This is a genomic window from Paenibacillus baimaensis (assembly GCF_025567575.1).
Genome location: NZ_JAOQIO010000001.1, coordinates 115,344 through 173,014 on the forward strand (window position 1 = coordinate 115,344; position 57,671 = coordinate 173,014).

The 57,671-nt window shown below is 46.3% G+C and carries 41 protein-coding genes (1 of these 41 only partly in view); 4 read left to right on the plus strand and 37 right to left on the minus strand.

Translation table 11 applies throughout. The features are described from left to right. The 28 genes from yunB to OB236_RS00680 all read right to left on the minus strand — a co-directional run. Window positions 1-438: the 5' portion of a sporulation protein YunB gene (gene yunB / locus OB236_RS00545; protein ID WP_262682089.1), read on the minus strand. 351 nt of this gene lie to the left of the window's left edge; only the first 438 of its 789 coding nucleotides appear in the window; it begins with the start codon at window positions 436-438; its stop codon lies beyond the left edge, outside the window. Between the two features lie 239 nt (window positions 439-677). Then, window positions 678-1,490 carry a sugar phosphate isomerase/epimerase family protein gene (locus tag OB236_RS00550; protein ID WP_262682090.1) on the minus strand — a complete coding sequence of 271 codons (813 nt, stop codon included), beginning with the start codon at window positions 1,488-1,490 and terminating at the stop codon, window positions 678-680. A 136-nt stretch (window positions 1,491-1,626) separates the two neighbouring features. Then, window positions 1,627-3,183, minus strand: coding sequence for an extracellular solute-binding protein (locus OB236_RS00555; protein ID WP_262682091.1), 1,557 nt, complete (start codon window positions 3,181-3,183; stop codon window positions 1,627-1,629). A 23-nt stretch (window positions 3,184-3,206) separates the two neighbouring features. Continuing rightward, the gene (locus OB236_RS00560; RefSeq protein ID WP_262682092.1) at window positions 3,207-4,079 is read right to left on the minus strand and encodes a carbohydrate ABC transporter permease; all 873 of its coding nucleotides are present in this window, start codon (window positions 4,077-4,079) and stop codon (window positions 3,207-3,209) included. Between the two features lie 136 nt (window positions 4,080-4,215). Next, the gene (locus OB236_RS00565; protein ID WP_076235574.1) at window positions 4,216-5,175 is read right to left on the minus strand and encodes an ABC transporter permease; all 960 of its coding nucleotides are present in this window, start codon (window positions 5,173-5,175) and stop codon (window positions 4,216-4,218) included. Between the two features lie 234 nt (window positions 5,176-5,409). Continuing rightward, window positions 5,410-6,924 carry an extracellular solute-binding protein gene (locus OB236_RS00570; protein ID WP_262682093.1) on the minus strand — a complete coding sequence of 505 codons (1,515 nt, stop codon included), beginning with the start codon at window positions 6,922-6,924 and terminating at the stop codon, window positions 5,410-5,412. A 46-nt stretch (window positions 6,925-6,970) separates the two neighbouring features. After that, window positions 6,971-8,140: a mandelate racemase/muconate lactonizing enzyme family protein gene (locus OB236_RS00575; protein WP_262682094.1), complete on the minus strand. Its 1,170-nt coding sequence runs from the start codon at window positions 8,138-8,140 to the stop codon at window positions 6,971-6,973. 25 nt (window positions 8,141-8,165) lie between these two features. Beyond that, on the minus strand, window positions 8,166-9,068 hold the full coding sequence (locus tag OB236_RS00580; protein WP_076235577.1) for a dihydrodipicolinate synthase family protein: 903 nt from the start codon (window positions 9,066-9,068) through the stop codon (window positions 8,166-8,168). Between the two features lie 42 nt (window positions 9,069-9,110). Next, window positions 9,111-9,791 carry a GntR family transcriptional regulator gene (locus tag OB236_RS00585; protein WP_076235578.1) on the minus strand — a complete coding sequence of 227 codons (681 nt, stop codon included), beginning with the start codon at window positions 9,789-9,791 and terminating at the stop codon, window positions 9,111-9,113. A gap of 37 nt (window positions 9,792-9,828) precedes the next feature. Next, window positions 9,829-11,286, minus strand: a complete 1,458-nt coding sequence (gucD, locus tag OB236_RS00590) for an alpha-ketoglutaric semialdehyde dehydrogenase GucD (RefSeq protein ID WP_262682095.1) — start codon at window positions 11,284-11,286, stop codon at window positions 9,829-9,831. Between the two features lie 190 nt (window positions 11,287-11,476). Beyond that, entirely contained in the window at window positions 11,477-13,072 is a 1,596-nt protein-coding gene (locus OB236_RS00595) for a type 2 periplasmic-binding domain-containing protein (protein WP_262682096.1), read from the minus strand. Window positions 13,073-13,102: 30 nt separating this feature from the next. After that, window positions 13,103-13,981, minus strand: a complete 879-nt coding sequence (locus OB236_RS00600) for a carbohydrate ABC transporter permease (protein ID WP_262682097.1) — start codon at window positions 13,979-13,981, stop codon at window positions 13,103-13,105. Window positions 13,982-14,114: 133 nt separating this feature from the next. Further along, window positions 14,115-14,975: an ABC transporter permease gene (locus OB236_RS00605; RefSeq protein WP_408638393.1), complete on the minus strand. Its 861-nt coding sequence runs from the start codon at window positions 14,973-14,975 to the stop codon at window positions 14,115-14,117. 327 nt (window positions 14,976-15,302) lie between these two features. Further along, window positions 15,303-17,666, minus strand: coding sequence for a helix-turn-helix domain-containing protein (locus tag OB236_RS00610; RefSeq protein ID WP_262682099.1), 2,364 nt, complete (start codon window positions 17,664-17,666; stop codon window positions 15,303-15,305). Window positions 17,667-17,706: 40 nt separating this feature from the next. After that, the gene (locus OB236_RS00615) at window positions 17,707-19,362 is read right to left on the minus strand and encodes a glycoside hydrolase family 43 protein (protein WP_262682100.1); all 1,656 of its coding nucleotides are present in this window, start codon (window positions 19,360-19,362) and stop codon (window positions 17,707-17,709) included. 188 nt (window positions 19,363-19,550) lie between these two features. Continuing rightward, complete coding sequence (locus OB236_RS00620) at window positions 19,551-21,866, minus strand: helix-turn-helix domain-containing protein (protein WP_262682102.1); 2,316 nt, start codon at window positions 21,864-21,866, stop codon at window positions 19,551-19,553. Between the two features lie 173 nt (window positions 21,867-22,039). Continuing rightward, on the minus strand, window positions 22,040-23,581 hold the full coding sequence (locus tag OB236_RS00625; protein ID WP_262682103.1) for an extracellular solute-binding protein: 1,542 nt from the start codon (window positions 23,579-23,581) through the stop codon (window positions 22,040-22,042). Window positions 23,582-23,917: 336 nt separating this feature from the next. Continuing rightward, on the minus strand, window positions 23,918-24,994 hold the full coding sequence (locus OB236_RS00630) for a lactonase family protein (RefSeq protein ID WP_262682104.1): 1,077 nt from the start codon (window positions 24,992-24,994) through the stop codon (window positions 23,918-23,920). 76 nt (window positions 24,995-25,070) lie between these two features. Further along, the gene (locus OB236_RS00635) at window positions 25,071-26,522 is read right to left on the minus strand and encodes a DUF5060 domain-containing protein (RefSeq protein WP_262682106.1); all 1,452 of its coding nucleotides are present in this window, start codon (window positions 26,520-26,522) and stop codon (window positions 25,071-25,073) included. A 26-nt stretch (window positions 26,523-26,548) separates the two neighbouring features. Continuing rightward, window positions 26,549-28,021, minus strand: coding sequence for a DUF5605 domain-containing protein (locus tag OB236_RS00640; RefSeq protein ID WP_262682108.1), 1,473 nt, complete (start codon window positions 28,019-28,021; stop codon window positions 26,549-26,551). A 42-nt stretch (window positions 28,022-28,063) separates the two neighbouring features. Then, a complete protein-coding gene (gene glpK, locus OB236_RS00645; RefSeq protein ID WP_262682110.1) occupies window positions 28,064-29,599 on the minus strand; it encodes a glycerol kinase GlpK in 1,536 nt (511 codons plus the stop codon). A gap of 12 nt (window positions 29,600-29,611) precedes the next feature. After that, a complete protein-coding gene (locus tag OB236_RS00650) occupies window positions 29,612-30,550 on the minus strand; it encodes a transketolase family protein (RefSeq protein ID WP_262682112.1) in 939 nt (312 codons plus the stop codon). Further along, on the minus strand, window positions 30,543-31,433 hold the full coding sequence (locus OB236_RS00655) for a transketolase (protein WP_262682141.1): 891 nt from the start codon (window positions 31,431-31,433) through the stop codon (window positions 30,543-30,545). Before OB236_RS00655 ends, OB236_RS00650 begins: the two co-directional genes overlap by 8 nt. A 141-nt stretch (window positions 31,434-31,574) precedes the next feature. Next, complete coding sequence (locus OB236_RS00660) at window positions 31,575-33,011, minus strand: L-fucose/L-arabinose isomerase family protein (RefSeq protein ID WP_262682113.1); 1,437 nt, start codon at window positions 33,009-33,011, stop codon at window positions 31,575-31,577. Between the two features lie 3 nt (window positions 33,012-33,014). After that, on the minus strand, window positions 33,015-34,511 hold the full coding sequence (locus OB236_RS00665) for a DUF5605 domain-containing protein (RefSeq protein WP_262682114.1): 1,497 nt from the start codon (window positions 34,509-34,511) through the stop codon (window positions 33,015-33,017). A gap of 54 nt (window positions 34,512-34,565) precedes the next feature. Further along, the gene (locus OB236_RS00670; RefSeq protein ID WP_262682116.1) at window positions 34,566-35,408 is read right to left on the minus strand and encodes a carbohydrate ABC transporter permease; all 843 of its coding nucleotides are present in this window, start codon (window positions 35,406-35,408) and stop codon (window positions 34,566-34,568) included. A 1-nt stretch (window position 35,409) separates the two neighbouring features. Next, window positions 35,410-36,315 (minus strand): carbohydrate ABC transporter permease, encoded by a 906-nt coding sequence (locus tag OB236_RS00675; RefSeq protein WP_076235615.1) that lies wholly within the window; start codon window positions 36,313-36,315, stop codon window positions 35,410-35,412. A 125-nt stretch (window positions 36,316-36,440) separates the two neighbouring features. Continuing rightward, entirely contained in the window at window positions 36,441-37,772 is a 1,332-nt protein-coding gene (locus OB236_RS00680) for an ABC transporter substrate-binding protein (protein ID WP_262682118.1), read from the minus strand. Between the two features lie 420 nt (window positions 37,773-38,192). Here OB236_RS00680 and OB236_RS00685 point away from each other — a divergent pair, with 420 nt between their 5' ends. Continuing rightward, the gene (locus OB236_RS00685; protein WP_262682120.1) at window positions 38,193-39,251 is read left to right on the plus strand and encodes a LacI family DNA-binding transcriptional regulator; all 1,059 of its coding nucleotides are present in this window, start codon (window positions 38,193-38,195) and stop codon (window positions 39,249-39,251) included. Window positions 39,252-39,370: 119 nt separating this feature from the next. Here the strand turns inward: OB236_RS00685 and OB236_RS00690 are convergent, their stop codons facing one another. The 7 genes from OB236_RS00690 to OB236_RS00720 form a co-directional block, all read right to left on the minus strand. Then, window positions 39,371-40,534, minus strand: a complete 1,164-nt coding sequence (locus OB236_RS00690; RefSeq protein ID WP_262682121.1) for an SAM-dependent methyltransferase — start codon at window positions 40,532-40,534, stop codon at window positions 39,371-39,373. Between the two features lie 844 nt (window positions 40,535-41,378). Then, entirely contained in the window at window positions 41,379-42,881 is a 1,503-nt protein-coding gene (locus tag OB236_RS00695) for a sulfatase (RefSeq protein ID WP_262682122.1), read from the minus strand. A 54-nt stretch (window positions 42,882-42,935) separates the two neighbouring features. Continuing rightward, window positions 42,936-45,302 (minus strand): AraC family transcriptional regulator, encoded by a 2,367-nt coding sequence (locus OB236_RS00700; RefSeq protein ID WP_262682123.1) that lies wholly within the window; start codon window positions 45,300-45,302, stop codon window positions 42,936-42,938. A 142-nt stretch (window positions 45,303-45,444) separates the two neighbouring features. Next, entirely contained in the window at window positions 45,445-46,962 is a 1,518-nt protein-coding gene (locus OB236_RS00705) for a type 2 periplasmic-binding domain-containing protein (protein WP_262682125.1), read from the minus strand. Between the two features lie 38 nt (window positions 46,963-47,000). Beyond that, entirely contained in the window at window positions 47,001-47,873 is an 873-nt protein-coding gene (locus OB236_RS00710) for a carbohydrate ABC transporter permease (protein ID WP_240415859.1), read from the minus strand. Window position 47,874: 1 nt separating this feature from the next. After that, window positions 47,875-48,801 carry an ABC transporter permease gene (locus OB236_RS00715; RefSeq protein ID WP_240416130.1) on the minus strand — a complete coding sequence of 309 codons (927 nt, stop codon included), beginning with the start codon at window positions 48,799-48,801 and terminating at the stop codon, window positions 47,875-47,877. Window positions 48,802-49,016: 215 nt separating this feature from the next. Next, window positions 49,017-51,329, minus strand: a complete 2,313-nt coding sequence (locus OB236_RS00720; protein ID WP_262682127.1) for a helix-turn-helix domain-containing protein — start codon at window positions 51,327-51,329, stop codon at window positions 49,017-49,019. A 223-nt stretch (window positions 51,330-51,552) separates the two neighbouring features. On the opposite strand from OB236_RS00720, the gene OB236_RS00725 reads away from it, so the two are divergent. Genes OB236_RS00725 through OB236_RS00735 form a run of 3 tightly spaced genes read left to right on the plus strand, consistent with a single transcriptional unit; the run spans window position 51,553 to window position 54,699 of the window. Beyond that, window positions 51,553-52,866, plus strand: coding sequence for an ABC transporter substrate-binding protein (locus tag OB236_RS00725; protein WP_262682128.1), 1,314 nt, complete (start codon window positions 51,553-51,555; stop codon window positions 52,864-52,866). Window positions 52,867-52,895: 29 nt separating this feature from the next. After that, window positions 52,896-53,852 carry a carbohydrate ABC transporter permease gene (locus OB236_RS00730; protein ID WP_262682129.1) on the plus strand — a complete coding sequence of 319 codons (957 nt, stop codon included), beginning with the start codon at window positions 52,896-52,898 and terminating at the stop codon, window positions 53,850-53,852. Window position 53,853: 1 nt separating this feature from the next. Next, window positions 53,854-54,699, plus strand: a complete 846-nt coding sequence (locus tag OB236_RS00735; RefSeq protein ID WP_218639049.1) for a carbohydrate ABC transporter permease — start codon at window positions 53,854-53,856, stop codon at window positions 54,697-54,699. An 86-nt stretch (window positions 54,700-54,785) separates the two neighbouring features. Here OB236_RS00735 and OB236_RS00740 read toward each other — a convergent pair whose 3' ends face one another. Both OB236_RS00740 and araA read right to left on the minus strand, forming a co-directional pair. Next, entirely contained in the window at window positions 54,786-55,760 is a 975-nt protein-coding gene (locus OB236_RS00740; protein WP_262682131.1) for a diaminopimelate dehydrogenase, read from the minus strand. Window positions 55,761-55,952: 192 nt separating this feature from the next. Further along, on the minus strand, window positions 55,953-57,443 hold the full coding sequence (gene araA, locus OB236_RS00745) for an L-arabinose isomerase (protein ID WP_262682132.1): 1,491 nt from the start codon (window positions 57,441-57,443) through the stop codon (window positions 55,953-55,955). Window positions 57,444-57,671: the final 228 nt, after the last annotated feature.

The window sequence follows — 57,671 nt, forward strand, 5'->3', positions numbered from 1 at the left end:
AGGAATATTGGGGCCGAACGAAGCAAGAATCGGACTGTTTAGTGCTTGCCCTAAAGGGATATGCTCTGGAAAAGCCTGCAGATTGGTAAGCTGACTCTGGACGGTTTTGATCGTATCGGCAGTTATTTTCATATGCTCGGAATAGTTCAGCATAAACCCAGTAATTTTACCGTTATTGTCTGTCCGCCAATCAATCAGCTTTTCAAAATTGGTGCTCTGTGCAATCCTGTCGGAAATGGCTGAATTGATGGATTGCGTAGCGATCTGTTTCACCCGAATTTTGGCCAGACTGGCCAGCGGAGGCTTTAAGTTCTTTTCAATATAAATAAACATTTGCAAGGTAAATAGCAGCACAATGAGAGCAATGATGATCAGGTTGCGTTTTAATTTTTTGGTGCCAACGGGTTTGCTTCTCCATCTTCGCTTCAGCACCAGCATGGCAGGGACCTCCTAAAAGTTTTGTACAGCAAAACTGGCTTTATAAGGCTCGCTCTAATTAGCATGTACTTCCCTAAAGCCTATGCCGCTGCCAACTGAAAAAGAAGAAAAGGATTTGTTCCCGATGACATCGCTAACACTGTGAGTATGCTGGATGTTGTTGACTTCATTCAATCCAGGCCAAAAAGAGCCGCTATGGTTACACGGCTCTTGTTCTACTCTTATTTACAATTTACAGCCTAACCCCGCTGCTTAAGCACAAAATCACGGGCATCGCTCGTGTAGGGCTCCTGGGCATTTTCCAAAGTTACATAGGATAGCGGCTTATATTGGTTCAGCAGCTCGATGAACATCGGATAGTTTAATATACCTTGTCCCGAGGAAACGGTTTGCAGCTTGCCGTCGGCATCCAGCTTGATATCCTTCGAATGTGCGCTGACCACACGATGACCCAACAGGCGGAACGCTTCCTGCATAATTTCATGCTGACGCTCATAGTTATCCTGGGTCATTAGATTACACGGATCCATCACCACGCCGATATTGGAAGAAGGTACCTCATCAATCAACTGTGCCAGATCTCCCGCTGTACCTACGATATGACTTGAAGCGACCTCCATTCCGACCATGATACCGAATTTTTCCGCTTCCTCAGCCATTTCCTCAACCGCTGAACGCAAACGCCGCCAATTCCGATCCTGATCTTGAACTACAGGTACACCCGTTTCAGTAGCAACAATCGAGGCACCAAACTGGCGTGCATAACGCAGATGCTCCTTGAAGCGGTCTACGTTATGCCGCCACTTCGTATCGTCAAGTTCAATCAAGTCCATATAACAACCCAATACAGGTATGCCTACACCCTGTTTATCAAAGGCTTCTCCTATTGCATTGGCCAAACCGGGGCTAAGCTTGCCCAAGCTGCAGTCGACATCTGTGATGGCCTTGGACAGCGCCAGCTGCACATAGTTAAAGCGATAAGATGCGACCTTGGCTGCGAGCTGCGCGAAGGGTTGAGGACCTACATTATGAGCCAATATTCCAACTGACATTTCTATACACTCCATTTCCATACATTCTGGTTCACATGATACCAGTTTTTCGGACAGCTATAAAGCGCAAACAATCCCTTGATGGCACAAGAGATTGTTTACATACGCCCTTTCAGTGTGCAGCCTTTCAAAATCGTTATTTTTTCTTGTTCGTTTTCTCGTAATCGGCTTTGTACTCCTCAATAATTTTGGAGCCACCGGCCTTCTTCCACTTTTCAATCTCGGCCTGCCAGCCTGCATCGTCAAGCTTGCCCATAATGTATTTGGTTTGTGCATCCCAAATCATCTGCTCCAGCTCTTTCCCGCGCTCCGTATAAGTCTCTGAATTCAGCGTAAGCGCCGGATTGGCGATCGAATACTTCGTATTGTCCTTCGCAACCGCAATCCCCTTCTCACCGATCGGGATGTCCTTCAGCGGTAAGCTGTTATAACCCTCGATGTAGGGAAGATTATCTCGAAAAGGCTTGACTTCCCTCTGGTAAGCAGTCAGATCGGTAAACTCCGCCTGGTTATCGGCTGTTTTCACATAATGCTTGCCTTCGATACCGCGCTGCAGAACCGTAGTGGCTTCAGGGTTCATGACGTTATCCAGAAACGTTAACAGCTTCCTGACTTCGGCTTCGGTTTTTACTGTTGATTTGGGAATGACGTAGATGCCCGAATTACCCGTTTGTCCTGCAACACGAATTCCCTTTGGACCATTCAAAGGCTCTACATCAACGATTCCTTTGGGATCTACCTTAGATAAACGATCCTGCTGGCTTTTGGCAGTTTGAGCAACCGCTATTTTGATACCAGCCCGACCGGAGTCAAACAGCTTTTCGGCTTCAGTTGCATCAAAAACGGCAAAGTCCTGATTGATCAGCTTTTCCTCGTATAGTCGTTTGAACAGCTTTAACACATCATTATATTCCTTGGAGGTGAACTCCGGCTCAAAGCTGCCATTCACTAACGACCATTTATTAGATCCGCCCAATCCTACGGCAAATCGAGTCAACAGCGAGGCCTGGCCTTCATTATATTTTTTGAACAGCACCATCCCATACGTGTCGTTCTTCCCATTTTTATCGGGGTCATTCAATGTCATCGCTTTGATCACCTGGTACCAGTCATCCGTGGTTTTGGGTAGCTTGAGCCCGAGACCATCCAGCCAATCCTTCCGGTACACTATCGCCGCACGTGCGATTTCCGAGAAAATAGGAACCCCGTACATTTTTCCATCGACCCTAATGTTATCGAAAAACTGCTCGCTCTGCGCTGACAAATTTTTATAATCCTTCAGATACGGACCTACTTCCCAAAACAGTCCCGACTGCATGAAACTGATGGTGCTGGGTGTATACTGTATTTTGAGGAGCTGCGGCATTTCGTTGGATGCAATCATCACGTTTACCTTATCATCGTATGCGGCGTTCGGAATCCACTGAATATTCAACTTGGTATTCGTGTATTTCTCGATCAATTGCTCCACTTCGCTGTCTTTGTTCGGAATATCACCAACCTGGGCAAGTGCAATATTGATCGTCATTGGTGTTTGACTTTCTTTCCCGCCTCCAGGTTGTTTACTAACTGAAGCACCACCACCGCCACAAGCCGTTAGCGAGGTCGTTACTACGAGCGCGCCTGCCAGCAGCTTCAATCCGGAATTTATTTTCGACTTTGGCTGTTTGTCTCGCTTTTCGCTTGGCTTCATCATCTTCTCCTTTACGATTAACTTTATCCTTTAACCGATCCGAGCATGACTCCCTTGGCAAAATGCTTTTGCAAAAACGGATAAACGGCCAGTATAGGCAAAGTGGCAAATACGATGACTGCCATCCGAATCGTTAACGGTTGAATTTCAGTTTCATCGAAGCCTGTATCCCCAATCCGGCTTTGTGCCAAAATAACGATCTCGCGCAGCAGCACCTGCACCGGCCATTTGTTGTTATCATTAATGTACATGATCGCACTGAAAAATTGATTCCAATGCGTAACCGCATAGAACATACCGAACGTAGCCATCGCAGGCATCGATAAAGGCAGCACAATCCTGAACAAAACGCCAACATCGCTGCACCCGTCGATTCGGGCAGAATCCTCAAGCCCATCGGGGATTTGCTGGAAAAAGTTTTTCAGCACGATCAGATTAAATGCGCTAATCGCATTAGGAATCATCAATGACCATAAGGAATTCGTTAAACCCATCGCCTTAACTACAAAATACGTAGGAATCAAACCGCCGCTGAACAGCATCGTAAACAAAACTGCCATCAAAATAATTTGACGACCACGAAGCGTCTGCCGTGCCAATGGATAAGCCATTAAGGAGGTCAGCAGGAGGTTGATGAAGGTTCCTACGACTGTAATGTAAACGGATACAAGTAAACTCCGAACTAAAGTATCTGTAGAGAAAATATACTTGTAGGCAGACAGCGAAAATTCCTTGGGAAACAGGATAAAGCCGCCTTTGGCTACCTCATGAGGACTTGTAAACGACACAGCTAAAATGTAAATAAAAGGAAGTATGGTTGCGAGGCTGATCAGTGCGAGAAGCACGTAATTCACGCCGTCGAAAATTTTATTACCTACTGTACGATCATGATTCATCGGGTTGTTCCTCCTTCAAGTTTTCGTAGAAAACTTTCTTCGTAAGCATCTGCCTTGTTTGCAGAGCAAACTTTCTTCGTAAGCATCATCTGTATTTTCGTAGAAAACTTTCTTCGTAAGCATCTGCCTTGTTCAGTTAGTATACGCCTTCTTCACCGAATTTCTTGGCCATCCAGTTAGCTCCCATGACCAACACCAGACCAATCGCCGATTTGAATAATCCGACTGCGGCACTGTAGCTGAACTGTGATTGTGTTAAGCCCTTCACATATACGTAGGTGTCAAATACTTCCCCTACCTCGCGATTCGTTGATGTCAGCATAAGGAAAATGTGCTCAAATCCGGAATCCATAAAAGAACCGAGGCGTAATATAAGCAGGATAACAATCGTTCCCCGGATGGCAGGCAGTGTAATGTGCCACACTTGTCTCCAGCGATTCGCTCCATCCATCCGTGCAGCTTCATACAATTGAAGATCGACTCCAGACAGCGCAGCTAAGAAAATAATCGTTCCCCAGCCTACCTCTTTCCATATCGATTGCGTTACAATCATCGTCCTAAACCATTCGGGCTCGAGCAAAAATGCGATTTTAACACCGGTTACAAGAAACAGCAATTCATTAATGATACCGCCCTCTGTTGTAAGCAGCATATAAAATACACCAACTACAACGACCCATGAGACAAAATGCGGCACATAGATCAAAGTCTGCACCCATCTTTTGAAGCGTTCTCTTCTGACTTCATTCATCATTAACGATAACACAATCGGCAGCGGGAAAAAGAAGGCCAGGTTATACACTGCCAGCAGTGCCGTATTCCGAAACAACTCCCAAAACTGTGGTTCACTGAAAAAGCGTTCAAAATGCTTCATGCCGACCCAACTGCTATTTAACATACCGAGATGAGGCTTATAATCCTGAAAAGCAATAATGACTCCATACATCGGTACATACCTAAAAATAATAAAATAAATCACTCCTGGCAGCAGCATAAAGTACATCCATTTGTCCCTGATTAAATCCTTCAAGAGAGGACTACGCCTGATCGATCTAGTCCTGCTTCTAATTGCATCTGCTTCAATCTGTGAATTCATAAGTTGTCCTCCTGACCATTATTGTTCAGCTTGCTTGTTGATCTCATTATGTTTCGATTTGCCGTAACATGCTATAGTTTGAATTTAACTTATTGTCTGAAACCAATGTTTAGCCCTCTAAATGTACGATTCTGCATACCAATATCCCAATTTTAGATTTATTCAACTAGATATTACCTGTAATTATCTAAATTAAAAGCAGCTGGCTGTTATACAAGCTGCTTTTTGCTTTTCTTACTTTTTACTCGATTTAGCAAACGATTCTTCATATTCCTTGATCACTTTATCCCCGCCGCTTTTTTTCCATTTTTCAATTTCTGCTTGGAAGCCTGCGTCATCAATTTTGCCCACAATATATTTGGTTTCTGCATCTCTGATCAACAGATCAAGTTCATTACCACGCTCTGAGTACGTAGCTGAAGATAAAGTTAATGCAGGATTTGGAACCGCATATTTGATATCTTCACGTGCCAGCTTGGTACCTTTTTCTGCAATGGGAATATCCTTCAGATCGGCGACATTGTAGCCTTCAATATTCAGTAAAGCATCGCGATAAGGCTTAACTTCCCTTTGAAATGAACTAAAATCCTTATATTCCGTTTTATTTCCATCAATTTTGGTATAGTGCTTTCCTTCTATCCCTCGCATTTGAAGCGTGGACATCGACTCGTCCATCAATTTATCCATGAAGGTCAAAACCTTTTTGAGTTCAGCCTCTGTTTTTACGGATGATTTGGGAATCGCGAGAAAACCAAAATTTCCTGGCTCTCCTGCAATTCGAATACCGCTTGGACCTTTGAAGGGCTCGACATCCCATACAGCGGAAGGATTGGTTTTGGACATGGCAACCTGATACCCCTGTCCGTTCTGGGCAGAAACATTCAGTCGGATGCCGACACGTCCGTCGTACATCATTTTATCCGCTTCAGTTACATCAAAGGCAGGGAAATCCTGGTTAATGAGCTTTTCATCGTATAGTTTTCTGAATAATTTTAAAGTATCCAAATAAGGCTGTGTCATAAATTCAGGTGTAAATTTCCCTTTATCTTCACCCCATCTATTGACACCGCCGACACTGACTGCAAGTCTGGTGATAACCGGCTGTGTCCCGGAATTATAGCTCTTGAATAAGACCGTACCATAGGTATCATTTTTTCCGTTTTTATCTGGATCACCCAATGTGAACGTTTTCATAACGTTGTACCAATCATCCAGTGTGACCGGAAGCTTCAAACCTGTTGTGTCAAACCAATCCTTACGAAAAACGATAGCAGCACGTCCAATGTCACGATAATTGGGAATTCCATAAATTTTGTTCTCGACCTTGATATTGTCGTAATATTGCTGATTCTGGGCGGCTAAATTTTTGTAATCCTTAATATAAGGACCAAGCTCCCAAAAAACCCCATCTTTTGCTGCGTTAATAATGCTTGGAACGTAATTTACCTTGATGATCTTGGGCAATTCATTGGAGGCGATCATGATGTTCACCTTATCATCAAAAGCAGCCTGCGGAATCCACTGTATGGATAATTTGGTATTTGTATATTTCTCGATAGCTGTCTCGACTTCATTTCCTTTGGTCGGGATATCCCCGACCTGACGAAGCCCTATCGTCAACTCATAGGGCTTGCTATCCTTATCTTCAACTGCAAGTGTGTTTGCTTTCTCCGTATTACTGCATCCTGCTGCTACACTTGCAGCTAATAAGACCGTACACGTACCGGCCACCCAACGTTTGCTTATCATTTGTATTCATCCTCTGCTGTCGAATTATCGTCAAAAAATCCGTCTATTACGATTTGGTTTGTGCGGTACGGTCCTGCAGTTGATGGACGGATATGGTGCCCCAGCTCAGATCGGGAACCCGGTACTTCTCAATTAAGTCCCAGTCCAGCTCCATCCCGAGTCCCGGCACATCACGACCGGGAACCAACAAGTAACCGTTCTCATACTTCACCGGTTTTTTGACAATATCACCGATGTATAATTCAGGCCCGGTAGGATCCGAGGTATAATTCAGATTGATTAAAGAGCTGCCCAGATGCGCCATCGCTGCGGTTCCAATCGATAGTTCCTGAGTCGTACCCATCAGGCAGCCTTTGCCTGCAACCTCTGCTGCGGCCGCTGCTTTTCTGGCGCTCGTCAATCCACCAATAAAAATAGGTGAAATGTTGAAAATATCTACGGAATCGTGACGAATCATTTCGTATTGCTGGCGGAAGCTCCACACATGCTCACTGACCAAATGCTCGCATTTCATCCGGAAATGATGCAGTCCGTCGAAATCATTTTGAACGGCAGGACTTTCGACCATTTGAAAATCATATTGGGATAGGCGCTTAACCGCCCGCAATGCCATCTTCCAATCCAGCAAATGGCTGAAGTCGAGCGACTTTATCGTCACCTTGGAGCCGAATTCACTTTTCACACCATCGAGGAAAGCTTCATCTGCATCGAGATTTTTACCGACATACAGGCGGTACGTATCAAACCCCTGGGCAAAGCGCTTCCTGACGACCTCAAGATTTTCCTCAACCTCTTCCATGAAGCGATGTCTAAAGATCGGAAAGCAAACCTTGATTTTATCCTGAATGCGGCCTCCGATGAAATCAGCAACGGAAATATTTAAAGCCTTCGCGCACAGATCATGCAGAGCCGCGTCAACGCCGTTACGGATAAAATTACCTTTTTCATAATAAAACATCGCTTCGGGGAAATTAGCTGTCAATTCTTTATTGATTAACGAGATATCAAATGGATTTTTGCCTAGTACAATATCTTTCAGGGAGTGTGTCAAATCATCAACATTCAGCGAATAGTGGGGGAGATGCGAGAAATCCGACATCTCACCGATTCCAGTCACACCCTCGTCGGTCATTAGCTCAACAATCACATGCTTGCTCACAAATCCTGTAGTTCTTGGAATGCCGACTACCGTTAAACGAATATCTGAAATTTTCATCTTGTTAGCTCCTTTATGAACAATTTTAGTATGATTTTAATTTCCATAATTTCAAAATTTCTGTAACTCTGCTTTTTTCACTGTCCTGCAGCAGAGCAATCGGAGGGCGAACTGCACTATTGGATATGAGACCCAGCTGGTACATCGCTTCCTTCACAACACTGACATTATTGCCATTTTTATTCGTTTCACGCAGCTCTTCAAATGGTAATATATCCGTCCACACGTCCATCGCCTGCTTATAGTTACCTGCCTGAAGCGCTTCCAGCATGGCAAAAGAACGCTCAGTATCGACATTGACCATACCTGAGGTGAATCCTTCAGCTCCAGCCGCATAAAAGGAAGGTGCCCACATTTCAGCCGTCCCGCAGATCCAGACAATATCCTTCTTCACCGCCTCCACGGCTTTTCTAAAGGATGGGGGATTGTTCACAGCATATTTGACCGCAATCACATTCGGCAGCTCAGCAACCTCTGCCAATACCTCCGAGGTAATCTGCTCACTGCGTACATACAAGATCATCGGCAGCTTGGTCGATGCAGCAATTTGTTTGTAGTAGGCGATCAAGCCCGCAGACAGCAAGTACGGATGCACAGGCTGATGAACCATAATACCGTCTGCCCCTGCCTGCTCCGCGTGCGCTGCCAATTCGCTGGCTGTTTTCGCATCGTATCCAACGCCTGCAATCACAAGGCTGCGTTTGGCTATTGCCTCGGTAACGAAGGTTGTAACCTCCTTGGCTTCTTGCAGCGTTAACGCATAAAATTCACCGGTATTGCCGCATGGGTAGATCGCCTGAATACCGCGATCCAGCAAAAAGTTCACATTTCGCTTCAAGGATTCCCAATCGATCTCCAACTGATTATCAAACGGAGTTACATTAATTGCGTTAATACCTTTGAGCCTGGACTGTATCGAGGTTGTCATGGCCACTTTCGCCTTCTTTCTAGTAGTTATAGATGATTTGAATTATTCAGCAGGTTGAGCATTTCCCTTAATAAATACAATCGTACGCCGGATGTGGGAAATCATCGCGTGCTCCGCCCCATCTGCGTTTCTTGCGCAAATTTGCCTGTAAATCTGCACATGCTCCTGAAAGCCTCTCTCCAGCTCTTCTTCATGAGACAATGCCTTCCTGCGGAAAGATCTGTCGAACGAATGAATCGCTTCAATTTGTTGAAAAATATAGTTGTTCTTCGCACACGTGCGAATCAGTTTGTGAAAATCCGCATTGAGTATCAGCAACTTCTCAGCGTCTTTACTTTCCGTGAACTGCTTCATTTGATCGACAACAGCTCCAAGCTGGCTGATTTCATCATCCGATATTTTCAAAGCTGCCAACCTTGCTGCCACGCCCTCCAGTGCGGACCGGGCCCAGTTAATTTCCTCAACGGAATTCATGATGTCACTGGAAACAAAGGTCCCCCGTCTTGCGCTGGTTGTCACAAGCCCCTCCTGCTCCAGACGGCGAAGCGCCTCCTTCAGCGGTGTTGTACTGATTCCATACAGCTTGGCGAGCTCCCGCTCCTTCAGATGATGCCCCGGCTTGTACTGCTCGGATATGATAGCATCTTTCAATCTTTCATAAACAACGTCACGAATCGACTTTGTTTGTATTGCGTTTTCTTCTGCCATCTGGTCCGAATCCATAGTTGTTAGCCTCCTTCTATGCTACAAGCCGCAGTTGCTATGCTTTTACAAATACGGTTTTGATTGATGTATAAAACTCAATGGCCGCTTGACCCTGCTCTCGCGAATGCGAGCTGGACTGCTTCATGCCGCCGAACGGTGCCTGCAGCTCAACGCCTGCACTTTCTGCATTGATTCTGACAAGACCAGCATCCATCTCGCTGATGAATGAGAGCATGTGGCCAATATTTTGTGTGAAAATCGAGGCGCTAAGCCCGAATTCGACATCATTGGCTGCCTCAATCGCTTCCTCCAGCGACTCCACCTTGATCAAGGCCAGCACCGGTCCGAATATTTCTTCCTGGGCAATAGTCATTTTGGATGTAACCTGAGCAAAGATGGTCGGCTCAACGTAGTAGCCATTGTCCAGGCCTTTAGGCTTGCCACCTCCATACAGCAGTATAGCGCCTTCCTCCACGCCTTGACGGATATAGGAAAGTACATTGTTGTACTGATTCTCGCTTGCACACGGCCCCATCCAGGTTTGCGGACTCATACCGTCACCCATCTGCAGCTGCTTGACTCTTTCCAATAGCTTCGTTACAAACGGTTCATAAATCTCGTTCTGCACGATGACACGACTGGTTGCCGTACATTTCTGCCCTGTAGAACGAAGTCCTCCACTGATCGTTGCCTCCACAGCCAAATCCAGGTCTGCATCCGCGGCTACGATCACGGGGTTTTTGCCGCCCATTTCCAGTTGATACTTGGCGCCGCGGGCGATTGCCCCCACCGCAATTCCTTTGCCAACCGTATTGGAGCCTGTGAAGGTGATTCCATTAACTTCCGGGTGCTCAGTAAGCGCCGGACCGATTATTGAGCCTTTACCTGTCACCATATTGACGACACCGCTCGGGAACCCGGCTTCATGAAAGCATTGAATAACTTTGGCTGCCGTAAGGGCAGTTTCACTTGCAGGCTTCAGCACGACCGTATTTCCGTAGACCAGAGCAGGCGCCATCTTCCAAATCGGAATCGCTACCGGGAAATTCCATGGTGTAACGACAGCAACGACACCCAAAGGAACACGAGTGGTAAACATCATCGCCTCACTGTCCGTTGATGGAATGACATCCCCCACCTTACGCATCCCTTCACCGGCATAATAGCGCAGAATAGCCACACCCCGGGCTGTTTCGCCCTTGGCTTCGGCAAAGGTCTTGCCCATTTCCCGAGTCATCGTTTCAGCAATCTCGTTGATATGCTGTTCTACGATATTCGCTGCTTTATATAAAAAGTCGCCCCTAGCCGATCCTGCCAGCTTTCTCCAGACTATACGCGCATTCTTGGCTGCCTGAACGGCCAAATCGACATCTGCCTGATCAGAGCTTTGCAAATAGCCTACGACCTCGCCCTTATTTGCAGGATTCAGGCTGGCATCCAACTTTCCGGTAAGGGCTGGCTGCCACTGACCTCCAATGTAATTCAAAGCTGTAAACGCCGTTGTATCGCTCATCGTTACACACACATCCTCACTTGGTTTTCATATTTGATATCTGATATATCAGATATTAAATGAAGAAGGCAGCTTCGTCAATCCTTTTCTCCTCTGCTGCATCTTCTATTCGTACAACATTTGTCCATCTCTGCACAATCAGCCCCCGCTTCTACCGCAATGGGCAGACAGCGAAGGCTGATTCGTTCCTTTATCTTTTTGCGTAGCGGTCATAGGAGGCTTGCTGGATTTTCACAACGGCGTCAATACCCATCTTGTCGATCTGCTTCACATAATCGTCAAACTTGCTGATCGGCTCTGAGCCAATAATGAATTTGTTCAGCATCTCATCTTTATAAGTGGTTATTTCCGTGAACTTGGAGTTGAGCACGTCACGCTCCTGCTGCTTGAAGGAAAGGGCAACCGGGTACTTCGGTTTAATAAAAGGTGTGATGGAGTCACGGATTTGCGCCAGCTTTGGCGTTACCATGGCATTCTCGTAGCGGATATCCCACTGATAGGCAAACTCGCGGTGTCCCAGTTCATACATCTTAATCAACGGTGAGTTGTTTTTATCCTTCATCACCAGATCCGTATACTTGGGTTCATTATTGTCCATCGTGTACGTTTCACCTAGTTTACCGAAGTTCATGGCCAATTGGCCCTCTGGACTGTAGAACCAATCCTGTACTTTGGCAATTTCAGCTTTGAATTTCGATTTGGAGCTGATGCCAAAGCCGTTCTTGATCAGATTTTGCTGGCTTTTGGTATAAGGAGCGATGCCTGTAGGCCCCTGTAGAGGCGTCAAACCGGTTAAATTGACCTTCGGATTTGCCTTGCCAACCAGCTTCTCCAGCGCTTCGATCCGTGGAAAGGAATCAAAGGTGGCACCCGACACTTCATTGGTAAATCTCGACTCCCAGATTTTCTGATCATTCGTTATATATTCCTTGTCGATCAGACCTTCCTTGTAGAGCATCGCCGTGTACTCAAGCGCAGCCTTTAATCTGGGATCGGTGTACGTGTATTTGACCTGACCGTTATCCACATAAAAATCCTCTTCAAATGATACACCAAAAGGCTCGATGAAAGGCAGCAGTCCCTTGATCTTGCTTCTTGTCGTGAAAGGAATTTCATCGTTCTTGCCGTTGCCATTCGGATCCTTTTCCTTGAATGCCTTCAGTACCTGATACATTTCCTCGGTTGTTTTCGGTGCTTTCAAACCAAGATTATCGAGCCAGTCCTGACGGAATATCTGTAGGTTGATCGTTTTGACAGCAGAGATTTGCGGAAAAAAGTAAATGTTGCCGTCATCGGATTTGATATCCTTCAAAACTGCCGGGTTTTGCTCAATCAGCTTCTTGAAATTAGGCATGTTCTGGTCGATCAGCTTGTTCAATGGTTCAAATACGCCGTTCTCTCCGCCTTTGTTCAACAAATCCGGCGGTGCCTCCATCAGGTCAGGCAGTGTTCCGCCAGCTAGCGTAAGATTAAACTTTTCGATATAGTCATTGGCATCGGCAGGAGCCTTCAGCCATTTGAAATTGACGTTGGTTTTCTCCGAAATCGGCTTCATCCACAGCAGCTCATTGGATTCGACTGATTCAGGTCTCGGCCTCATATACACACTGACCTCGATCTGTTTATCTAGAATCTTGCCATTCGCATTCGCGGCCTTCCCGGCTTCCCCTGCCTTGGCATCCGGAGTCACCACTGCTTTTTCCTGACCTCCACTCTGACAGCCTGCCAATGCAACCGATGCTAATAATACACCAGTCATTCCTTTCATCCATCTTGCTTTTTTCATGTTAACGCCTCCCTTTAGTATGAGTAATGATCAGCCTTTAATAGATCCCATCATGGAGCCTTGAACAAAATATTTTTGAATGAAAGGATACACCATCAGAATGGGTAATGTCGCTACTACCAAAGTTGAATACTTGATCGATTCGCTTAGCAGATTTTTATCGTCAAACACATCAACCAATACCTGGTCAGTCTGATTCTGAATCACGATGGCTCGAAGCAGGATTTGCACTGGAAACAGATTCTCGTCATTTAAATAAATCATCGCCGGGAAAAAGCTGTTCCATTCGTTGACCGCATAGAACAAACCGATCGTCACCAAGGACGGAAGCGCCAACGGCAAAATGATTTTGACCAATGTTTGCACCATCGAGCACCCGTCGATCTTGGCAGCATCCTCCAGCTCCAGAGGAATTTGCTCAAAAAAGGTTCGCTGAATAAATACATAAAAAGAGGTTACTGCCGCCGGAATCACGATGGCCCAGATCGAATCCCGCATCCCAAGCGCATTCACGACGAGAAAGGTCGGGATCAGGCCGCCACCGAACAGCATCGGAATCAGCACGATAGTAGTCATTAATTTACGACCGGGCAGATCCCGCTTGGACATCGGATAAGCCGCACAAACCGTTAATATCAGGCTTATCGCGGTTCCAAGCGCCGTATACAGGATCGTATTCAGGTAAGAGCGTCCCAGCATCGGGAACTCCAGCACTCTTCGGTAAGCCTCCAGCTGAAAGCCCATCGGGATGATCCCGATTCTTCCCTGCTGAATATACAACTGCTCGCTTAATGAGGCGGATACAACATACAGGAACGGATACAAGGTCATCACAACGACCAAACCGAGAATCAATGCATTGATACAACCGAACGCCAATCCTCCAAGCGTCATACGCCGGAAAGCCATACTTTTACCTCCTAAAAGTTTTCGTAAGAAAACTAACTTCGTAAGCATCTACCTCAAAGTTTTGCGCAGCAAAACTGACTTCGTAAGCATTAGCCAAGTTTTCGTTAGAAAACTGACTTCGTAAGCATTTGCGCTACCACAAGCTTGTTTCCGAATATTTTCGGGCCAATTTATTGGCAATAACAATCAGCACCAGCCCCATGATCGACTGAAATAGTCCAACAGCGGAAGCAAAGCTGTAGTTGGCATCCAATATCCCTCTGCGATACACATAGGTACCGATCACATCTGCAGTCAGGTACGTATTGGGGTTGTACAGGAGCACGATCAGCTCATAGCCGATCTCCAGCATATGTCCGATTTTCAGCAGGAACAAAATTATAATGGTAGGCGCGATACCCGGAAGGGTAATATTCCACGTTTGATGCCAGCGATTGGCGCCATCTACTCTAGCCGCCTCGTACAATTCCGTATTAATGCCCGTTAATGTGGCAAAGTACAGGATCGCTGACCAGCCGAGCGTTTTCCACAAATCCATAAAAGTATAGATTCCCCAGAAATAGTTCGGATCCAGCAGAAAGTTCGTTCGTTCCATGCCGAATTGCACCAGAATATTATTGACCAGTCCCACACTAGGTGACAGGAAGGTGACCGCCATACTGGCCACAATAACCGTTGAAACAAAATGAGGCAAGTAGCTGATCGTTTGCACCGTGCGTTTAATAAACGAATTGCGAACCTCGTTTAACAGCAATGCGAAAATAATCGGTGCAGGGAACACAAACACCAGATTCAACAGGTTGATCATCAACGTGTTGCGCAGCAATCTTCCAAAATAGACCGAATTGAAAAAATCGATAAAATGCTTGAGGCCCGCCCATTCACTCGCAAGTATTCCTTTGTAGATATTATAGTCCATCATCGAAATCACGACAGCCATAACGACGGGTACATATCTGAAAATCAGATAATAAATTAGTGGCGGCAGAAACATCAGATAGTAAGGCAAAACTTTTTTGAAGGTACTTCGTCTGCTTGATGTTTTTTTGTAGCCCGCATTTATCGATGGCGGGCCCGCAGTAACCACAGTTTGCTTAGCCAATGCAAGACACTCCTTTCAACGGTTTCATGTGCTTCGTTTGCCTACTCAATGTATCCCCTTACACGAATTTCGTATATCGCTAATTCTTTGGATGCATCTACTTTTTTCATGATGCATGCCAAAAAACCGCCAGGAATCAGCTCCTGGCGGTCATAGAAACGTGATAATTAAGTTCCGCTGCATGAATGAGGGATTCCTCTGGCTGCTATTGTTCCAAGTCTACTTGGAGTCTTCCTTCACATACATTTGCCTGAACTGCCCCGGTGTAACACCTTCATGCCGCTTGAATACCCGGATAAACGTATTGGAATTCGTGAAGCCTACCTGTTCAGAAATATCAACCACTGTATCCTGCGTTTGCCGCAGCCGTATTTTGGCCTGCTCGACACGCCGGGTATTGATATAATCGACAAAGTTCATTCCCGTGACCTCTTTAAAAATGCTGCTCAGATACGAAGGTGATAATCCGATATTCTCACCAAGGATCGTTAATGATAAATCCAGATGATAATTATTTTCCACATAATCCTTGATTTGATTGAACAGGGTATTGTCCTGCCCTTGCTTCTTGTTGTGAATCCAGTCGCTGATGCTCTGGAACATCCGTTCAATGTACTCCTTTTTGTCCTCCAGCCGTGGCTGCTGATTAACCTCCCTGTACAAATCAATGGAGTCACTGAAGATTTCGGCGGTTGTAGACTGGACCTCATAAATCGTTCGTATTGCGGTGCCTACCAGAGCCTGAAACAAATAGGTAATAATTTCAGGCGTAACATCTCCCTGTTTTAAATTCTCCCCCCATAATTTGTGCAAATGCTGCTGAAGGGCAAGACGGTTTCCCGTTTTCACGCAGTTGATAATATGCTTCTCGGCTTCAATCGAATAGCTGAAGGAGCTCTCAGGCATCTTGCCCACCTCATCAACAAAGATCACGCTGCCTTCTCCCTTGACTATCTTGTACTGCAAAGCAGATAACGCCTCTACGTAAGACAAGGGTACTTCCTCAACCGAGCTGTAAATATTGCCAATCCCCACCGTGAAGGTCCGGGAATGCTCCTGCTTAAAGTATGAAATCACCTTGCTGATAAAATCGTGAATAACCTCGGGCTTCGGGTTGGGATGGTCCAGATTTAATAATGAAATGATTTTATCATTGCGCTTGCGAATTGACCTCACGTTGATATGGGCATCCTCCAACTGTGCGATCCTACCATCTACAATCTCCAGAATATCGCGATTATGCAGGCCTATTTTATCCTCCAGAGAAAAATCCACCGTTTCAAATACGATCACCTGAAAGGAATCATAGCTGAAATCCAGTTGAATTTCCTTGGCAAGCTCCTGCACATTGGCCGATGACACTCTACCTTCTATAAGATCATAAAGAAATTTTTGGCGGAACGCCGGCAAATTCTTTTCAAAGGAGCCTCTCAGGCTTTCATTCTCATAATAGACATAGTTGATAATACGATCAATAAAGCCAAGCTCATCCTCCTTGGCAGTTCGGTTTTGATTGGATGGTGTACGGCCCAACACATTGATGTATCCAATTATTTTGCTGATGGGACTGTAAATCCGATTAATAAGAAAATAAGACATAATCAACCCGCCAATCAAACAAATGATCGCTGTTACAAATGTGAATTGACGAATCGCATTGGCTTTCTCGGTGATAAAGGCTGTTGGCACCACACTGATATAGGTCCAGTCATTCACCTTCGATGAAGTAAACAGAATCTGATAGGAGTGCCCCGCAATGGTCTGCTCCAAATAGCCCTCACGTGCTCCGATTCCTCTTACTTTCTCTGTAATGGCCCCTTTGACCGAACTTATCAGCCCGTCCTGGTCACTGCGGATTTTGCTATTGAAGACCACCTCTCCGTTGTTGTCCAAGGCATAGATGAATGCCGGATACGGATCACTTGCACCCTGCACCCTGTTGGCAAAATCATCGGTTTTGATATTCAGATACAAGCCTCCCATAGGCTTGATTTCACTTAGTGGAACCGTCCTCTCAAAGGTAATCACAGATGAGCTTACGCCATAGGTAGTCGCTTGAAATCTGCCGATCGGGTTAAGTCCATGATGGGTTGGACTAGGATGCTCCCAACCTGAGGACTTATCGGTTTTATAAATATCGTCATAGAAATAATTCAAATTGTATTTGGATTCCTGATTGATGACGATTGGATAGCGGTAAAACTGAATCCATATATCCGAGATCAGTGTGTTGGAGAGCTTGACGCTTTTTAAATATTTAATAATATCGAGAAACAATAGCTGGTCCTGATCCCAGGTGGTTTCCGACAAATAGAGCGCCCGCCGAATCTGCGATTGAAGTGAAACCTGATACGATAAATTATCCAGTGAAGTCAACGTTTCATCGATATTATCCCTGGCCTGCTCGACATATTTATAGTTGGATTTCACGACTTCCTCGACTAGCAGAGAGGAGGATTGGGTATACGAAACATAGCCAAATGCAAGAATAGCGATCAGAATAAACAAATTAAATACAAACAGCATTTTGACAAAGATGCTTTTTTGCTTAAATACCTTTAAGCCTTGCGGGACTAATTTCAAATTGCATCCCCCCCTATTTACTGAGCCTTATGAATGAATTCTATTCCAGGCTCTCTTCCAAGACGCTGCTTGCTTTCGCTGCATCCACACCTCGATAGCTAAAGCTTTTGAACAGTACCTTGCCTTCCGGCTGATACTTGACACCCATTGCATAGATGCCGACGCGGGGCGCGGTGTAGCACTTATATCTTGCATAGTTTTCAGGGTATAAAAAGGCAGCGGGTACCGAAAGATCAATCCCCTCATAATGAATGCCATCGATCGAATATGAAAAAGACAGCTGGCCGTTCGTGCTCTCAAGTCGGGTCTTTAGCCAAATATCCGCACCCACCGGAAGCTCCAGCCGGACCTGGTATAAGGTCGTACGGAAGCATTTCTCGGAACGGTCAATTTGCAAATACAGTCCCTCGTGCTCCTGCTTTTCATGCGAGCGGGAAACGTCAAACTTTTGCCCGGAGGTTTGGCCGATTCCATTGCGAATACTCGCCAGCAGCATGCCATCCATATCCCGGTACAGAAGAAGTCCCGCCTCTTCACCGAGGGTCTGTGGTGCAAAAGAGAGACACGCTTCTGCCTCGAATCCAAAATGCTCCCAACGACGTGTCAGCAGCAGTGTCGAGCCCGGTACATACAGGGGATACGCAGCACAATCCATTTCCAGTCCAGCAGCAGTGAGTCTAAATTTGTTCTCCAGCGGATGCCGTACCCACTCCCATACCGGTGACAGCTCTTTGCCCTCGAATCTGTCTACGGGGTCATCAGTGAATTCTTGGGAGATTGCAGCAGTCAATGCAGCCTTCTGGGACATCTCAATCCATTCCAATGGCGCACCCTCGTTACCAACCTCCAGCCAATCATCATCTGTCCAGCGTGCAGGCTCCAGAAATGTTTCGCGCCCCAGCGGTGTAGCACCATTCGGTGTTAATGGACGTCCACCAAGGTGGACCATCCACCAGTTACCATCGGGGTCCTCTACCAGCTTGCCATGACCGGCCTTTTGCAGCGGTTTGGTTGGGTCCTGCTGGGATAGAATCGGGTTGGACGGACTCGCCTCATAGGGCCCCCAGACCGACCGACTGCGAGCAAGCGTTTCCATATGTCCGAATGCGGTTCCGCCTTCCGCCAGCAGCAGGTAATACCATCCGCTTCGCTTCACGATATGCGGAGCCTCGGGGGTGCTTCCGCCTGTACCGGCCCAAACCTGCCTGGCCTCTCCAATCAACCTTGATCCATCCTGTGCCATCTCGTGCACCCAGCCTCCACCAAAAGCCAGATAACGTTTGCCATCATCGTCGTTAAAGATCGAGGGGTCGATGAAGTGATGGTTAAGCACCACACCGTCACTGTATGGGCCTTCCGGGCGGTCAGCCGTATATACGATATTGGTGCAGCGAGGCTGGCCGTGAAAATAGGGAATAACCACCCAATACTTCCCAGCGTAATACGAGATATCCGGTGCGAATGCGCCATGGGAGTCAGGTATATCCATGAAGTCAAGCTGGCTGCGGCGTGTAATCACATGGCCTATGGGCTTCCAATGCACCAGATCCCGCGAATGATGAATCAGGGTTGATGGGAAATACTGGAAAGTTGAAGTGACCATGTAGTAGTCGGAGCCGACTCGGATCACCGATGGATCAGGATGGTCTCCTGGAAGAACAGGATTAGAAAAACGCTGCTTATTGGTATTATTCATAGCTATCACCTTTCATTCATTAATGAACACGTGTACATAAAGCAATTAAATATTCGACCTTCGCGTATTAATTCCTTCCGCATCGAATTAATTTATTACCGAGCCACAGCGAAGAACCGGACTGCAGGTCAGTCCGGTTGTAACCCCTATATATGGAGCGGATAACTCGCCCCTCCATGGAGAGAACCTCACAAATCCTTGTTGTATTGATCCCGATACTGTCCCGGGGTCATATCTACAATCTTGCGGAAGGTACGAATAAATGCCGTCGTGTTCGTATAATTCAATCTCTCGGCTATTTCAGAAACCTTCCAGGATGTGTTTTCCAGCCAGGTTTTGGCTATGTTCATCCGGTACTCAGCCAGGTATTCACTGAAATTAACCTTCATTTCCTTTTTAAATACCCGACTCAAATATACAGGATGGAAATTCAAAATAGACGCACAAGCCTCCAACGAAATCTCCTGATCGTAGCGTTCATGAACCAGCTTGATCATCTGATTGGCAATATTCATGTATTGCGATTCGGCCTGCTGATTGGAGAAGCTGATAATTGGTTCAAACAACTCCGCCTTAAACCACTTAATAATCGACTCCAGTGTAGTCAGCTTAAGAAAATGCTCGATCGTCGCCTTTTTACCGAGCACATGTTTAACCGAGCCACCCTGCTCCTGCACCAAATGAAACACTTTGGCAATAAGCTGCATCATCAGTACGGGGTACTCATTGAAATGAATTCCTTTCTCGACAATCGCCGCGATATATTTATCAAAAATCATATCAACGGCGGACTGATCACCGGCCTTCAAAGCGTTGCCCAGTTGGTCCTCCATCAGCTTCAGCTGCGTATACACCGTGACCTCCATCATTTTCTTGCCGGCATCGATGTCCTCATAATGGATAATGATCTCTTGTCCCAAGCTCATTCGGCACTTCAATGCCTCCAGACATTCTCCATAAGCCAGCACCGATTGCGTCACCCGTTCAAAAGGCCGACTAATCCCGATACTGACGGGGAGCTGCAGAAATTCATGCACCTTGGCTTTAATCTGCTCTGCAATATCATAAAACTGTTGCTTCAGCTGTGCCTCATGCTCGTGAGAACTGAGCAGCAGCGTGACCTGCGATTGATCCAGCAAGATCGGACTGAATCGCTCCTCCCTGGAGATAATTTCGCCTACGATATTATTAATAGCGAACAGCAGAAGGTCCTTATCGTGCTCCCGATAACGCGTTTCCTGCAAGGAATCAATCTGCACCGCCAATACACCGAGCCGCTTCCAATGGGCAGGATACCCGAAAGTTTGCGAACGATAGGCGAAGTCACTGTCAGACAGCTGACCCGCAAACAGCTTCAACATAAAAAATTCCTTCAGTTGGCTGAATTGCCCGATAACCTGCTGCTGCAGCCTTCTCTCCGTGCTGAACAGGGTGCTGAATCTTTTCTCGATCGACACCAACTCATCTTTGTTATCCTGGTCTTCGACTTCGATCCCCTTCGTGAACTCAAACAGCCGCTTAATTGGTGAATACATCCTCCTGCTTCCATACAAAGCAAACAGAGCTACCAGCACAAAAATGATCGAGCACACGATAAACGTGATCCAGGCGATTTTCCGTGATTGCTGGGTAATTTCCTTGATCGAGACAGCAGATACATACAGCCAGCCATTATAAGGCGAGGACCGGAACGTAACACCAAGAGCCTCACCATTCACATCCGCATTAAAAAAACCGGACTCCTCCTGGGTCTGGATGATCCGCTCGGCTACCAAGGCATGAATTGCACGGTTGCTGTCAGACGTATTGCCTTCGGCCAGAAAGTCGTATCCGTCGCGATTCACCAGGAAAACTTCTCCCAGCTTGGCATTGGAGGATAGCAGCTCCTTGAGTTCACTGTTGGCAATTTCCACAATCAACAGTCCCTTGGGCTGTCCCTTCGTTGGAATAGGAATCTTATAGATCATCCTGATAACCTTGGAACTACTATTAGTTCCCTCGGAGGTTGCCTCTGTCAAGTTGGTCTGGGCTTCGTTGTTCACAAGATTGCCTGTCATCCAGAATAAGCTGTTAGGGTACTGGGCGTACGAAGCCATCCGCGCGTGGTCCGTAAATGTGCTGAATTGGCGAAAAATGGAGAAGCTGACTAGCCAATCCTTTTGCAAATTGACCAGATAAGCTTCACGTATGCCGGTAAACGTTTGCAAATTATATAGACCCTTGGATAAATCCCGAATTTCAGAAAAGTCGTCTACACTCAGGTCCTTGTTCATTGATTCCATAACTAGTGGAGAATTTAAATATTGCAGGGAAGTAAACTCCAGCGTTTTCAAAACCTGCTCTACGCGCATTTGTGTTTGCAAAAGCACCTGCATATTGCCTTCCTTGACTTTTTCCTCAATATCGCCTGAAGCAATATAGTAAGAAATCAGACCGATCGAGATGACAGGAATTGCTGCGAGTATGAAACTGAAGCCAAGCAGCCGCAGCAAAAATTTGGGCATCGGTCGATCTCCTCTCTAGTTCGTGGTAACCATAATTATATCATATACCATATAACATGTTTAAGAATGAGCCAAAAAACCTTACCAATGGCAAGGTTTTTTTAGCTCATTCCTTGTAACAGACAGTTTACTTAGGCTAACCTGTTATATGGTTCCTATGATCGATTACAGCATTATTTCTTGTTTTTGGCATAAGCCGCTTCATATTCCTTAATCAGGCTGTCACCACCCGCTTTACGCCATTTGGCAACCTCATCAGCCCAGCCTGCATCGTCAATTTTACCTACAATGTATTTGGTCTGTGCATCTGCAATTTGGGTGTCGAGTTCTTTGCCTCGATCTGAATAGGTTTGAGACGTTAACGTTAATGCCGGATTGGCAATCGCGTATTTAAGACCTTCTGGCTCCATTTTATACCCCTTCATAGCGAGTTCCGTATCCTTGAGTGGGGGTACGTTATAGGTTTCAAAGTTGATCAGATTATCTCGGTAAGGTTTTACCTCACGGTTAAAGAGCGTGAGATCAGTCCATTCGACATAGCCATCCGCAGCTTTCTTGTGATGAACGCCCTCAATACCACGTTTTTGCAGGAGAGACATATCCTTATCCAATAATTTATCCAGGAATGATAGGAGTTGTCTGACTTCGGTTTCATTTTTTACAGTTGCTTTAGGGAATGCAAGGAATCCATTGTTACCGGACTGACCAGAAACCCTCGGACCTGTCGGTCCTTCCCATGGCGTAATATCCATTTGGGCTGTGCTCACTACTTTGACAATCCGGTCCTGAATATTCGCTGCGTTGGTGGCCACGCCATTGATTTTGATAACGGCACGTCCAGATTCAAACTGCTTATCCATCTCGGTAGCATCCAAAGCCGGGAAGTCCTGGTTGATCAATTTTTCTGTATACAGCTTTCTGAACAGCTTCAACGTATCAACAAATTGCGGTGTGACAAATTCAGGTGTGAATTTCCCGCTGCTGTCTACACCCCACTTGTTGACCCCGCCTTGGCTTACAGCCATCCTGGTCAGGACTGAGTTTACACCATCATTATATTTTTTGTCCAGCATGATTCCATACGTATCATTTTTGCCATTTTTATCGGGATCGTCTAATGTTAGCGTTTTCACAACATTGTACCAATCATCCAATGTCTTTGGTAATTTTAAGCCCATAGCACCCATCAGATCTTTGCGGTAAATAACAGCCGGACGGCCAATCTCCCGATAATTGGGAATTCCGTAAAGCTTGCCATCCACCTTAATATTTTCGTAGTACTGCGGATTTTGGGCAGCCAGGTTTTTGTAGTCTTTCAGATAAGCTCCAATTTCCCAGAATTGATCGCCCTGGACGGTGCTGATAATAGTAGGAACATAATTGACCTTCATAATTTTGGGCATTTCATTGGACGCGATCATCACATTGATCTTCTCGTCGTATGTCGAGTTGGGTACCCACTGAATACTTAATTTGGTATTGGTATATTTCTCAATCGCTTGTTCAATGGTATTACCCTTGGCTGGAATGTCTCCAACCTGCGGCATCACGATCGATACTTCTACCGGTTTGGCATCTGCCACTTTTGTATCAGCAGGTTTAGCTCCTTCTGTTGTCTTACTGGCCGGTTGATCTCCTCCACAGCCAGCTAATACCCCCATCGCCATTGTAATTGTCCCGACTGCTGCAAACCATTGCCTAGGTGTCCTGTTCATTAAACCATTACCCCTTTTCCTACTAAGTTTTGCAAATATGCCCATCTGATAATCGGATGAAACTGCTGGTTGCTGCTTTATGTAAGCCGAGTATATCGCCATGCCCCATTACAGACAATCCTCTTTATTTAACTTGTTGCAATCCACAGCTATTCCCAGCAATATCAAGGGTTTACGGGTATACAAACAAATCTAATGAGCATCGCTGTACATCCGGATAAGGCAGAAACCAGTCGGGTGAAGCGCACTAAAATGACAAAAAGCCGATCTCCTTATGAATAAGGAAGACCAGCTCTTATGTAAAATCATCCATGTATCCTGAGCAGCTTCATTGAACTAGGGAAGCTTATAGAAACGTACGCAGGTTGGTTGAGGCATTGTAATTTGTTGTCCGGTTGGCGTCAGCTTACCACTGTCGGGATCCACCTTGAACCAGTATACCGAATCCGAGTCTTTATTAGCTGCGATCAGGAATCGTCCGCTTGGCGTCAGGCTGAAATGACGAGGATGCTTGCCCAAGGTGGACGTATGCTGAAGCAAGCTCAGCTTACCGTTAAGCGGGTCGATGGCGAACACAACGATGCTGTCATGTCCACGATTCGAGCCATATAGATAACGGCCACATGGAGAAATCTGAACCTCAGCTGTAGAGCTGGTTCCCACAAAACCTTCAGGCAGTGTGTTCACCGTTTGAAGCGGAAGCAGCTTTCCGATCAAACGCTCATAGGAGAACACTGTGATCGTGGAGCTAAGCTCTTCAATGACATAAGCAAAGTTGCCTGTCGGATGAAAGGCAAAATGGCGCGGGCCTGCCCCCGGGTTGACAGCTACCTCATCGTGAAGCACCAATTTAGCCTCTTGTCGATCCAGTCGATACACCATAATTTTATCGAGTCCGAGATCAGGTACAATGACGAATTGATCCGACGGGTCCGGATAAATCGAATGCGGATGAGCAGTGCCCTGACGATCGGCAACAACGCCGCTCCCACCATTATGATGCATGCTTCCGCAGAGCTCGCCAATATTCCCATCACCCTGCAGCTTGAACAAGGAAACATTGCCTTCTCCATAGCTGACTGTCATCAGGAACTGCTCGCCAAGGTCCGTATTGATATGGGTTGCCGATTTGTCTGTCCCTTCCTGACTTCCCGCCAATGTCAGTTTGCCGGTAGTCTCGTCAATCCGATAAGCATAAATGACGGATGTTGGCTGCCCTTCATAAGCCTGCGTAAAGGAATAGAGCATCTTATGCTTTTCACTGATCTTAATGAAGGTCGGGTCCTTCAGGCCGTCAACGGATTCAATAAAAGTTAGCTGCTCCGTATCCTCGTCAAACCGGTACGCAAAAATGCCAGGTAATTCCTTTCCCGTATAGGAACCCAAATAAATCACATAGCTCGAGCTTTCCAAAAGAACCACTCCATTTCTCGGTTAAATTTCCCCTCCCTATTGTACCCTAAATTTGCCTGCAAGTCCTCTTCACGCTTTACGCAACAGCAGTAATCCGCAGTGCTAAGTACGATTTACCTGGCAGTGTAACCTTGCAGCTTCCGCAATACGTCTGAGGAAACCTCTCCACCTGCATTTCCCAAGTATCAATAAGATCGATGTGGAAGACCCGATGCTCAGGAAGCTGTAGTTCCCAATAGCCGGGACGGCTAAGCCCCAAATAAATCCAGAAGCAGGTGCGTTCACTCTCCAGTTCCCACAAATCTGCTTGGCCCGTTTCCATCAATTCGCGTAAAAATTGAATTCGTTTAGGACTCTCTCCCACCAGCGTACCGCCGCGGGAAATCCAGGTACCGCCCCCTTGACCTTCGTAAGCTTCGCCATGCGACGCGTACCCGCCCCGGATCTGACTTTCCCAAATTCTCCGCAGCAGCTCTTCACCCGAGATATTTCCCCATCTGCGAATCGAATCGCCTTCATAACAGCATTCATCGATAACGACCGGTTTGTCGCACCTATCCAGCCAGCTTGTTGTCCATGAAGTATCCCAATGCTGAATACTTTGATGTGTTATCCAAGGCTTGGTGTAATCATAAAAGGCTGTCCTTTCATAATCGTACATCTTGGTTCCATTGTGGATGGAGCGCAAATGACCGTAGGGGTCCAAACGCTGCACGGTTTGCAATAACCGATCCCAATCATTCATGGATTTATGTATATTAAAATCAAACTCGTTGGCAATCGACCACCATACATTGCGATATGAAGAGAGCCGGGCTATCACATACCGCAGATAAGCTTCTTCTACCTCTGGCTCCAGCTGCTCAAAGCCCCATACGCCTTGGTCGTACGGATGGAACAAAATTATATCGGCCTCAATGCCTAACTGCTGCAAATCATCGAGCCTTTTTTCCATATGCGCAAAAAAATCCGGGTTAAACTGCTGTATATCAACCCCTTGCTCCCTGTTACCGGCAAAAGCAAGCATCGAAGGCTTCATCTCTCCAGTTGGCAGTATGCACATCCGAACCTTATTAAAAGGTGACGCAGCGAGTGTGCCCAAGGTTGTCTGCTCCTGCTCCTCATCCCCGTGATGAAACCAATGATACAGCGTCGTGCCAAAAGGCAAGTATGGCGTACCATCGCTATAAGTAAACCTGTATGCATCCTTCACCCTTACCAACCCACGGTTAATTCCAACGGGAGCTGACACCTGCAATTGTCCATATTGAGCGTCCAGCTCTTTGCAATTACTGAATGTCACATAGCTCCAGGCTCCTACCGCATCAGGCATAAATCGAAGCTTGTATATACCACCACCATCGTAAAAACCTTCTGTTTTCACCACACGATTATGATGCCTGAACTCCGCTTGAAACGTGATTTCTTGAAAGGGATTCCCAGCAGCCGGTCCGTGAAAGCTGCGCTCAAATCGTCCCCAGCATTCCAGCGTATCGGCAGCCATACCGATTGCATCCTTGCTGAACATCTCACCATCTCCGATCTAGCCTCTATTTACCTCTGTGAATGATCCTTCTTGGAAAGATCAGTCGTATAGTTGTCATTCTGTTCGGCATCGCGTATCTCTGAATTCCGTGTATCGGTAATGAAGCTTGTACTACCTGAGCCTAGTAAGGATAAATCGTATTTCTTGATGGATTTGGCTTCCTGCGGGTACAATCTGCGTATGCGTAAGGCATGAAAAGGAAGCGTAGGCAGCTTCACTGTTACATGTTGTTCATAAATACCCGTTACAGCCGTAACCGTCATATTCCACACATCAATGATCTCGACGTTATAGCGACCCTCAGGTAAATGCAGCTCTCTGGAAGGAAATCTGTGAATACCAAAATATTGCAAATAATATTCCCCTTCGCAGCCAATCGTTGCCGCATCATAAAAAACCGGCATATAACGAAGTCCGAGCGGAGCCTCTTCCAGAATACGGCGTAAAAAAGCAATTCTCGGGACAGCAGATCCCTGCAAGGAGCCGCCATCGTAATGCCAACTGTGACCATCCGGCTGGATAAACATCTCGCCATGCCCGGCATATCCACCTCTACATATACTTTCCCAGACACGGTTGACCATTTCCTGACCAGGCAAACTTCCCCATAACGTGGGTGCATCTCCTTCACAGCCGCACACTTCCATCACTATGGGCTTACGGTGTAATCTGGCATAATAGGCAACTTGACTGGGATCCATACCCTGCAGACTGACATGAGTCAGGCTCCTATGCCCGTAATCCTTTTCTGGAGTGCTGCTATGGATCGTTATAAGATGATGGTAAGGATCGTGCTCCTCCAGTATACGAAGAAACTCCAGCTTGTTGAACTCCAATGAAGCTTGTTCTCCATGGAGATGCAGCGACCACCAAATATTGCGATATGCCGCTAGTCTGATGACGACATGCTGTACAAAAGCTGCAGCCTGAGCTTCACCAGACCCACAGTCCAGCAACAACTCGGCTTGCACGCCGAGTTCCATAAGACGGACAAGCACTTCCTCAAGTACGGTGAAATCATCAAGGCTGCTGTCCAGGGAAATTCGAACTTTATTAAATGGAGCGGTTGCCATTGACGCCAAAGTCGATTCCATATGCTCACGCCTAAACCCGTTCAGGCAAGTCGTACCGAACGGATAATACGGCGTGCCGTCTGCGTAGCAAAAATCCTTATCATTAACAACGCCAACAGGTCCGAGATTTCCCTCTATAGGCACAGTACAGTAGAGGCGACCACTGCCATACCCATTCTTGTAATCCACAGAGTCGCTGTTTATTTGATATAGCCATTCACCCTGTTCATCCGGCATAAAACGAGCCCGATATCCGCCTGAGTTATCGATAAAGGCATCCACTTCCCTTACACGGCTGCCCTTTGAAAAGATAACCTTTCCTGCAAACTCTCCTCCGGGCACACTCGCCACAGGAGGCAAGGCAAGCTCAAAGATGCCCCAACATTCGACCTGATTGATAGAATCCATATCCCGTTTTGTTCACTTCCTTTGCATTGTTATTGTCCCTGATCAGGAAATAACAGATTGAACCGCTTTTTTCCAGCCCTCATGGAAGCCATCACTCACTTGTTTATCCATCTTATGTGCATAGCCGATTGGAGCTTGAGCCAATTTATGCAGCTCCTCTATGCTGCTCCAATAGCCGATGCACAGCCCGCCAAGAAACGCAGATCCGATAGCAGACAGCTCTGCAATGGACGGTTTTACGATATCTGCCTGCAGCATATCCGCCTGAAACTGCATCAGCAGTCGGTTTCCGGCGGCGCCTCCGTCCACTCGCAGCTCCACTATGGGGACACCAGACTCTGCTTCCATTAATGCTATCGTATCGCGCACTTGGTAAGCAATGCTTTCCAGAGCCGCTCTGATGATATGTCTCTTGTCACTACTTCGGCTCAGACCAACAATAGCGGCTCGGGCATTTGGAAACCAATAGGGTGCTCCAAGTCCGACAAAAGCCGGAACCAGGTATACACCCTCATTATCTGCAAGCGCAGCTGCTTGAGTCTCTGCCTCCGAATAATCCGTAAACAGTCCTAGTTGATCGCGTACCCACTTCATGCAATCACCTGTACAGTGGATGATCCCTTCCAGCGCATATTCCACCTTGCCATTAATCCCCCAGGCTATTGCCGTAACCAAGCCGTTCACTGGTGGTACCGGATTCTCTCCAATATTCATCATTACCGAGGTACCCGTCCCATAGGTAGCTTTGGCCATACCTGGCCGGTGACACAGCTGCCCGAATAGCGCAGCGTGTGAATCCCCGATAACACCTGAGATCGGAATGGAATCGGCGAACAGCTCAGGCTCTGCAGTAAAGCCATAAATCTCATTACTTGATTTGACCTGAGGGAGCTTAAGATTACCTACACCGAATAGCTCGATTAATTCCTCATCCCACTGAAGTGTATGAATATTAAACAATGAGGTCCGGCTTGCATTCGTGTAGTCTGTTGCGTGAACAGCTCCGCCAGTCAGCTTCCAGATCAACCAACTATCGATAGTACCCGCGAGCAGCTGCGCTTTTTGCTCATTGCCATGATGCCGGGCTGCTTGATCACAAATCCAGCGAAATTTGCTGGCCGAGAAATAAGGATCAAGAACAAGACCTGTTTTGGCTTTAACCTGAGGCTCGTTGCCTTGATCCTTCAATTCTGCGCATAGATCAGCGGTTCTGCGGCATTGCCACACAATCGCGTTATATATCGGAAGCCCTGTTGCCGAATCCCAAACTACCGCCGTTTCACGTTGATTCGTAATCGTGATAGCTGCGATTTGTCGTGTAGAAATCCCGCTTCTGCTTATAATCTCCTTGATCGCATGGACTACATTCCGATAAATCTCCATCGGATCGTGCTCGACCCAACCGGGCTGCGGATAGATTTGGGCATGCTCAATTGCATATTTGCTTACGATACTGCCTGACTTGTCAATCAATAAGGTTTTGGTGCCCGATGTGCTTTGATCGACTGCCAATATATACGTGTGATCATACTGCTTGTTGAAAGCTTGATGACTCTGTGATGCCTCGTTCTCCTCCATATCGCAAGCTCCTCACACTCGGTTAACCATACGGACAGCAATGGTGCTGATGGCGTCCACATGTATCCCGTAATGGTTGAACACCTCAGCTGTATTGCCCGTGATGGCCGGTTCATCCGGTATGCCAATAATTTTCATCGGAACTGCGCAGTTCTGCACGACGACCTCGGCAACGGCTGCACCTAATCCTCCGAATATACTGTGCTCCTCAACCGTAATGATACGACCTGTTTCCTGAGCCGCCTTGATAATCGCTTCCGTATCCAGCGGTTTGATCGTATGCATGTTGATTACCCGGCAGCTAATGCCCTCCTGGGCGAGTGCATCCGATGTATCCAGCGCAACACGTACGGTTTCTCCGGCTGCAATAAGAGTGATATCCGTACCTTCACGAAGCGTAACAGCCTTGCCAATTTCAAAAGGATAATCGTCAGACTCGTAGCAATCCTGAACAGGATTCCGTCCGATTCTTACATAAACCCCTCCCTTATACATGGCGAGTGCCTCGGTCATCTTCTTGGTTTCGTGACGGTCAGCAGGTAGAATGATCGTTAAGCCGGGAATGGCGCGTGTCACCGCGATGTCCTGAAGGGAATGATGAGACATGCCTAGTGCTCCATAGCTAACCCCGCCACTGATACCAATAAGCTTAACGTCCGTACCCGAGTATGCGACATCAACCTTTACCTGCTCTATGGCACGCATGCTGAGAAAGCAGGCCGGGGAGGTGACCCATGGCTTCTTGCCGCTGGCAGCCAAACCCGCAGCGATTCCGACAATATTTTGCTCGGCGATTCCGGTTTCAACGAATTGTTCAGGCAGCTCCTTGACAAAAGGCGCCATCGACGCCGAACCTCTTGAATCGCTGGCAAGCAGCACGATATCCCGATCCTGTCTGGCCCGATCCAATAAGGTTTCACATATCACTTGTCGATTCGCGATTTTATTCATGTCCGATCACCCTCAATTCCTCAGTTAATTCAGCCAAAGCGAGCTCCAGCTCGGAATCACTTGGCACATGATGATGCCAATGCGGTACATTTTCGGCGAAGGACACCCCTTTACCCTTAATCGTATTTGCCATAATGAGTGTTGGTTTGCCTGCAACACGCGGTCCTTGATGAAGAACCTCACACAGCTCAGCGATATCATTGCCGTTAACCTGAATAACATCCCAGCCGAAGCTGCTCCATTTCTCATCCAACGGCTCAAGCCCCATGACATCCTCGGTACTGCCGCTGATTTGCAGCTTGTTGCGGTCGATAAAGCCGACCAGATTATCCAGCTTGTAGTGAGCCGCCGCCATCGCTGCTTCCCAGACTGAGCCTTCGGCCTGCTCCCCGTCCCCCATCAAAGTAAAGACGCGATAAGCACTGCCGTCCATCTTGGCTGCCTTGGCCATACCAACTGAAATCGATAAGCCATGCCCAAGCGCACCTGTATTCATCTCCACACCGGGTACTTTATTATTCGGATGCCCGATTAACCGCGAGCCAAAACGGCTAAAGGTCTTCAGCTCCTCCTTGGGAAAAAAGCCCTTGTCCGCGAGTATGCAATACAATGATTCGACTGCATGACCTTTACTTGCTATAAAACGATCGCGATCCTCCCATTGGGGTCGAGCCGCATCCACATTCATTACATGGTAATAAAGCGCGGTCAAAATATCCGTGTTGCACAAGGACGACCCTGTATGACCTGTCTTCGCGTCGTATACCATTTGCAGCAGATCCATGCGAATTTGAACCGCTTTGCGCTTTAAATCTTGAATGTTCATTTTCTCTACACTCCTTTTATGATGGAAATCCGGTGAATAATAAGCGGAGCGGTTGATGTGTTCTGGAGAAGCGGAGCGTTCGCCTTTGTTCAAGAATTTCCACCTCTACATATCTTATTTAATGGAGAAATTATTGAACAACAGCGATCGTAAGAACATATCAACCGCGCAGCGATACCTATTCACCGGATTTCCCCGTCACTTCCACTCGTTCCCACGCAGCCAAGACTGAATTTCACTAACCGTCGGATCAACCGGATCTGCAATCAAACCCGGAATATACGTACAGGCCTCGAATAAAACAGGAATCACGTCCTGATGAATACCGACAGCATGATGCACATAAGGTCCCTTAACCAGCTTTTCTTCCCATAGCGGCCAATCATTCACTTCCACCCAAACGTAGGAGCCCCGTGTGTAAGGCCCTTCAATCCCTTTGGCTTTGCCGAGAAAAATCGAATATTCCCCATGGTCCCCGTCAAACCGCGCCAGTGTCATGGCACCGCCTTTTATTTCCCCTTCATGCGTACCCGGAGAATGATCGTCAAACAAAAAATGCTTACGCAGCTTCGGCTTCTCTTCCACACTCAACGAGACCGGGAAGTTCCCACAATGGAACAATAGCTCGCCGTTCGGATTTTCGGGATGTCTGATCGTCAAATCAGCAAAAAACGTAGGCGCCGTATTCATCGAAGCCGCCTGCACCATAATGGAAGTAATCGCTCCATGAATGTCCGTTTCACAAGTAACCGGAATTTGTTCATCTGTTAGAATCGCGTTCGCCAAACAGGGCATGATCCCCATCGCATCCTGCAGCGACGACCAGCATTGAATCGCAATTGCGGTGGAGTTCGACTGAATCGCATAGTTTTTCATGGCAACCTTTAATGCAGCAATTTTGCGGACGGCCTCTTCGCCAACCTCGGTATAGTCGAGTTTCTCTTTGATATATTGAATAGCTTCCAATAATTCGGGACTATCCTTGGCTGCTGCCTTCAAGGAGGCGCGTTTGATATCCTCCAGCGTGATCGGATAAATCTCGATCCCGAAGCGTTCCAGCAGCTCACCCTCATTGCACATCATCGTCCAGAACGAAGTCGGTCTCGGTCCAATTTGCAAAATCCGCATACTGCGGAAATGCTTGACTACGTTCGCTGCAGCCACGAAATTACGAAAGCCCCGTTCAAATACCGGGTCGTCAACCCGACTGTTCGTGATATAAGTGAATGGCACATTGAAACGTCGCAAAATTTTACCTGTAGCAAACAAGCCGCATTGCGTATCCCGCAGACGCATACCATCCTCAAGCGGCGCTTCATCACGCGGCCCCCAAAGCAGCACGGGCTTACCAATCGCTTTGGCTACACGACCGACCATATCCTCCGTTCCGAAATTACAGTGTGGGAAAAACACAGCATCTACTTCCTGATGTTGAAAATGCTTAATAATTTCTTCTGCATTATATAGGTCGTCATACAGTAAACCTTCCTTATTCAAACCCTCCAAATCAACAATTTCGATTGGAAGTCCGAAGCTCTCCATCTTTTGACGAATCAAGACTTTATATTTAAAAGCATCCTCCGCGCTGAACACAAATCTTCTCGTCGGCGCATAACCCAGCTTGAATGTTCTCATGAATTAGTTTCCCACCCTTTCTACCCGGTATGCCCGTAATGCAATGTATGGGGTTGCAGGCATGTTAACACGGGTCAAACCTGAGTAAACGCCAGTTAAAGCTGTTATAGTCATATTCCAGGTATCAATGACCTCGATTTGAAAGCATGATTCTTCGGGCAGTGGAAGCTCCCGATAGGCCGGTCGATGAACACCAAAATATTGTAAATAATACGCTCCCTCAATACCGAGCGTCGGGGCATCGCGGAAGGTCTCGATAGGCGTAATCCCCTCAGGAGAAGCATCGAAAATTTGCCTTAAGAAAGCAATTCGCGCCGGACTGTCCCCATAGAGCTGGCCTCCTTTGGACCACCATACGATTTCATCGGGATGCAAGAAGGTTTCCCCATGCCCCACATACCCGCCACGCATAAATCCATCCCACATCCGCGCCGTCATGTCTTCACCCGTAATATTGCCCCAACGCTGCGGCAGGTTCCCCTCATAACAGCACTCGTCTACAACAATCGGCTTTCTGTAAAGCTTGCGCCAAGCCGTGGTTGGCGATAGCTCCCAATACTGCATACTGGCATGTGTAACCCAAGGCTTCGTATGATCGTAAATCGTCAAATGGGTAGGATCATACATTTTCGTTCCGTTATGAATCGAACGCAGGTGCTGATAAGGGTCACTCTCCTGCACGATGCGGAAGAAGCGATCCCAGTCGTCCAGCTTTTTTTCTTTCATAAAATCAAATTCGTTGGCGAGTGACCACCAAATATTTCGAAATGCGCTCAATCGGGCGATCACATAACGCAAGTAAAACTCGTCGGTTTCAGCATCCATCCGATCAAAGCCCCACTGTCCATTATCATAGGGATGAAAGAGAATTAAATCCGCTTCGATACCCAGCCTTTGCAGTTCCCCAATTCTTTGTTCCAGTCTTGCAAAGTAAAGCGGATTAAAGCGGGTCCAATCGAATCCATCTGTCTTGGAGCCAACAAACGGAAAATGCTCCGGCTCGTTCGTATTGAAGCTGTAGCGCTTCGGAAACACGCACATGCGGATTTTATTGAATGGCGAATGACTTAAGCTTTGCAGCGTTTGTTCCTGCAAGGCTTCCTCTTGATGTGTCCACACATAGCAGGTCGTACCATAAGGTCGGTAGGTGGTTCCATCTGCATAGGCGAACCGGTCGGTATCTCCAACATGAACAGGACCATGATTTCCGACAGAGGCCGCCGAACATACAAAACCTCCTGCTGATCCGTTCAACACCGCTATGTTGCTGCTGACCGAATACGTCCATTCCCCTTCGGTATCCGGCATGAACCGAATTTTATACACACCATTTCCATCATAAAAGCCATCCACATCAATGACCCGTTGTTTATGCTGAAACTTTGCTTGCAAGTGAACATCCATAAAGGGATTTCCGTCAATCGGACCCTCCAGGGATAGCTCGATAAAGCTCCAGCATTCGATTTTAACGGTAGATGAAGCAAGCTGACTCGATTTCATAACCCATCACTCCTATACGAATTAGTCCTTATCTCTATACCTCATGATCCGAATTTAGCCTTTAATTCCCGAGGTCGATATTCCCTCAACAAAATACTTCTGACTGCTGAAGAAAATAATCAAGCTTGGAATCAACGACAATACCGACATCGCAAACAACACGCCCCAGGCAGACTCCCCGGATGAATCCATAAACAACCGCAAACCAAGCGGAATTGTGTACAACTTGGCTGTATTGATGTAAAGCAATTGACTAAAGAAATCATCCCACGTCCAGATAAAGGTAAAAATCGCTGTTGTAATCAATGCAGGTGCTGCCAGCGGCATAATAACCCGCCAGTAAATTTGTGTCCGTCCGCAGCCATCAATTGTTGCTGATTCATCAAGCTCCTTGGGAAGCCCACGAATAAATTGAACCATCAGAAAAATAAAAAATGCATCTGTAGCCAGCCATTTCGGCACGGTCAATGGATAGTACGTATCAATCCAGTTCAGCTCTTTGAACAAAATGTATTGAGGAATGATCGTCACATGATGCGGCAGCATAATCGTAACCAGCATGAGCGAGAACCATACCTTTTTCCAGGAAAAATCAAGCCTGCCGAACGAGTACGCCGCCATCGAACAGGATAATATGTTACCTGCTACGCAAAGAGCCGAGATAATAAATGAATTCGTAAAAAAGGTTAAAAAGCTTACACGTGCAATCCCTGCCCAGCCTTTGATGTAGTTATCAAAAGTGATTTCCTTAGGCCACAGACTCATATCTGTAAAAATCAAATTTGCAGGCTTCAAGGAGCTGCTGATCAACCAAAGAATCGGATACAGCATAATCAGACCCAGGATGAGGATAACAGCATGGAGCAGGTAACGGTTTATTCGGTTGGCAGCTGCCATCTTATTTCCCCCCATCCGCATAATGCACCCAATACTTGGATGAACCGAATAGTATAGCGGTTACTATACCGATAATAACGAGCAGCACCCACGCCATCGCGGAAGCATAGCCCATTTCGTAGAACGCAAAGCCCTTCATATACAAGTACAGCGTGTAAAACAACGTCGAGTCCATGGGGCCTCCAAGCCCGCCACTTATAATAAAGGATTGGGTAAAGGCTTGAAACGAACCAATCAATTGAATAACTAAATTAAAAAAGATAACCGGTGTGAGCAGAGGTAATGTGATATGCAAAAACTGCTTGATTTTGCCTGCTCCATCGATCTGCGAAGCCTCGTAATAGTCCTGCGGAATTTGCTTCAGTCCAGCCAAAAAAATAATCATCGAGGACCCGAACTGCCAGACGGAAAGCGCGACAATGGAGTACAGTGCATAGGATGGATTGGATACCCAGTCTGGTGCATGAATATTAAATAGAAGAAGGAATTGATTGACGACACCGGAGCCACCGAATATTTTGCGCCACAGTACCGCTATCGCCACACTGCCACCTAGCAAGGTGGGCAAATAGTACAGCGTACGGTAAAACCCAAGACCTCGCAGTCCCTTGTTCATTAACGCAGCGACCATCAGAGCGAAGGCCAGCTTTAATGGCACAGACAAAAACACATAAGTAAATGTCACCTTTAATGAAGTAAAAAATCTCGGATCAGCAGTGAACATTGTTTTGTAATTGTCAAACCCAATAAACTGAGGCGGGGAAATCACATCAAATTTTGTTAGTGAGTAATAGAAGGAATTCACCATAGGACCAATAGTCAGAGCGAACAATCCTATAAACCATGGCAATAAAAACATATAAGGCACATTGTTTTTCTTCCAAAGCTTCACCCAATACCTGCTCATAGTGCTGGGAGCACTCTTATCTGCTGCTGTAACCTGATTCATTGTTTCACCTCTTAAATGTAAGCTGTGTCAGAGACGAACCCGGATCATCCTCATCCGAGTCCGAATTCGCACATCAAGTTAGTTTACTTTTTCCCGATAGCTTTCTCCGCAGCTGCAAATACTTCTTGAGCCGCATTAGCGATTGTTTCCTTGGCGAAACCTACTTTTTGGCTCATATTAATGAGCGTCGTTTCAAACTCTTTGCCATTTGGGATTTCTCTGTCCGGCACTCGTGAATTTTTGGAGGCGATGTCGATATAATCGTAAACCTTTTTATCAACAGGTGTTGCGCTCGCTTTTAAAGCATCCCGAGCTTTGGAGGAGCCTGGAACGCCGCGCTCGCTGCCAAGAATCATCGTAGCTTCAGGATCGTTAACCATAAAGCTGATAAACATCGCCGCTTCCTTCGGATTCTTCGATTTTGCATTAATCGTCATAAATTGGCTCGGCTGCAGCCACAAACCTTGTGCTGATCCTCCTGTTGGCGGAAGAACAACATTGATTTCGTCCTTCATCAGCTTTTGATAAGCTGTTATTTGATTGGACCAGATCAAGTGCATCGCCGTTTTCCCTTCGACAAATGAAGAATTTTCCGGCGCTTCTGTATAAGCGGCTGTGACTTCGGCCGGAGGTGTGCTGCCTGCTTTACGATAGTTATCCCATAACGTAAACCAGTTGGCGATCTCTTCTTTGCCCAGACCAGCCTTTCCATCCTTATACAAGGTTTTATTCGTTTGTCTGGCAAAATAGTTCAGATATAAGGGAAATCTCGATTCATCAACAGCTCCGTAATAGCCTTTGCCTAACGCTTTGGTCAAGTCTTGAGCATACTTACCGAACTCCTCCCACGTCCACTTGCCTGTCGGGGGCTGAAGTCCGGCTTTTTTAATCAGCTCCGTGTTATAAGCAATACCAAATGCATTAGATCCCAAAATAATGCCGTACTGCTTACCATCCATCGCGCCGGATTCAATATTCCCCTTATCGAAGTTATCCACGTTGATCTCTTTGCCCATATAAGGATTAATATCCAAAAGCGCCGAGCGGGACACATAATCGGGATAGTTATTACCGAGCTGGATCAGGTCCGGTGCATTGCCGCCTGCAACCTGAGTATTTAATTTGTCAAAATACCCGTCGCTGCCCATGTATTCACCATTTATTTTGATATTCGGATTTTTCTTCTCAAATAAATCAATCACTTTTAAAGTGGCATCATGACGAGCTTGAGAGCCCCACCACATCATGCGCAGCTCAACATTTTTATTGCTGCTTGGAGTTGGTGTAGCACCTGCTGCTGTTGGCTGTTTGGTCTCTACAGGTGCAGATCCACCTCCTCCTGGCGTACATGCAGCAACCATAGAAGCTATAGTGGTCAGCATAACGAGCAAGGACGCATTCTTTTTAACGTTCATTGTATATCCTCCTCTAATATCTTTACTAAATTTGTTTAATCCCCATGACACATTTACAATACATATGAAAGCGCTATCTTTTTATTCAAAATAACCTCCTTCATTTTCTGAATTATCGCCAATCTGCGGTTAAAGTGACACAATACAGCATTATTCGATGAATTCTCCAGTTGCTAATCTCACTCGAATCATAACATCGGCTACTAAATGAGTCAATATATAAAATAAAATTTTTTATTAAAACAACTAAACTTTTCTATGTATGTATAGTGCGTATTTATTTTTCCATCAATGCGAAACACGATGTATACGAAGCGAATAGCACCCCTGAAAAATTCAAACTTGTTAAATAAACAAGGTCGTAGTAAACTAAAATAGTTTAGTAAATGCATCTGTGATTTAGAAGGAGTGTAGCACAGCATGAAAATGGAGGACATCGCTAAACTGGCCAATGTATCCAAATCAGCCGTTTCGATAGCGCTTAGTGGAAAACCAGGTATTAGTGAGGATACACGAACCCGAATTTTGAAAATAGTCAAGGACAGCGGCTATTTGCCAAGGTCCATGATCAAAGCTGACAAGTTCTACAGCTTAACCAAAACATTACGTTTTGTCGCTTGCACCAATAGCGGGATCGTCTTGGAGCAGTACTATAAACAGCCCTTTTTTATGGAGCTGATTCATCATATTGAGGAGCAGTGCCGTGTACGCGGATACTCCTTGTTTTTCTCCTCCGTGACCACTGACCATTTGGAGGACGCCATGGAAACGATGGAAACCGAGCATGAATCGAACGGAATTATTTTACTCGGTACCAATCTGACTCCAGAGCAAATTCAACTGATCGCCAAAAAACAGCCGAATTTGGTCGTGCTCGACACTTGTCTCGAAACGTTAAATATGAATTTTATCGTGATGAATAATGTTATGGGAGCTTATCAGGCAGGACGTTATTTATTGGAGCTTGGGCATAAAAAAATCGGGTATGTTCAATCGAATTCGCGGATGTACAATTTTGATTCCCGTAAGAGAGGTTTTTTGCAGGCTTTGGAGGAGGATAAGCTAACCGTTGATACAGCTCACTATTTTGAGGTATCACCAACAGTCGTCACTGCACAGCATGAGTTTATACACAAAATTACCGAGCTGAGGGATGATCTGCCGACCGCGTTATTTTGCGAATGTGATTATATCGCCATCAGTGTGATTAAAGCCTTGAACGAGTTGGGCATTCGGGTGCCTCAGGATATATCTATCGTCGGCTTCGATAATATTCAAGAGTCCACGATCATTTCCCCGGAATTGACCACTGTTCACGTAGAAAAGGGCACCATCGCGGAGCTTGCCGTCTCCAAGTTGCTGGATATGATCGAGCATGGGGATACGGTGAAGATCAAATCCTTGATCGATACGCAATTGGTCATTCGTAAATCGTGCAGTCCGGTTACTGTCAAAGAAACCGACGCAGCCGCGCTGTGAGCCTAGCAGACCAATAAACTGCAGGAACTGTCCGATAGAAAAAAGCTTGGTGCGTTCGATGAAGCATGACTTCATTCGTCACAGCGCAACAAGCTTTTCATGCGAGCATAGAATTACTTCTAATCGTAAATATGTTCGCGGGTAAGCGACAGCTCATTGTTAAAGCCTTTGGAAAACAACACCTGGTGAATGTTCAGGTTGCCTGAGCGGAAGAAGGCTGCACAGGATTGCAGATACAAATCCCACATCCGGATAAACCTCTCATCAAACATTTTCCTTACCTCCTCAAGCGAATTATCATAACGAGCAGCCCAATGCTCCAGGGTCATCGCGTAATGCAAACGAAGATTTTCGATATCCAGGGTGTTGAAATCATAATCAGGAAGCAGGCTTACAATTTCTCGCAAAGAAGGGATGTAGCCTCCAGGAAAAATATATTTTTGAATCCAGGGGTCTGTCGGCTCCTCCTTGGCGTGGGTGATGGTGTGCAGCAGCATCAGGCCTTTATCCCTCATCAGTGTTTGAAGTGCATGCATGAATGTAGGATAATGGGCTTGACCGACATGCTCGAACATGCCCACGGAGGCGATTTTATCGAACTGCTCCCCTCTCGCCGCCAAGTCACGGTAGTCGATTAACTCAACCTTTACTTGATTCTGCAAACCTTGCTCCGCTATACGCTCCAAGGTTTTTTTGTATTGCTCCTCGCTTAAGGTAATCCCTTTTGCTTGGACTCCGTATTGCTTTGCCGCGCGGATGATGAGCCAACCCCAGCCGCTGCCAATATCCAGAAGTGTCTCGCCGGGCTTAAGCTGGAGCTTTTTAAGCACATGGTCTATCTTTTGCAGCTGGGCTTGCTCCAGCGTATCTTCAGGGGTGCGAAAATAGGCACACGAATAGCTCATCGTCTCATCCAGCCAAAGCGAATAAAACTCATTGCTAATATCGTAGTGGTGCTGAACATCGTCCTTTTGTTTGCTCTTGGAAGTGAGTCTGGACAGGAGTGGCATCGCGCGGCTCCAGAGTTGCTCACGATTACCAGTCGCTAATTGAATAACATCCTCAATTTTCCCATCGATTTCAATGATCCCATCCATATATCCCTCGCCAAAGGACATGACAGGATTTTTAACGAAATCTTTGATCGAAACCTTTTCCTTAAAAGTCAGAGCAAATCGCGGTACATCCTCTCCATACGCGGTAGAGGTCCCATCCCAATAATGAACTTGAAACGGCACCGACCTCATGCCAGCGAAAAATTTATCCATGATATATCTCTGCATCGTATTCGGCCCTTCCTTTCCATTCAAATAACAACGGTGGAGTACTGCGTGCTTCCCTTTCCCTTTATCCAATGACATATATGAACAACAAGCTGTATTTAGGTATGAAAACAAGAATTTTATGGTTTGAGGTGAAGTTTGAGTCAATGATTAACTGGATAAGCTACTAGACACTATTCCCTTTCTGGGGGAGACGTAGACGCTGTTACTTTAAAATGAAAACAGGAGATCATTAAAAGCTTTGAAAAATCTCGGTGAGGCTGCCTCCACATAAGAAAAAACCAACCAGCTGTTAGGTCCTTGTCTAAACCCATACTTGGGTGCATTGGCGAGGACATGGGTATGGGGTTCCAGCCGTTGTTGAAGTCGTGTTCCATGGATTAGGTTGGGCGGTGGGAACACGACTTCAAAGACGGTCCGTAAACTTTCCACCCCACACCCATGTCCTCTTTCATTACTTTTTATTTTGTCTTCTACTCCTTAATGTCAATTATCTTCAATCCTCCAAGCTCTTGATTCGTAAAACCAAGGTAACTTCATCATTGCTCGTATTCGTTTACTCATAACATATTTACCCACAATTCGCGGCTGCCCTTCGCACAATAAGGGGTAAGCCTTCGGCTAATCCAAAACCTAAAACATATAATTTTTTATATATTAAAAAAACGCCCGGTCAGGGCGCTTCGTACGAACGCATTATAAATGATTAATATCCCCGTAATGCTAACGGTGGAGCTGTCTCCATTCCAATCTACATTACTAAAAAACGGTTTCTTTTTGTTTGACAATTTTAAAAACAGGGCTGTTCCTAAGTCTTTTATGACTTAAGAGACAACCCCTTCTTTTACTCCATCTTGTGTGCACTTACAGAATGACCGTCCATCGTCATACCAAGCCGTTCAAATTGCTCCGCAGGCGCATCGTGCTCACGCATCAATCGTGCCATCAGACGCAGCATACGCGCTTCAATCTCGGGATCATCCAGTTGCGATTCCTGCTTCGGGTCCTGTTGAAGATCGAATAACAGGCTGCCGTATCGATAAGGATTCAGATAGGTTTTACCTTTTATCTTCATAACCTGTGCACCCTTGGTGAAGGAAAACGGACCCGCCAGCTCCATTCCTGCAAATTCGCGCGGATCGAACCTTGTGTGCATATGCGTGGGCATCAGCGTGTATTCGTACAACGGTTCATTATCTTCCTGAATGGGGGCACGCATGTATACATAGCGGCCATCCGTGCAATTGACATGACCTCCGTGCGTCCCGAACAACACGGCCTCGCGAGGCCTGTCCCCATCCGAATCGGTGAGTATGTTCAACGGCTTGCCCAGCATATCAGGCGGAATATCTACTGCAAAAAAATCGAGCAGCGTTGGACCCATATCTATCATTTGCACCAAAGCCTCGGAACGTCCGCCGCTCACTTGCGTTCTTGGGTCCCAAACAAACAGCGGTATGTTGGCAATTTGGTTATAGAACGGCTGAATGTTTTTGCCCCACCAGCGGTGCTCACCGAGCAGAAAACCATGATCCGTATTCACAATCAGCAATGTATCCTTCCACAGATCATACCGGTCGAAGGTATCCATAATGCGTCCGAGATAGGCGTCACACATGCTCACCAGCGCGGCATACTCATAGATGACATGCTGCACCTCTTCGGGCTGCTGCTTCACAACCCCATAATCGGGCCAGTCAAAATGCTTGCCTTCGTAAGTGTGCGGATACAAGTCCTTATATTTGCGTTGAGTGAAAAAAGGCTCGTGCGGATCAAACGCCTCGATTTGCAAAAACCAGCGGTCCTGATCGTGATTACGCTCCATGAACTCAATGCCCCTGCCTACCGTGACAGCCAACGGCTGCTTCTCCTCCGTGTCCAGATGCTCGCGGTTTACCCAATCCTGTCTCCATAGATCGCCCAGCTTCGGACCGCTTAAGGTTTCAGGAATTACCGGGTCCTTCACGCTTCCTTTCCACGGGTCACCCTCCTGGCCTCTGGCAAATTCCCATGAGTTGTAGCGAGTGTGATAGGTGGCGCCACCGTCCTCGAAGTAATGATTGTGATCAGTAGTCAGATGCGTATAGACTCCATTCTTACTCAACAAATCGACCATAGAATCATCGAACGGCTCGAGCGGTCCCCAGCTTCTATGCAGAAAATTGTATCTGCCCGTATGCAAATCCCTACGCGCCGGCATACAAGGGAGACTTCCCGCATAACAGTTGTCGAATGTGACGGCCCGCTCCGCCAATCTTTGAAAATTCGGTGCATGAACCCAATTGCAGCCGTAAGGGGGGAGCATATGTTTATTCAAGGAATCGAACATCACCATAACTGCCTTCATGCTTTCTCTCTCCCTTTTTATAAGATTACAGACAATTATTCAAGCCATACTGGGTTATTCATCCTGCGGCGGCAATGTCCCGAGCATGGACTCGCGGTATTGACTTGGTGTTAACCCTTCGTTTTTCTTGAAAATTCGGTTAAAATATGTTGGCTGATAGCCGACCATCTCCGCGATGTCATTGATTTTGTAATCCGTTTCCGACAACAACTCTTTCGATTTGCGAATCCGGACGTCGGTCAAATATATAATAAAATTGGTGCCTGTCATTTTCTTAAACGCCTTGCTCAGCGTAAGCGGCGTTAAATTGTGCTCCTCGGCAAACAGGTCCAGCGATAGATCTGTCTCGTATTTGTTATGGATGGTCTCGACAACACGTTCGATTGCCTGCTTTAAACGAACATCCTGCTTTTCAGAGTCTTGTCGAATTTTGTCAATATAAGGTTGAATGACGTGCTTTTGAAACAAGTTGGTTATATCCGCAGGCTCTGTTAAATTCGCCAGCTCCTCTTGAATGCTGAAAGGGGCCGCTTCAAACGGATTATAGCCTGCTTTCAGAAAACCGAACTGCAGGTTTCCATACAGCTGCAGCATTCCTTGTTGAAATAAATATTCCTTGGTCGTATTCGCCTTGAGCTCGCTGCTAAACTTATTCAAAGCGATTATCGATTCATCCGCGTTAACATTGCGAATAGCCTGAAGGATTTCTGATTCTGCAGCAAAAGGGTAATGGATCGTATCGGTCCCCTGAGATAAATAATCGTCAGCATGGATAACCTGTCTCGATTCGTTCATATCCCGATAACGGACGATTCGACCAACCTCATCCCAGGCTTGAGGAATGTCTACGACCGATGGAACCCATTTGCTGATGCATACGGTAACATCCATTTGGATGAAGCGATGCAGCATCATGGACAGCTGTTCAGCAAGACGATACAGCTCATCACTTCGTTCATCAGCTTCATAATAAAGCGGGCAGCCTACAAGGACACTAATCGAAAGATCGTGAAAGTTAATGATTTCTCCATTCAAAAAGCTTTCCTTCATAATTTCTTCCGTGATATTCACAGATGCAAAGGAAATAAGCTCCTGATCGCCTTTATGAAACCTTCCTTTCACTCGGGAAGATCCATGTAGCTGTATACTGAGAACGACAAAACCAATCTCATCCGTATCCCAGCCAAACAGTCGCATTCTTTCTTCCAAATCGGATTGATCCGATGAGCGAAAATGCCCCTGGAGCAGCTGAAGCAGGAAGCCTTCTTTCATCGTAGGCAGCTGCTGCTGCAATCGCTGTTCCAGCGTCCGGCTTTCAAGGTTCAGACGCCTCCATTGCTCGCCAATAAATTCGATTTCATCCGCCGATTCCTTGCCTGTATTGCTGTTCGTTTTGAACATTTTCATCAGCTCAAGGATCGGTTGGTACAGCTTGCGGGAGACAACAATCGCCGTTATAATTCCGAACAGCAGCCCTGCCAAACCTACCATGTATACGAAATTGGAAGCGGCAATGACAGGCGAGTTTAATTTGTCCAAAGCATCCATCGAGACATAAGTCCAGCTCTTGCCCAGCCGTTTAAATGAGGTGTAGGAAACCGAATAGGCAGCCCCACCATAATCGTAAACAAATGAGCCTTTGGCTTGCTCACGTCTCTGGATCAGATGGGCCAGCTCCTGCTGCTGCTGAATAGAATCAAGCGTTTCGTTAGAGCTTCCTACGGTCTCCCCCGTTTCGTTAAACAAAAAGGTCGCACCATTCTCACCCAAGGTCACCCCGCTTAATAGCTGAGCCACCTGCTTCTGCTTCAAATAAATTAATAGTGCACCAAACGGCTCGGCGCTTTCATCCGACAGCAAATAGGCAAGCGTCAGCCTTCCCTTGCCGGCCACCGTATTGGCAGCTTGATAAGCTGGCAACCAGAAGGTCGAATGTGGATTGTTCAGCAGCTCATGGAATCTTGGACGTTCCTGCTCACGCAGTTTCATCGTTCCGTTACTATCTGAGAATACAAGGCCTGGGCGATCCAGAACGATATAAACCTGTTCAATTAACGGATTGGATTCCTTTAAAAGCAATAAATTCGTATATACATTTCGAATAAATTCATAATCGTAGCTCGTTTCCTGACTTTTTAATTTAACGCCAAATTCAGGATTAAACGCCCATTGGGTCGCTGTTTTCTCCAGATAAGAGAAATAATCGTCCACGCGCTGGGCTGATTGAGCCACCTGATGATTACGTGCTACGAGCACACTATCCTCCAGCTGCCGCGTGCCGATCCATTTGACACCGCTACCTACAACAAGTGTCGGCAAGCAGATCGCTATGAGAATAATCATAAAGCTTTTGCGGTAAAAACGCTTTTGTACCATCGAATATTTACCAATAGCACGAAATGAGGCAGTCCAGTTATTCAACGCAGCTCTTAACTTCCTTTCTGTGATCGGATGGTCGAATGCTTGAAGTCAGAATTCTGATCCTTTGCCATTTTATCATCCATTAGGAAAAGTCACCATGCCGTGCAGTAAACATTAGGCCTCACTTCGCACACGCCAGTCTTTATTTCGCTTGTCTTTTCTTGTAATCGTCATTAAATTCGGTCACGATTTTTTGATATTGGGCATCTGCTTTGAAGCTTGCTGTGTACGTATCCCAGGCCTCAATAGGCTCCCGCCCAAAAATAATTTTCACCTTTAGATCCTGAGTCCTTTTGTCATAATCGATCCCGACTTTGTTGTACGTATCGGAGTTTAATCCAATGGCCGGGTCTCCGGTTGCAACCTTGGCTTGTTCGTCAATAATGGACATATTCCGTTTCAGGAAATCAGCTGGAATACCCGTTTGATAGGCAAATGCATATTTATCAAGGCTTTGGAAGATCGGAAAAATAACCCCGGTGTACACTTTAGCCTTCTCCGTGAACAAGTACATACCATCCTGCTCATTATAATGCTCGCCTTTAAAGCCAAAGTTGGCCATGACGCTGCCTTCCTGAGTGGCCCCGTAGTCCATGAATGCGAGGATCTGCTTCAGCTTCGCTTCCGGTACCGATTTGGGGATTACCCAGAAGCCAAATGCGCCGCTGCCCTTGGGTGCGAACTTGCCTTGAGGTCCTTCGAGAGAAGACAGCTGCAATAAATCGGCTTTCGGATTAGCTGCACGCATCTGTCCGGTCAGCAGCCAGGTCGGTTTGAGCGCATCCGTGAAGATCCCCACTTTATTCGTTGTGATGCTTTCTCTGACTTGGGAATTTTTTAAAGTCGGAAAGTCGGCGGCCAGTAAACCTTCTTTATATGCCATGGCTAACCATATTAACGCGTCTTTAGTTCCCTTCTCAAAGGTCATATCGATGAGCTTGTCATCCTGTTCCTTCCATTTTCCGTAATTACCGTTCAATACGTTCTCCACCCACGACAGGCTGCCCATATTATTCGCATTGACAGTTGCCGTTAATCCGATCGTGTCTTTCTTGCCGTTGCCGTCGGGATCCTTTTCGGTAAAGGCTTGCATGACCGCGTACATTTCATCCAGATTTTTGGGCGGCTGCATCCCTAGCTGGTCGAGCCAATCCTTCCGCAGGATCGGCATGCCTTCCGTACCATAGAGCGGACGGGTAAATGGAATCCCATAGTTTTTACCGTTCAGACTCGTATTTTTCCAGCTTTCCGCCGGAAAAGCGCTTAAATTTTTATAATCCTTCAGCAGCGGAGTCAAATCCCAGAAAGCACCCTGGTCTGCCATTTTTCTGATTTGAGCCTGGAAAGGTTCACGAATCAGCATCAGCTCCGGGAGATCGCCAGAGGCCAGCGTCACATTCGTTTTGTCTCCATAATTGTTCGGAGATACCCATGTAATGTTCAGCTTCGTATTTGTTTTTTTCTCTATTTCCAAACGGATCGGATCCTGATCACTCGGAGGCTCCGGACTGTAGAAATCCGACATGATGTTAATCTCAACGGGCTTGTTCGCTTCTTTTCCAGCTGTGCTGACTTCACTGCCGCTCTTGCTGCATGCAGCGAGCACCCCACTCATCCCAATCATACACGATAAGGCAATTGCACTGCTTTTCTTCATCATTGAACCATTCCCCCTATTAGTCGTTAAATCGTATGCATTTATTCCTTGATGGAGCCAATCATAGCCCCTTTGGCAAAATGCTTTTGCAGAAATGGATACACCATCAGAATCGGTACCGTGGCAACCACCACAGCAGCCATCTTGATCGTCTCCGAAGGCAGCTGCAAATCATTTCCCAAAGCCATCGAACCACCCATTGAAGTCGAAGAGTCGACGATCATATTGCGCAGCAGCATTTGCAGCGGCCATTTGTGATGATCATTGATATAAAGCATCGCATTGAAAAACGTGTTCCAGTAGCCTACAGCAAAGAAGAGGCCAAACGCTACCATGGAAGGCACCGAAAGCGGAAGAATAATTCGAACCCATACCCCGATTTCATTACACCCATCAATCGTAGCCGCTTCCTGCAGCGCATCCGGAATCCCGTCATAAAAGCCTTTCATTAATAAAATATACCAACCGCTGGACATCACAGGTATAATCAACGCCCACAAGCTATTCATCAGACCGAGCTGCTTGATCAGCAAATAATCCGGAATAATTCCAGCCTGAAACAAGGTTGTCAGCAGTACGAGCAGCATCAGAAGCTTGCGGCCCTTTAATCTTTTCCTCGAAAGTGTATAAGCAAAGCTGGACGTAATTAATAAAGAAACTACGGTACCTGCCAATGCCAGAAAGCCGCTGACACCAATCGCCTTCACGAATGCTTGCGTCGAAAAAATATATTGATACGATAACAAGCTCCACGACTCAGGAAAAAGCACAAAACCTTTGCTGATATATTCCTCCGGCTTCGTAAATGATACCGTAAATACGTAATACAGCGGGAACAAGGTGACCAATCCGACGATCGATAACAGCATAACATTGGATACAATAAACGTCCTATCTCCTATGGACAACCTCATATTAATAGACTCCTTCCTCACCCAGCTTCTTGGCCAATTTGTTGGCAATAACAACCAGGGTCAACCCGACTACCGATTTAAATATGCCAATTGCGGTACTGTAGCTGAATTCACCCTGCTGGATACCCACACGGAACACATAAGTATCAAACACATCCGCCACATCGGAAACGGCACCATTGGCCATAAGCAGCACCTGCTCAAAACCCACATCCATCATATGTCCGATCCGCAGAATGAGGAGAATCACGATCACGTTACGAATGGAAGGCAGCGTAATATGCCAGATTTGGCGAAAGCGGCCAGCACCGTCCATCTTCGCTGCTTCATAGAGCTGTGGGTCGATGCCTGCAATGGCTGCAAGGAATAGAATGGTTCCCCAGCCCGCATCCTTCCATATCGTTTGCAAAGTAAGAATCGGCCAGAACAGCTGTGGACTCGTCAAAAAATCAATTTTATTCAGCCCTGCGGCGATCAGCATCTTGTTAACAACACCCTCAGACTGGGACAGCAGCAAGAAAGTAATTCCTGCAATAATAACCCACGATAAAAAGTGAGGCATGTAGATAATCGTCTGAATCGTTTTTTTGAACAACTCATTTTTTAATTCCGTCAGTAAAATGGATAACAGGATCGGAAGCGGAAAATAAAAAAACAGATTCATTAAGCTGATGGCGATCGTATTGCGAAAAAGATGAAAAAAATCGGGATTGGCAAAAAAGCGATTAAAATTGTCCAGGCCCACCCATGGGCTTTTGAAAAACCCCTGGTACGGTGAATAATCCTGAAAAGCGATGCTGATTCCCCACAACGGAACATATTTAAAAATTAGAAAAAATAAAATACCGGGAACAGCCAACAAATATAAATATTTATCGCGCTTCAACACATACATCAAGGCACTCTTTTTGTTGTGGCTGTTTCCCATGCTCCTCCCTTTTAAGGCGGCTTCCTCTGTTTTGCTAACTGCCATGGTGTTCCTCCCTTATTGCTCGATAGCGCAATCATAGACGGAACTTCCCATTGCCGACAATAACACATTTCTCCCCTATTGTTAGGTGGTTATAACACTTTTTATCCGCTTGCACTTTTTATCCTTGTAACGAAAAAAAGAGCCGCCACTCCTAACAGTGGCAAAGCTCTTCAAATCCCCATGCGTTGCTTTCGGTATTCTCCAGGCGTGATACCCTCAAGCTTTTTGAAAAAACGGATGTAGCTATTCACATTATTGTAGCCAACTGCCATCGAAATATCGTGTAAATTCATCGCCGTTTCCAGCAGCAGCTGCTTGCTTTCCTCCATTCGTTTCAACGTTAAGTTCTCCAATATCGTGCGGCCTGTATGCTGCTTGAACATGCGACTTAAATAAGAGGCATTAAATCCGACCCCTTCGGCAATCATCTCAACTGACAAATCTTCAGGGTAATGCAAATTAATGTAGGAGGTGACCTTATCCACGGTTTTGTTATTCTTGTTGTCCTGCTCTTGAATATAGTTCGAGATTTTCACAATAATGGTTGTCATCCATAGGTTAATATCATCAATAGTCTCAAGTTGGGCTAACTCACGGTGAAGCACGGTATCATGACCAAACAGCTCCTGAGGGTTTCCATTATGCTCAAGCAGCGTTTCAATGCCGGTTTCCAGCAGCCGGTTGTACGCGATGTACACCAATTCCGGTGATAGCTGCTTTAACGCAATCTCCTGCTTCAGCCCTTCCAGTATAGCTAACGCTTCTTTGGTATTACCCACCTTCAAATTATTCGTCATCTGTTTGCCGGTTTGCAGGAATGAATAGTACCCCGTTTCCATTTCTCCCGCCGTTTCGAATATAAGCACGGATTTAGCTCCTTGGAGCAGCTTTGTTTTGAGCACCTGTAGAGCCTCTTGAAAAGAAACATGCGTTTCCATAATATTCGCATAGACGCTGCCAAGACCAATGGAAACCGACAGCTTCAATACATCTCCAATGACCTGCTGTATGTGCTGTGCCAGATCACGCAGCTCCTCAGCCTCCATCATATCAAAAACGTTCATAACCACGGCCTGCTGGTATTCCGATATATCGGTCATCACAAACTTGTAATGGGTTTTTGTCTGAATCAGCTCGGAAACGATGTTGGCAATAGCGTATTGATATAAATTCATATCCTTGTTTGTAAATCGTTGAGCCAGTTCTGCAGCATAATCCAGCTCAATAACGATGACCACATACCCTCGCAGCGACAGCTCAAGACGATACTGCTCAATTCGGTCCCTGATCTCCGTATCGCTCAATCTATGCTGCAGCAAGGCCATCGCGAATCGATCGAGCATGACAGGCACCTGCTGGCGAAATTGCTGATCCATAAGCTTCTTTTGTCCGACCGCAGTCTCAAGAACATCCGATACTTGACTCAGTTCATTGCCATGCTTGGAAGAATCCTTCAGCTCCAGCTCGCTCATGTAGGATCGGGTTCGTTCCATCAATTGTTTAATCGGATCGTACATTTTGCGTGATAGCCAGAACGAAACCGCAATGCCTACTAGACCTAAAAGCACACAAAATCCGAACGTGAGCCTGCCGATATAAGACAGCTTCTCGTATATATTGGTAAGCGGCGTTTGCGAGACCAGTCTCCACCCATTCCATAATGTGCTCGAATACGCCACCAAAGAACTTGGATGATCATGATTGTCCGTGAAAAATCCTTCTCCTTGCAAAGAAGCGATCTTCTCCAAATGCATACGAGTCACCCCTGTGCTCACATCCGCCTGTCTGAAGGAAGTAATAATTTCTCCAGCTGCCGAAACCATATAGGTATTCATGTTTTCCATATTTTGCATTTGCTTTAATTGCCCCTGCAACTGCCGCTCAAACAAATGGATGGCCACATAACCAACCTTGTTGCGGGAGCCGAAGGGTACCTTACGAATGAAGGTAATGATGCTTTCTTCATGCCCGTCATAATTGCGTATAAGTTCCGGTGAAAGCCAGAGGCTGTCCTGCTCCGATTGACGAATCATGTCTACCCAGCGATCGTCGTGATCTCCTTGATAGTCGTGCACCAGAACATCTGAAGAAATGATTTGTCCACCCGATTCAAAAAACAGCTGTACGGAATGAATCTTTCGGTCGGAGGCGACTGACTGCTTCAGCATATCTTGAACTTCATTCAACAGGTAGCGATTATCCATATTGGCCGAGTAGCTGTTCAACCGACTATCAAAACCAATGGCAACGGTTAGCGAATTAATTTTACGAAGCGTTTCATCAAAGGTTGTACCTGTATACCTTAGGGAATTAATATGGGAGCGGCTGATTTCCTCCTCTGCCGTGTACAAAGCAAGTCTGTATGAAAAATAACCAATACTTATTACAGGCAGCAGAATAACGAGCACATAAGAAATAAAATATAAAAGCAGCAGCCGATTGGGTTTCCTCCATTGCTTCCACATCTGCATAAAGACTTTCATCACAATTCCCTTTCATCTAATAAAGTGCCTTCATTATGCCATATTTCCTCCGATTTGAGTATTCAGTGTCAGGAAATGATGATGGAAGTCATAAATGTATGATGCCGCACTGCGCTTTCTGAGCATTCACCTGCCAATACTTCCTATATACAGTAGAGCTTACCGGACATTATGATCAAATTGTAAGTCAAACCACTCATCCATACAGGGGGATACCAACGAAATGAATAAAAAAGTTACCGTATTATTAAGCGTATGTCTTGCTTCATCCATGGTCGCTTGTTCTTCTCAAGGAGGCACAACTCCTGAAACGAACAAATCTGCAGCCGGATCATCAAACGAACCCATTACCTTAAAATTTGCCAGCTGGAGCATTAGTGAAGCAGCAACCAAAGATGCCCTGGAGCAAATGGCCAGCACATACACAAGCTTGAAGCCTAATGTCAAGATTGAATTCATTGGTATTCCTTTCGGCAACATTAAGGAGCAAACCTTCGTAATGGCTTCGAGCGGTGATGCACCGGATGTCATTCAGACCTTTACAGCCTCCTTTCCGACGTATGCGACCTCTGATATCATTGCACCTCTTGATGAGCTGCTCGGTAAAGATTATGTCAACGACCTGCTGCCATCCTATAAGGATGACTACTCGTATCAAGGCAAGCTGATGGGTGTACCTTGGGCCGCTTCCCCTTATGTTCTTTACTGGAACAAGGAGTTATTCAAAAAGGCAGGACTCGAGGCCAAACCGCCTAAAACCTACGATGAAATGCTGGAGGCAGCTCGTAAAATTGCTAAATTAAAAACCGACAGCGGTGAAGCCGTTTACGGACTGGGCGAGCCTACAGATAAACTGCCGATTAACGGAATGATTTTCTTGAAAACCCTTTATAGCTTTGGCGGGTCTATCTTTGATGCGAACGGCAAAGTAAACCTGAACACACCTGAAGCCACTTCAGCTTACAAATATTACCAGACACTGACCAACGAAAACCTCACTCCACAATCGGCCAAGCTCAAAGATTTACGCAACCTGTTTTCTATAGGTCGATTGGGTATGTATGTAGATGGATATTATGGAAAAGCGGTATTTCGCTCATTAAGCGGCAAGGGAGAAGCATACGACAACGTATGGGAAGCAGCACTGGTGCCTGCCGGGAATTCTTCTGGCAAAAGTGTCTCTATCGGCGAAGCGCATGGTCTGGTCATCAGTAAAGATTCCAAGCATAAGCAGGAGGCTGCCGATTTCATTAAATTTTTAACGGATAAAGACATGATGCTGCTGTATCATCAAAAAAGCGATGTGGTTTCCGCCAGAAAATCGATAAGCTCCTTACCAGAATTTAATACCAGCCCTTTTGACAAAGTACTTAACGAGCAAATGAGTATTGTAAAAGCTCTCCCGAAAAATAATCCCGGTTTGGAGCAATCCTATCTGGATATGGCAGATGCTGTCCTTAAAGTCACATTAGCCAAGGAAACACCGGAGAAAACGGCTGCCGATATCGACGCCAAGCTGAAACAAGCTCTCAAATAGAAATTCCGGATAGAAGGACGTGAACGACTTTGAACGGCACTCAGGATGTAAAGGTGACGACGCACAAGCCATATGGAAGGGCCTGGTTATCGGATCGAGCCAAAGATAAATGGTTTCTGTTCCTCCTCCTGGCCCCCCCGATGGTCATGCTGCTGCTAGCGATTGGCATTCCGATCGCCAAATCGATTTATATGAGTTTTTTTAATGTTACACTGCTGCGGATGAATGACTATCAATGGAACAATTTTGCTAACTATGTGCATTTATCGACGGATGGCGAATTTATTGGTGCTCTGGGTACGACATTAAAATATGTTGTGGGTATTGTGCTGCTACAATTTATATTTGGAATTGTGCTGGCCGCATTACTTAACCGGATCGTATTTATGCGTAAATGGCTGCGTACGCTCATCCTGATCCCGTGGACAATTCCGACTCTTGTCGTAGCCTTGCTCTGGATGTGGATGTTCCAACCTCAATACGGCGTATTAAATTACTTATTTGTTAGCTGGGGACTGATCGGCAATCCTTACGATTGGTTGACCTCTCTTGATCTTGCTCTGCCTGCCGTCATGGCGGCTGCCCTCTGGAGACAGCTGCCCTTTATGGCAACGATGCTGCTGGCCGGGATGCAGGGCATATCGCCCGAAATATATGAAGCAGCAGATATCGATGGAGCTAACCGCCGTCAAGCATTTTGGTACATTACCTTACCCCAGTTGAAGAGTACCATTCAAACAGTCACCTTGATAGCGATGATCGAAAACTTCAAAATGTTTCCCCTCTTCTGGATTATGACAGGCGGAGGTCCGCTTAATGCTACCACGACGCTGGCCATTTTAAGCTACAAAACGGCATTTGTAAAATTAAACCTGGGTGAGGGCGCAGCAATCGGCGTACTGTGGCTGCTTCTGCTGCTATTCATCGCGTGGGGCTATAACAAGCTGTTTACGATTGGTGAACATGCACATGGAAGGGGGCACTAACGTGAATAAATCCTGGAATGAACGGATACTACGTTATCTAGTGTCCCCAGCTCTAATGATCGTTTATCTGAGTTTCTTGCTCTTTCCGTTGTACTGGATGGCTATTACGTCTCTGAAGCGCAATTCAGATTTGTTCGTGATGCCGCCCAAATGGTTTGTAACCCAACCCATCTTGGAGCATTATATCAAGCTCTTCAGTGAATCTGCATTCCTTGTGTATTACAAGAATAGTCTGATCGTCAGCTTGTCTACGACTCTGCTTACTTTATTGCTGGCTATGATGGCTGGCTACGCGTTTTCCCGATTCCGGTTTGCCTTTAAAGAGCTTGCTATGCTATCCATTATGTCGACGCAAATGCTGCCAGTCGTCTCTCTGCTGATTGCCCTATACGCAATGTATAAAAGCTACGGACTTCTGAATACACATATCGGACTTATCATCGCGCTGACAACAGCTGCTCTTCCTTTCTCGATCATGATGCTGAAGGTTTTCTTTGACAGCATACCGATATCTCTGGAAGAAGCCGCCAAAATTGATGGTGTAAGCCGGTCCGGGATCCTGTTCCGTATCGTGCTACCTTTATCCAAGCCAGGCATCTTTGCTGTCGGTATCTACTCCTTCATCATGTCGTGGGACGATCTGCTCTATTCGCTCACACTCATTACCAAAGATCCATTGCGTACGCTTAACCCCGGTATTTCCATTCGTTATATGGGTGAGGTCGCCTACGATTGGGCTAATATCATGACGGTCTGTGTTTCCTCAACGATACCGATATTGCTGTTATTCTTAATGTTTCAGAAATATATGGTTTCGGGTCTGACGTCTGGAGCTGTCAAGGAATAATTAGTAATTGAAAAGGTCATACCCCCTTTTTCCCGCAAGAAAATGGAGGGTATGACCTTTGCGTGCAGCTTTAATCTCGTTTAATGCTACAACAATTCTTTTCTCAGCTGTTCCGCCGATTTGGGTGACAAATAACCGTATGGAATATCGAATACCGTTTTGGCTCCGACAAAACCCTCGGCAGCAAACTTATGGATGGCTCGGGCATAAGCTACCAGTACGCTGCCCGTAAATTCAGGATTGCTATCCAGATTAAGTCCAAATTCTATGATCTGCTTGCTGTTGACGCCTGTTTTGCCACTTCTTAATACAAGCCCACCATGAGGCATAGATGCATGCTTTTCCTGCAATTCCTCAGCGCTAATAAAATGAACCACAGTCTCATAATCAGCAAAATAATTAGGCATCGTAGTAATTTCTTTTTCAATTCGTGACAGATCTTCTCCAGCTTCCGCCACAACATAACATTCTCTTAGATGCTTGTCTCTCGTAGTTAATACGGGATCTTCGCCATTTCTGACTTTATTAACCGCATCGTCATTAGGGATGGTATACTGGACAGCGTTCTTCACACCCTGAATACGACGAATCGCATCCGAATGCCCCTGACTTACCCCTTTTCCCCAAAATGTATATTCTTTTCCTTCAGGCAGCACCACTTCAGCCAGCAAACGATTCAATGAAAATAATCCTGGATCCCAGCCCGTTGAAATGACACTGGCATGTCCGGATTTTTTGGCTGAAGCCTCTACGGCATCAAAATATTGAGGGATTTTGCCGTGGTTGTCAAAGCTGTCCACCGTATGGAACATGGACGCGATGTACGGACCTTGCTCGGGTAGATCCGTTGCCGAACCACCACATAATATCATCACATCGATTTTGCCTATGTAGGTATCGATTTTCGAAATATGAACCATTTCTACAGCTGATTGAATATCTGCGGGTTGACGTCTTGTAAATATCGCAACGAGCTCCATGTCTGCATTTTGCTGAATAGACATTTCTACACCACGGCCTAAATTACCATAACCTACTATACCTACTTTTATCTTGTTCATCACGAATACCTCCATATTATAATAGCAATCTGCCCGTTCTAATATAACATGAAATGTAAGCATTGCACAAAAGTTTTAAGTATGAAGTCCGGTGAAAATGAACCACTGAGCTCATTATTCACCAGTGACGTAAAAAAGGAGCCTGTCGCCTATTACGGGACAAAGCTCCTTAAATTAATTCTGTACTCTTTCTTAGCGGAGGCGCCAGAACAGTTCATTCCATTTCAGTTCATTGCGGAATCCGCGCAGGTTGGTATCTTTATTAATGATGATACTTTCGATTCCCGTCATTTCTGCCCAGTCGAGCAGTTGGTCCACGGTTACCACATAGGAGAACACCGTATGATGCGCACCCCCAGCATAAATCCAGGCTTCAGCGGCTTCTTGCAGGGAAGGCTGGGATTTCCAGAGAACTCTCGCTACAGGGAGCTTAGGCATCGATTTATGCGGAGCTACAGCATCCACCTGACTGATGATCAAGCGGAAACGGCCACCCATATCGACCAAGGATGCGTTCACGGCTGCACCGGCACGACCATCAAAGGTCAGACGCGCTGGATCTGCTTTGCCGCCAATGGAAAGTGGATGAACTTCAATTTTGGGACGCGTCGCTGTGATAGTTGGACAAACCTCCAGCATATGCGAGCCCAGCACCAATTCATTTCCCGGCTCCAGGTGATACGTGTAATCCTCCATGAATGAGGTTCCTTCGTTACCCGCAATAATCTTCATCATCCGTGTTAAAGCCGCTGTTTTCCAATCACCTTCTCCGCCAAAGCCGTAGCCTTGACTCATCAACCGTTGAACCGCAAGGCCTGGAAGCTGCTTAATACCATGCAAATCCTCAAAGCTGGTCGTGAAGGCACTGAATCCGCCCTCTTGTAAAAAAGCCTTCATCCCGATTTCAATACGCGCTTGTTCAAGGATCGAATCCTTCAATGAGCCCGGCGCACGTCCTTCGGCAGAAATCTCGTACAGTTCGGCATATTCATCGAACAGAGCATTGATTTGACTGCCTGATACATCGTTAATCCGCTGCACCAAATCACCGACGCCATACCCGTTGATCGACCAGCCGAATTTAATCTGCGCTTCTACTTTATCGCCTTCGGTAACCGCCACCTGACGCATATTGTCCCCAAAACGGGCCAACTTCAGATTGCGGCTTTCGATTACCGCGACAGCTGTGCGCATCCAGCCTCCGATCCGTTCACGAACCTGAGCTTCTTCCCAATATCCGACTACGACCTTACGGACTATCCCCATACGACTGCCGATAAAGCCATACTCCCGATCTCCATGAGCCGATTGATTGGTGTTCATAAAATCCATATCGATCGTGTCCCATGGAATATCACGGTTGTATTGCGTATGCAGATGCAGCAGCGGCTTGCGCAGCTCGGTCAGGCCGGCAATCCACATTTTGGCTGGGGAAAAGGTATGCATCCAGGTAATAATCCCCGCGCAGGCTGCGTCTGCATTGGCATCAATACAAAGCTGGAGAATGGCATCAGGCGTTGTGAGCACGCTTTTGAATACAATTGTATAAGGAATTGCGTTATCGCGGTCCAAGCCTTGTGTGATCTCACGTGAATGCTGCTCGACTTCTAATAGTGTTTCAGGGCCGTACAAGTGTTGGCTTCCGGTAACGAACCAAAATTCGTAGGGTTTTGTTGTTAACACGGTATTATCCTCCTGGATGTCACCCTCCCAAACCCTCCCTGTAGGGAGGGCCCCAAAGGGCGTTGCCCTCTGGACTCCCCTGATTGTCTGCAGACTGGGGTGTTCTCGGGGCGCTTTCGTCCCTGCGGGACACGCTTGGCTTTGGGTGCTGGGGTGCGGGTGCATAGTTTTGTGTATTCGGGGCGCTTTTCGTCCCAATGGGACACGCTTGACTTTGGTGTATAGATT

Excerpts from the sequence above, each read along its gene's own strand:
- OB236_RS00575 (WP_262682094.1), bottom strand. The coding sequence starts at position 8,140 with ATGAAAATTTCAGATATTCGTTTAACGGTAGTCGGCATTCCAAGAACT.
- OB236_RS00680 (WP_262682118.1), bottom strand. The coding sequence starts at position 37,772 with ATGAACGTTAAAAAGAATGCGTCCTTGCTCGTTATGCTGACCACTATA.
- OB236_RS00705 (WP_262682125.1), bottom strand. The coding sequence starts at position 46,962 with ATGATGAAGAAAAGCAGTGCAATTGCCTTATCGTGTATGATTGGGATG.
- OB236_RS00595 (WP_262682096.1), bottom strand. The coding sequence starts at position 13,072 with ATGAAAAAAGCAAGATGGATGAAAGGAATGACTGGTGTATTATTAGCA.
- OB236_RS00725 (WP_262682128.1), top strand. The coding sequence starts at position 51,553 with ATGAATAAAAAAGTTACCGTATTATTAAGCGTATGTCTTGCTTCATCC.
- OB236_RS00555 (WP_262682091.1), bottom strand. The coding sequence starts at position 3,183 with ATGAAGCCAAGCGAAAAGCGAGACAAACAGCCAAAGTCGAAAATAAAT.
- OB236_RS00670 (WP_262682116.1), bottom strand. The coding sequence starts at position 35,408 with ATGGCAGCTGCCAACCGAATAAACCGTTACCTGCTCCATGCTGTTATC.
- OB236_RS00620 (WP_262682102.1), bottom strand. The coding sequence starts at position 21,866 with ATGCCCAAATTTTTGCTGCGGCTGCTTGGCTTCAGTTTCATACTCGCA.
- glpK (WP_262682110.1), bottom strand. The coding sequence starts at position 29,599 with ATGGAGGAGAACGAGGCATCACAGAGTCATCAAGCTTTCAACAAGCAG.
- OB236_RS00710 (WP_240415859.1), bottom strand. The coding sequence starts at position 47,873 with ATGAGGTTGTCCATAGGAGATAGGACGTTTATTGTATCCAATGTTATG.
- OB236_RS00625 (WP_262682103.1), bottom strand. The coding sequence starts at position 23,581 with ATGAACAGGACACCTAGGCAATGGTTTGCAGCAGTCGGGACAATTACA.
- OB236_RS00685 (WP_262682120.1), top strand. The coding sequence starts at position 38,193 with ATGAAAATGGAGGACATCGCTAAACTGGCCAATGTATCCAAATCAGCC.
- OB236_RS00560 (WP_262682092.1), bottom strand. The coding sequence starts at position 4,079 with ATGAATCATGATCGTACAGTAGGTAATAAAATTTTCGACGGCGTGAAT.
- OB236_RS00550 (WP_262682090.1), bottom strand. The coding sequence starts at position 1,490 with ATGTCAGTTGGAATATTGGCTCATAATGTAGGTCCTCAACCCTTCGCG.
- OB236_RS00675 (WP_076235615.1), bottom strand. The coding sequence starts at position 36,315 with ATGAGCAGGTATTGGGTGAAGCTTTGGAAGAAAAACAATGTGCCTTAT.
- OB236_RS00720 (WP_262682127.1), bottom strand. The coding sequence starts at position 51,329 with ATGAAAGTCTTTATGCAGATGTGGAAGCAATGGAGGAAACCCAATCGG.
- gucD (WP_262682095.1), bottom strand. The coding sequence starts at position 11,286 with ATGAGCGATACAACGGCGTTTACAGCTTTGAATTACATTGGAGGTCAG.
- OB236_RS00580 (WP_076235577.1), bottom strand. The coding sequence starts at position 9,068 with ATGACAACCTCGATACAGTCCAGGCTCAAAGGTATTAACGCAATTAAT.
- OB236_RS00565 (WP_076235574.1), bottom strand. The coding sequence starts at position 5,175 with ATGAATTCACAGATTGAAGCAGATGCAATTAGAAGCAGGACTAGATCG.
- OB236_RS00640 (WP_262682108.1), bottom strand. The coding sequence starts at position 28,021 with ATGGATTCTATCAATCAGGTCGAATGTTGGGGCATCTTTGAGCTTGCC.
- OB236_RS00715 (WP_240416130.1), bottom strand. The coding sequence starts at position 48,801 with ATGGGAAACAGCCACAACAAAAAGAGTGCCTTGATGTATGTGTTGAAG.
- OB236_RS00690 (WP_262682121.1), bottom strand. The coding sequence starts at position 40,534 with ATGCAGAGATATATCATGGATAAATTTTTCGCTGGCATGAGGTCGGTG.
- OB236_RS00605 (WP_408638393.1), bottom strand. The coding sequence starts at position 14,975 with ATGTTTCTGCCGCCACTAATTTATTATCTGATTTTCAGATATGTACCC.
- OB236_RS00660 (WP_262682113.1), bottom strand. The coding sequence starts at position 33,011 with ATGAGAACATTCAAGCTGGGTTATGCGCCGACGAGAAGATTTGTGTTC.
- OB236_RS00570 (WP_262682093.1), bottom strand. The coding sequence starts at position 6,924 with ATGATAAGCAAACGTTGGGTGGCCGGTACGTGTACGGTCTTATTAGCT.
- OB236_RS00650 (WP_262682112.1), bottom strand. The coding sequence starts at position 30,550 with ATGAATAAAATCGCGAATCGACAAGTGATATGTGAAACCTTATTGGAT.
- OB236_RS00635 (WP_262682106.1), bottom strand. The coding sequence starts at position 26,522 with ATGTTCAGCAAGGATGCAATCGGTATGGCTGCCGATACGCTGGAATGC.
- OB236_RS00600 (WP_262682097.1), bottom strand. The coding sequence starts at position 13,981 with ATGGCTTTCCGGCGTATGACGCTTGGAGGATTGGCGTTCGGTTGTATC.
- OB236_RS00585 (WP_076235578.1), bottom strand. The coding sequence starts at position 9,791 with ATGGATTCGGACCAGATGGCAGAAGAAAACGCAATACAAACAAAGTCG.
- OB236_RS00615 (WP_262682100.1), bottom strand. The coding sequence starts at position 19,362 with ATGAATAATACCAATAAGCAGCGTTTTTCTAATCCTGTTCTTCCAGGA.
- OB236_RS00665 (WP_262682114.1), bottom strand. The coding sequence starts at position 34,511 with ATGAAATCGAGTCAGCTTGCTTCATCTACCGTTAAAATCGAATGCTGG.
- OB236_RS00695 (WP_262682122.1), bottom strand. The coding sequence starts at position 42,881 with ATGAAGGCAGTTATGGTGATGTTCGATTCCTTGAATAAACATATGCTC.
- OB236_RS00740 (WP_262682131.1), bottom strand. The coding sequence starts at position 55,760 with ATGAACAAGATAAAAGTAGGTATAGTAGGTTATGGTAATTTAGGCCGT.